General features: G+C 71.2%; 46 protein-coding genes (1 of these 46 only partly in view). 25 read left to right on the top strand and 21 right to left on the bottom strand.

The window, feature by feature from the left end:
• Positions 1-29 precede the first annotated feature (29 nt).
• Genes nrdF through nrdH form a run of 4 tightly spaced genes read right to left on the bottom strand, consistent with a single transcriptional unit; the run spans position 30 to position 3,897 of the window.
• Complete coding sequence (nrdF, locus tag NFX31_RS12055) at positions 30-1,007, bottom strand: class 1b ribonucleoside-diphosphate reductase subunit beta (RefSeq protein ID WP_045251246.1); 978 nt, start codon at positions 1,005-1,007, stop codon at positions 30-32.
• Between the two features lie 43 nt (positions 1,008-1,050).
• Positions 1,051-3,210: a class 1b ribonucleoside-diphosphate reductase subunit alpha gene (gene nrdE / locus NFX31_RS12060; RefSeq protein ID WP_045251247.1), complete on the bottom strand. Its 2,160-nt coding sequence runs from the start codon at positions 3,208-3,210 to the stop codon at positions 1,051-1,053.
• Entirely contained in the window at positions 3,192-3,629 is a 438-nt protein-coding gene (gene nrdI, locus NFX31_RS12065; protein WP_045251248.1) for a class Ib ribonucleoside-diphosphate reductase assembly flavoprotein NrdI, read from the bottom strand. The genes nrdE and nrdI overlap by 19 nt, the downstream gene beginning before the upstream one ends.
• 34 nt (positions 3,630-3,663) lie before the next feature.
• Positions 3,664-3,897 carry a glutaredoxin-like protein NrdH gene (gene nrdH, locus NFX31_RS12070; protein WP_045251249.1) on the bottom strand — a complete coding sequence of 78 codons (234 nt, stop codon included), beginning with the start codon at positions 3,895-3,897 and terminating at the stop codon, positions 3,664-3,666.
• 460 nt (positions 3,898-4,357) lie between these two features.
• Here nrdH and NFX31_RS12075 point away from each other — a divergent pair, with 460 nt between their 5' ends.
• Both NFX31_RS12075 and NFX31_RS12080 read left to right on the top strand, forming a co-directional pair.
• Positions 4,358-5,521 carry an MFS transporter gene (locus tag NFX31_RS12075; protein ID WP_045251300.1) on the top strand — a complete coding sequence of 388 codons (1,164 nt, stop codon included), beginning with the start codon at positions 4,358-4,360 and terminating at the stop codon, positions 5,519-5,521.
• A 118-nt stretch (positions 5,522-5,639) separates the two neighbouring features.
• Entirely contained in the window at positions 5,640-7,007 is a 1,368-nt protein-coding gene (locus NFX31_RS12080) for an aspartate aminotransferase family protein (protein ID WP_045251250.1), read from the top strand.
• Between the two features lie 74 nt (positions 7,008-7,081).
• On the opposite strand, the gene NFX31_RS12085 is transcribed toward NFX31_RS12080, so the two are convergent.
• From NFX31_RS12085 to NFX31_RS12115, 7 genes are all read right to left on the bottom strand, one after another.
• Entirely contained in the window at positions 7,082-7,654 is a 573-nt protein-coding gene (locus NFX31_RS12085) for a dihydrofolate reductase family protein (protein WP_262955834.1), read from the bottom strand.
• 107 nt (positions 7,655-7,761) lie between these two features.
• A complete protein-coding gene (locus tag NFX31_RS12090) occupies positions 7,762-8,694 on the bottom strand; it encodes an RNA polymerase subunit sigma-70 (protein WP_262955835.1) in 933 nt (310 codons plus the stop codon).
• Positions 8,695-8,716: 22 nt separating this feature from the next.
• Positions 8,717-9,637, bottom strand: a complete 921-nt coding sequence (locus NFX31_RS12095; protein WP_262955836.1) for an ABC transporter permease — start codon at positions 9,635-9,637, stop codon at positions 8,717-8,719.
• The gene (locus NFX31_RS12100; protein WP_045251252.1) at positions 9,634-10,524 is read right to left on the bottom strand and encodes an ABC transporter permease; all 891 of its coding nucleotides are present in this window, start codon (positions 10,522-10,524) and stop codon (positions 9,634-9,636) included. Before NFX31_RS12100 ends, NFX31_RS12095 begins: the two co-directional genes overlap by 4 nt.
• Positions 10,517-11,710 (bottom strand): polyamine ABC transporter substrate-binding protein, encoded by a 1,194-nt coding sequence (locus NFX31_RS12105; RefSeq protein WP_045251253.1) that lies wholly within the window; start codon positions 11,708-11,710, stop codon positions 10,517-10,519. The genes NFX31_RS12100 and NFX31_RS12105 overlap by 8 nt, the downstream gene beginning before the upstream one ends.
• Complete coding sequence (locus NFX31_RS12110) at positions 11,710-12,870, bottom strand: ABC transporter ATP-binding protein (RefSeq protein ID WP_045251254.1); 1,161 nt, start codon at positions 12,868-12,870, stop codon at positions 11,710-11,712. Before NFX31_RS12110 ends, NFX31_RS12105 begins: the two co-directional genes overlap by 1 nt.
• Before the next feature lie 158 nt (positions 12,871-13,028).
• Positions 13,029-13,301 (bottom strand): metal-sensitive transcriptional regulator, encoded by a 273-nt coding sequence (locus NFX31_RS12115; RefSeq protein WP_045251303.1) that lies wholly within the window; start codon positions 13,299-13,301, stop codon positions 13,029-13,031.
• Between the two features lie 85 nt (positions 13,302-13,386).
• On the opposite strand from NFX31_RS12115, the gene NFX31_RS12120 reads away from it, so the two are divergent.
• The 3 genes from NFX31_RS12120 (at position 13,387) to NFX31_RS12130 (ending at position 16,795) form a co-directional block, all read left to right on the top strand.
• A complete protein-coding gene (locus NFX31_RS12120) occupies positions 13,387-14,661 on the top strand; it encodes a DUF445 domain-containing protein (RefSeq protein ID WP_262955837.1) in 1,275 nt (424 codons plus the stop codon).
• A 214-nt stretch (positions 14,662-14,875) separates the two neighbouring features.
• Complete coding sequence (locus tag NFX31_RS12125) at positions 14,876-15,694, top strand: endonuclease domain-containing protein (protein ID WP_262955838.1); 819 nt, start codon at positions 14,876-14,878, stop codon at positions 15,692-15,694.
• 198 nt (positions 15,695-15,892) lie between these two features.
• A complete protein-coding gene (locus tag NFX31_RS12130) occupies positions 15,893-16,795 on the top strand; it encodes an arginase family protein (RefSeq protein WP_262955839.1) in 903 nt (300 codons plus the stop codon).
• Positions 16,796-16,807: 12 nt separating this feature from the next.
• On the opposite strand, the gene NFX31_RS12135 is transcribed toward NFX31_RS12130, so the two are convergent.
• Together NFX31_RS12135 and NFX31_RS12140 are read right to left on the bottom strand one after the other, a co-directional pair.
• Positions 16,808-17,455 (bottom strand): NAD(P)H-binding protein, encoded by a 648-nt coding sequence (locus NFX31_RS12135; protein ID WP_262955840.1) that lies wholly within the window; start codon positions 17,453-17,455, stop codon positions 16,808-16,810.
• Positions 17,456-17,481: 26 nt separating this feature from the next.
• Positions 17,482-18,477 carry a LacI family DNA-binding transcriptional regulator gene (locus tag NFX31_RS12140; protein WP_045251258.1) on the bottom strand — a complete coding sequence of 332 codons (996 nt, stop codon included), beginning with the start codon at positions 18,475-18,477 and terminating at the stop codon, positions 17,482-17,484.
• A gap of 174 nt (positions 18,478-18,651) precedes the next feature.
• On the opposite strand from NFX31_RS12140, the gene NFX31_RS12145 reads away from it, so the two are divergent.
• From NFX31_RS12145 to NFX31_RS12165, 5 genes are all read left to right on the top strand, one after another.
• A complete protein-coding gene (locus NFX31_RS12145) occupies positions 18,652-19,914 on the top strand; it encodes a sugar ABC transporter substrate-binding protein (RefSeq protein WP_262955841.1) in 1,263 nt (420 codons plus the stop codon).
• A gap of 2 nt (positions 19,915-19,916) precedes the next feature.
• Entirely contained in the window at positions 19,917-21,059 is a 1,143-nt protein-coding gene (locus NFX31_RS12150) for a carbohydrate ABC transporter permease (RefSeq protein WP_091479190.1), read from the top strand.
• Positions 21,056-21,931: a carbohydrate ABC transporter permease gene (locus NFX31_RS12155; RefSeq protein ID WP_045251261.1), complete on the top strand. Its 876-nt coding sequence runs from the start codon at positions 21,056-21,058 to the stop codon at positions 21,929-21,931. Before NFX31_RS12150 ends, NFX31_RS12155 begins: the two co-directional genes overlap by 4 nt.
• The gene (locus NFX31_RS12160) at positions 21,928-22,662 is read left to right on the top strand and encodes a Type 1 glutamine amidotransferase-like domain-containing protein (RefSeq protein ID WP_262955842.1); all 735 of its coding nucleotides are present in this window, start codon (positions 21,928-21,930) and stop codon (positions 22,660-22,662) included. The genes NFX31_RS12155 and NFX31_RS12160 overlap by 4 nt, the downstream gene beginning before the upstream one ends.
• Positions 22,663-22,728: 66 nt before the next feature.
• A complete protein-coding gene (locus NFX31_RS12165) occupies positions 22,729-24,591 on the top strand; it encodes a glycogen debranching N-terminal domain-containing protein (protein ID WP_262955843.1) in 1,863 nt (620 codons plus the stop codon).
• 150 nt (positions 24,592-24,741) lie between these two features.
• Here NFX31_RS12165 and hutI read toward each other — a convergent pair whose 3' ends face one another.
• From hutI to hutH, 3 genes are all read right to left on the bottom strand, one after another.
• Positions 24,742-25,974: an imidazolonepropionase gene (gene hutI, locus NFX31_RS12170; protein ID WP_045249266.1), complete on the bottom strand. Its 1,233-nt coding sequence runs from the start codon at positions 25,972-25,974 to the stop codon at positions 24,742-24,744.
• Between the two features lie 100 nt (positions 25,975-26,074).
• Positions 26,075-27,751, bottom strand: a complete 1,677-nt coding sequence (gene hutU / locus NFX31_RS12175; protein WP_045249265.1) for a urocanate hydratase — start codon at positions 27,749-27,751, stop codon at positions 26,075-26,077.
• Entirely contained in the window at positions 27,744-29,285 is a 1,542-nt protein-coding gene (gene hutH, locus NFX31_RS12180) for a histidine ammonia-lyase (RefSeq protein ID WP_045249264.1), read from the bottom strand. The genes hutU and hutH overlap by 8 nt, the downstream gene beginning before the upstream one ends.
• A gap of 242 nt (positions 29,286-29,527) precedes the next feature.
• On the opposite strand from hutH, the gene NFX31_RS12185 reads away from it, so the two are divergent.
• The 8 genes from NFX31_RS12185 (at position 29,528) to NFX31_RS12220 (ending at position 39,915) form a co-directional block, all read left to right on the top strand.
• On the top strand, positions 29,528-30,862 hold the full coding sequence (locus NFX31_RS12185; protein WP_262955844.1) for a purine-cytosine permease family protein: 1,335 nt from the start codon (positions 29,528-29,530) through the stop codon (positions 30,860-30,862).
• Between the two features lie 83 nt (positions 30,863-30,945).
• Positions 30,946-32,493 (top strand): hydantoinase/oxoprolinase N-terminal domain-containing protein, encoded by a 1,548-nt coding sequence (locus tag NFX31_RS12190; RefSeq protein WP_045249262.1) that lies wholly within the window; start codon positions 30,946-30,948, stop codon positions 32,491-32,493.
• A 1-nt stretch (position 32,494) separates the two neighbouring features.
• Positions 32,495-33,622, top strand: coding sequence for a DUF917 domain-containing protein (locus NFX31_RS12195; RefSeq protein ID WP_262955845.1), 1,128 nt, complete (start codon positions 32,495-32,497; stop codon positions 33,620-33,622).
• Positions 33,619-34,713 carry a DUF917 domain-containing protein gene (locus tag NFX31_RS12200; protein WP_045249260.1) on the top strand — a complete coding sequence of 365 codons (1,095 nt, stop codon included), beginning with the start codon at positions 33,619-33,621 and terminating at the stop codon, positions 34,711-34,713. Before NFX31_RS12195 ends, NFX31_RS12200 begins: the two co-directional genes overlap by 4 nt.
• Before the next feature lie 53 nt (positions 34,714-34,766).
• Entirely contained in the window at positions 34,767-35,801 is a 1,035-nt protein-coding gene (locus NFX31_RS12205) for an S-methyl thiohydantoin desulfurase domain-containing protein (protein ID WP_248700349.1), read from the top strand.
• Positions 35,798-37,312 carry a PucR family transcriptional regulator gene (locus NFX31_RS12210; protein WP_262955846.1) on the top strand — a complete coding sequence of 505 codons (1,515 nt, stop codon included), beginning with the start codon at positions 35,798-35,800 and terminating at the stop codon, positions 37,310-37,312. The genes NFX31_RS12205 and NFX31_RS12210 overlap by 4 nt, the downstream gene beginning before the upstream one ends.
• Before the next feature lie 134 nt (positions 37,313-37,446).
• Positions 37,447-38,205 carry an IclR family transcriptional regulator gene (locus tag NFX31_RS12215; protein WP_262957210.1) on the top strand — a complete coding sequence of 253 codons (759 nt, stop codon included), beginning with the start codon at positions 37,447-37,449 and terminating at the stop codon, positions 38,203-38,205.
• Positions 38,206-38,442: 237 nt separating this feature from the next.
• The gene (locus NFX31_RS12220; protein ID WP_262955847.1) at positions 38,443-39,915 is read left to right on the top strand and encodes a glycosyltransferase family 39 protein; all 1,473 of its coding nucleotides are present in this window, start codon (positions 38,443-38,445) and stop codon (positions 39,913-39,915) included.
• A 49-nt stretch (positions 39,916-39,964) separates the two neighbouring features.
• On the opposite strand, the gene NFX31_RS12225 is transcribed toward NFX31_RS12220, so the two are convergent.
• Entirely contained in the window at positions 39,965-40,750 is a 786-nt protein-coding gene (locus tag NFX31_RS12225; RefSeq protein ID WP_045249257.1) for a helix-turn-helix transcriptional regulator, read from the bottom strand.
• 85 nt (positions 40,751-40,835) lie between these two features.
• Between NFX31_RS12225 and ilvD the strand changes: the two genes are divergently transcribed.
• Positions 40,836-42,692 (top strand): dihydroxy-acid dehydratase, encoded by a 1,857-nt coding sequence (gene ilvD / locus NFX31_RS12230; RefSeq protein ID WP_045249256.1) that lies wholly within the window; start codon positions 40,836-40,838, stop codon positions 42,690-42,692.
• A gap of 39 nt (positions 42,693-42,731) precedes the next feature.
• Here the strand turns inward: ilvD and NFX31_RS12235 are convergent, their stop codons facing one another.
• Entirely contained in the window at positions 42,732-43,541 is an 810-nt protein-coding gene (locus NFX31_RS12235) for an ABC transporter ATP-binding protein (RefSeq protein ID WP_091479207.1), read from the bottom strand.
• Positions 43,538-44,182, bottom strand: coding sequence for a FadR/GntR family transcriptional regulator (locus NFX31_RS12240; RefSeq protein ID WP_258955415.1), 645 nt, complete (start codon positions 44,180-44,182; stop codon positions 43,538-43,540). The genes NFX31_RS12235 and NFX31_RS12240 overlap by 4 nt, the downstream gene beginning before the upstream one ends.
• A gap of 198 nt (positions 44,183-44,380) precedes the next feature.
• Between NFX31_RS12240 and NFX31_RS12245 the strand changes: the two genes are divergently transcribed.
• Positions 44,381-46,156, top strand: coding sequence for a 2-isopropylmalate synthase (locus NFX31_RS12245; protein ID WP_262955848.1), 1,776 nt, complete (start codon positions 44,381-44,383; stop codon positions 46,154-46,156).
• A gap of 68 nt (positions 46,157-46,224) precedes the next feature.
• Here the strand turns inward: NFX31_RS12245 and NFX31_RS12250 are convergent, their stop codons facing one another.
• Entirely contained in the window at positions 46,225-47,235 is a 1,011-nt protein-coding gene (locus NFX31_RS12250; RefSeq protein WP_091479211.1) for a LacI family DNA-binding transcriptional regulator, read from the bottom strand.
• Between the two features lie 58 nt (positions 47,236-47,293).
• Here NFX31_RS12250 and NFX31_RS12255 point away from each other — a divergent pair, with 58 nt between their 5' ends.
• Together NFX31_RS12255 and NFX31_RS12260 are read left to right on the top strand one after the other, a co-directional pair.
• The gene (locus tag NFX31_RS12255) at positions 47,294-48,796 is read left to right on the top strand and encodes a purine-cytosine permease family protein (protein WP_211256012.1); all 1,503 of its coding nucleotides are present in this window, start codon (positions 47,294-47,296) and stop codon (positions 48,794-48,796) included.
• 28 nt (positions 48,797-48,824) lie between these two features.
• Entirely contained in the window at positions 48,825-50,468 is a 1,644-nt protein-coding gene (locus NFX31_RS12260) for an amidohydrolase (protein WP_045249251.1), read from the top strand.
• A 128-nt stretch (positions 50,469-50,596) separates the two neighbouring features.
• Here the strand turns inward: NFX31_RS12260 and NFX31_RS12265 are convergent, their stop codons facing one another.
• Entirely contained in the window at positions 50,597-52,204 is a 1,608-nt protein-coding gene (locus NFX31_RS12265; protein WP_262955849.1) for a glycosyltransferase family 39 protein, read from the bottom strand.
• Between the two features lie 207 nt (positions 52,205-52,411).
• Here NFX31_RS12265 and NFX31_RS12270 point away from each other — a divergent pair, with 207 nt between their 5' ends.
• From NFX31_RS12270 to NFX31_RS12280, 3 genes are all read left to right on the top strand, one after another.
• A complete protein-coding gene (locus NFX31_RS12270) occupies positions 52,412-54,943 on the top strand; it encodes a glycosyltransferase (RefSeq protein WP_258955416.1) in 2,532 nt (843 codons plus the stop codon).
• Between the two features lie 131 nt (positions 54,944-55,074).
• Positions 55,075-57,102 (top strand): primary-amine oxidase, encoded by a 2,028-nt coding sequence (locus tag NFX31_RS12275; protein ID WP_262955850.1) that lies wholly within the window; start codon positions 55,075-55,077, stop codon positions 57,100-57,102.
• Between the two features lie 159 nt (positions 57,103-57,261).
• Positions 57,262-57,671 carry the 5' portion of an FHA domain-containing protein gene (locus tag NFX31_RS12280; RefSeq protein ID WP_175491274.1) on the top strand. Its footprint extends 112 nt past the window's final position, so only the first 410 of its 522 coding nucleotides appear in the window; it begins with the start codon at positions 57,262-57,264; the stop codon falls past the right edge of the window.

Raw genomic sequence — 57,671 nt, forward strand, 5'->3', positions numbered from 1 at the left:
CGGATCCGGGCCCTTTCATGGACAGCGACTCAGAAGTCCCAGTCCTCGTCCTCGGTGGCCTCGGCCTTGCCGATGACGTAGGAGGATCCGGATCCCGAGAAGAAGTCGTGGTTCTCGTCCGCGTTGGGCGAGAGCGCCGACAGGATCGCCGGGTTCACGTTGGTGACGGCGGCCGGGAACATCGCCTCGTAGCCGAGGTTCATCAGCGCCTTGTTCGCGTTGTAGTGCAGGAAGCGCTTGACGTCCTCGGTGAGACCGACCTCGTCGTACAGATCCTGCGTGTACTGCACCTCGTTGTCGTAGAGCTCGTAGAGCAGCGAGAAGGTGTAGTCCTTCAGCTCGTCCTTCTTGGCCTGATCGAGCGTCTCGAGACCGCGCTGGAACTTGTAGCCGATGTAGTACCCGTGCACGGCCTCGTCACGGATGATGAGGCGGATGAGGTCGGCCGTGTTAGTGAGCTTCGCCCGCGACGACCAGTGCATCGGAAGGTAGAACCCCGAGTAGAACAGGAAGCTCTCCAGCAGGGTCGAGGCGACCTTGCGCTTGAGCGGCTCGTCCCCGCGGTAGTAGTCCATGACGATCTGAGCCTTCTTCTGAAGGTTCGGGTTCTCCACGGACCAGCGGAAGGCCTCGTCGATCTCCTTCGTCGAGCACAGCGTCGAGAAGATCGAGGAGTAGCTCTTCGCGTGCACCGACTCCATGAACGCGATGTTCGTGTAGACGGCCTCCTCGTGCGGGGTGATCGCATCGGGGATGAGGGAGACGGCACCGACCGTGCCCTGGATCGTGTCCAGCAGCGTCAGGCCGGTGAACACGCGCATGGTGAGGGTCTGCTCCTCGGGGGTGAGCGTGTTCCACGACTGGATGTCGTTGGACAGCGGCACCTTCTCGGGCAGCCAGAAGTTGTTCACCAGACGGTTCCAGACCTCGAGGTCCTTGTCGTCCTGGATGCGGTTCCAGTTGATCGCCTGCACGCGGTCGACCAGCTTGAGCGGTTCGGGGGTCATTTCTTTCCTAAGTCGGTCGTGGAACGATGCGGAGCCCAGAGCATCACAGCATGCAGCTGACGCACTCGGTCATGTCGGTGCCCTCGAGGGCGAGCTGACGCAGCCGGATGTAGTAGATCGTCTTGATGCCCTTGCGCCAGGCGTAGATCTGAGCCTTGTTGATGTCGCGGGTGGTCGCGGTGTCCTTGAAGAACAGCGTGAGCGACAGGCCCTGGTCCACGTGCTGCGTGGCCGCGGCGTACGTGTCGATGACCTTCTCGTAGCCGATCTCGTACGCGTCCTGGTAGTACTCCAGGTTGTCGTTCGTCATGAACGCCGCCGGGTAGTAGACGCGACCGAGCTTGCCTTCCTTGCGGATCTCGATCTTCGACGCGATCGGGTGGATCGAGCTCGTCGAGTTGTTGATGTAGGAGATGGATCCGGTCGGCGGCACGGCCTGCAGGTTCTGGTTGTAGATGCCGTGCTTCTGGATGGACTCCTTCAGCTCGACCCAGTCGGCCTGCGTGGGGATGTGGTGACCGGCGAACAGCTCGGCGACCTTCGCGGTGGCCGGCACCCACTCCTGATCGATGTACTTGTCGAAGAACGTGCCGGATGCGTAGGTCGAGTCCTCGAACCCGTCGAAGGCGGTGCCGCGCTCGATCGCGAGCTTGTTCGACGCCCGCAGGGCGTGGAACAGCACCGTGTAGAAGTAGATGTTCGTGAAGTCGACGCCCTCTTCGGACCCGTAGTAGACGTGCTCGCGGGCGAGGTAGCCGTGCAGGTTCATCTGGCCGAGGCCGATCGCGTGCGAACGGTCGTTGCCGTCCTCGATCGAGCGCACCGAGGCGATGTGGCTCTGGTTGCTCACCGCGGTGAGGCCGCGGATCGCGGTCTCCACGGTCGCGCCCAGGTCGCCGCCGTCCATCGCGAGCGCGATGTTCATCGAGCCGAGGTTGCAGGAGATGTCCTTGCCGATCTGGGCGTACGAGAGGTCCTCGTTGTACGTCGTCGGCGTGTTCACCTGCAGGATCTCGCTGCAGAGGTTGGACATGTTGATGCGGCCCTTGATCGGGTTGGCCTTGTTCACCGTGTCCTCGAACATGATGTACGGGTAGCCCGACTCGAACTGGATCTCGGCGATCGTCTGGAAGAACTCGCGCGCATTGATCTTGGTCTTCTTGATCCGCGGGTCGTCGACCATCTCGCGGTACTTCTCGGTGACCGAGATGTCGCCGAACGGCACGCCGTAGACGCGCTCCACGTCGTACGGGGAGAACAGGTACATGTCCTCGCCGTTCTTGGCGAGCTCGAACGTGATGTCCGGCACGACGACGCCGAGCGACAGCGTCTTGATGCGGATCTTCTCGTCGGCGTTCTCGCGCTTGGTGTCGAGGAACCGCATGATGTCGGGGTGGTGGGCGTTCAGGTACACCGCACCGGCGCCCTGACGCGCACCGAGCTGGTTGGCGTAGCTGAAGCTGTCTTCGAGCAGCTTCATGACGGGGATGATGCCGGAGGACTGGTTCTCGATCTGCTTGATCGGTGCACCGGACTCGCGGATGTTGCTCAGCAGGAGCGCCACGCCACCGCCGCGCTTCGAGAGCTGCAGGGCGGAGTTGATGCCGCGGGCGATCGACTCCATGTTGTCCTCGATGCGCAGCAGGAAGCAGCTGACGAGCTCGCCGCGCTGGGCCTTGCCCGCGTTGAGGAAGGTCGGGGTCGCCGGCTGGAACCGGCCGGAGATGATCTCCTCGACGAGGTTCTTCGCGACGGCCTCGTCACCGTCGGCGAGGGCGAGGGCGGTCATCACGACGCGGTCCTCGAAGCGCTCCAGGTAGCGCTTGCCGTCGAAGGTCTTCAGCGTGTAGCTGGTGTAGTACTTGAACGCGCCGAGGAACGTCTCGAAGCGGAACTTCTTCGAGTAGGCGAACTCGTTGAGCTGCTGGATGAAGTCGAACGAGTACTTCTCCAGGACGGCGCCCTCGTAGTACTCCTTCTCGACGAGGTAGTCCAGGCGCTCCTTGAGCGAGTGGAAGAACACCGTGTTCTGGTTCACGTGCTGCAGGAAGTACTCCCGCGCGGCCCGCTTGTCGGCGTCGAACTGGATCTTCCCGTTCGCGTCGTACAGGTTCAGCATCGCATTCAGGGCGTGGTAGTCCAGCCCCTCGTACGCCTGGTTGACCTTGTAGGCCGCCTCTTCCTTCACTGCTGCGTCCACCATCGTTCCAATCCGTCGCTCACGCGATCGACGTCGTCCTGTGTGCCGTAGATCTCAAGCCGGTACAAGTGGGGCACGTGGCACTTGCGGCTGATGATGTCACCGGCGGCGCAGAACGCGTCGCCGAAGTTGGTGTTGCCTGCGGAGATCACTCCGCGGATGTGTCGCCGGTTTCGCTCGTCGTTGAGGAACCGGATGACCTGCTTCGGCACGGCGCCCTTCTCGACGCCGCGGCCCTGTCCCCCGCCGTAGGTCGGCGTGACCAGCACGAACGGCTCGTCGACGACGAGCGGCTCGTCCGTGCTGTGCAGCGGGATCCGCCGCGCCGGAAGGCCGAGCTTCTCGATGAACCGGGCCGTGTTGCCCGAGATGCTCGAGAAGTAGACCAGCAGCGGCGCGACGGTCGCAGTGGCGGCGTTCATGAGATCGCCCCCTTCGACGGGCTCGGAGCCGGAGTTACGCCAGACGAGCGGCGAGCTCGTCGATCTTGTCGGGACGGAAGCCCGACCAGTGGTCCTCGTCGGTGACGACGACGGGCGCCTGCAGGTAGCCGAGCGACTTCACGTGCTCGAGCGCCGCAGCGTCCTCGGAGACGTCGTGGACTTCGTATTCGATGCCCTTCGCGTCGAGCGCGCGGTAGGTCGCGTTGCACTGGACGCAGGAGGGCTTGGTGTAGACCGTGATGGACATGTGTTGCGCCTCTTCTTTCCCCTCAGAACCCGGCCGTCGGACAGGTGGCCCCGCCGGGAGTTCAATACTACATATAGGTGCGGACATTCGGGTCGACCACAAGGGCTAGTAGTTACAACTGTGTAGTTTTCCACCGTATTCCACCGTTTGGCCACAGGTTCTCCACGCCTGTCTCCACAGCCCGAGAAGGCGCAGGCCGACCCGCGAGCCGCGATTTCCCGCGGGTCCGGAAGGCCCCTCTCGGATCCATCCACAGATGCGATGCTTCCTCGGGCCTCGGACATTCCCCAGGCTGTGGAATTCGCCCTTCGGCGTGTCGTCGGCGTGTCGTCGCCGGCCTCTCACCCGCGGCGGCGGGAGCGCCCTCCTCGACCTGCATCCGGCCTCGCGCGACCTGTAGCGTTGATCCGTGGCCGGATCGGGATACAAGGAGCTTCTGCGCGTACCGGGAGTCGGTCGCATCATCGCCGCACAGCTGACGGCACGGTTCCCCAACGGCATGGCGAGCCTCGCGATCCTGCTGCACGTGCAGCACGCCACGGGCTCGTACGGCGCGGCCGGCCTGGTGCTCGCCGCGTCATCGATCGGACAGGCCGTGTCCGGCCCGGTCACGAGCCGCTGGATGGGGCGCTGGGGGATGCGCCCGGTGATCACCCTGACCCTGTCGATCTGCGTGCTCGCGATCCTCGGACTCGCCTTCGGCTCCGCGCTCCCCCTCGCCGGCCTCGTGGTGCTGGGCCTGATCGCCGGCCTGTCCACCCCGCCGATCCAGTCGGCGGCGCGGACCATCTACCCCAAGCTCGTCAACTCCTCCCAGCTGACCCCCCTGTTCTCGCTCGACGCGTCGCTGCAGGAGATCATCTGGATCGTCGCGCCGGTGGTCATCACGATCGTGTCCACCCAGGTCGGGACCGTCCAGGGCCTCCTGCTGGTCGCGGCGGTGCTCATCGGCGGCGGGGCGTGGTTCATCCTCTCCCCCGAGGTCGGCCGGGTGCGGATCCCGCGCAGCCGCCGCGGCTTCGGCGCGGTGGTGCTGAAGCCGCCGGTGCTGCTGGCCACCGTCATCGGCTTCCTCCTCATCGGCGCCTGCTCGGCCGTGGAGGCCGGCGTGGTGAAGACCTTCGACCACGGAGGCCTGGAGGCGGGCCTCGTCCTCGCGGTGTTCTCCGTGGGGAGCCTCGTCGGCGGGCTCGCATCGGGCCGGGTGCCGATGGGTCCGTGGTCGATGGCGCGACGGCTGACCATCGTGACGGTCGGGCTGGCCCTCACGATGCTCTCCCTCAACGTGTTCTGGCTGGGCGGCACGCTGCTCGCCGCCGGGATCGGCATCGCTCCCGCGCTCGCCGTGCTGTTCGCGATCACCTCGGCGAGCGTGAAGTTCTCGGAGACCGCGGAGGCGTTCGGCTGGGCGGGCACCGGGCAGCTGATCGGCGCGGCGGCGGGATCCGCGATCGCGGGCTTCCTCATCGACAGCATGCACAGCCCCACCGGCGCCTACCTCGCGGCCACCTGCTTCGCCGCGGCGGCCCTCGTGGTCTCGGCCGTCTTCGTGCGGTACTTCCCGGATCTGCGCGGGCGGGACGCCGCGCCGATGCCGGACACGGAGGCCGTCCCGCTCCCCTGAGCCGGTCGCACCCCGAGCTTCTGACCCCTCACAGCCCAACCTCGGAATCCGCAGGATCCGGGGAGTTCAACCTTCGATTTCTGTTGTCATTTTTGATTTCGAGTGACAAGATCGGAGCATGAGCGCCGATCTGCAACAGAAAGCACATGATCACCTCTGGATGCACTTCACCCGGCAGTCCACGATGGACCGCAGCGGTGTGCCGATCATCGTCCGGGGTGAGGGACACCACATCTGGGACGACACGGGCAAGAAGTACATCGACGGCCTCTCCGGACTGTTCGTCGTCAACGCGGGCCACGGACGCACGCGCCTCGCGGAGGCCGCGGCGAAGCAGGCGGAGCAGCTCGCGTTCTTCCCGCTGTGGTCGTACGCCCATCCGGCGGCCGTCGAGCTCGCCGATCGCCTCGCGGGATACGCTCCCGGCGATCTCAACCGGGTGTTCTTCACCTCGGGCGGCGGCGAAGCCGTGGAGACGGCGTTCAAGCTCGCCAAGCACTACTGGAAGCTGCGCGGCAAGCCCACCAAGCACAAGGTGCTCTCCCGCTCGATCGCCTATCACGGCACCACGCAGGGCGCGCTGGCGATCACCGGCATCCCCGCGATGAAGGCGATGTTCGAGCCGGTCACCCCGGGCGGCTTCCGCGTGCCGAACACGAACATCTACCGCGCCGCCGAGATGGGGGCGCCGACGGATCCGGAGGCGTTCGGCGTCTGGGCGGCCGACCGCATCGAGGAGATGATCCAGTTCGAGGGCCCCGACACGGTCGCGGCGGTCTTCCTCGAGCCGGTGCAGAACTCGGGCGGCTGCTTCCCCCCGCCCCCCGGATACTTCCAGCGCGTGCGGGAGATCTGCGACCGCTACGACGTGCTGCTCGTCTCGGACGAGGTGATCTGCGCCTTCGGCCGGATCGGTCACATGTTCGCCTGCGACGCCTACGGCTACGTGCCCGACATCATCACCTGCGCCAAGGGCATCACGAGCGGATACTCCCCCCTGGGCGCCGCGATCGTGAGCGACCGCATCTACGAGCCGTACGCCCACGGCGACATGTCGTTCCCGCACGGCTACACGTTCGGCGGGCACCCGGTCTCCGCCGCCGTGGCGCTGGAGAACCTCGACATCTTCGAGGAGGAGAAGCTCAACGAGCGCGTGCGGGAGAACTCGCCGCTGTTCCGGGCCGAGCTGGAGACCCTGCTCGACCTCCCCCTCGTCGGAGACGTGCGCGGCGACGGCTATTTCTTCGGCATCGAGCTCGTGAAGGACAAGACGACGCGCGAGACCTTCGACGACGACGAATCGGAGCGTCTGCTGCGCGGCTTCCTCTCGGGGGCGCTGTTCGAGTCCGGCCTGTACTGCCGCGCCGACGACCGCGGCGACCCCGTGATCCAGCTCGCGCCGCCGCTCACGATCGGTCCGGCCGAGTTCCGGGAGATCAGCGGGATCCTGCGCGGGGTGCTCACCGAGGCGGAGAACGTCCTGTAGTCGCCGGGGACGCGAGATGAGACGCGGTGTCCGTGAGGGCGCCGCGTCTCGTCTCGCTCCCTCCGGGTGCTCGCTCAACGCCCCCGGACGACGGACGGCGTTGCGATCACCAGGCTCGTCGGGCCGACCTGCTCGACGCTGACGAGGTCGAGGTCGGCACCGTCGGGGAACAGCCGACGCCCCGCCCCGGTGGCGGTCGGGAACACGCGCAGCCGGTACTCGTCCACGGCTCCGGCCCGGACGAACGCGTCGACGAGCGAGCCGCTGCCGATCACGACCACGTCGCGCTCCGCGGCGGCATCCCGCGCCCAGCCGATCGGATCCGTCGCGACCTGACGCGTGTTCTGCCAGCGCGCGAGATCGACCTCTCCTGCGGTCACGACCGCCTTGTCCGCCCTGTTCAGCGCATGCGCGAAGGGATCGGTCTCATCCCGCGCCGGCCACATCGCCGCGAACGCCTCCCAGGTGCGGCGTCCGAACAGGAAGACGCCGGTCTCCAGGATCGGGCCGTAGTGGAACTTGTCCCCCGCGATGGCCTCGGGGCCGTGCCGGAAGCACCAGCCGCCGAACGGCGTGCCGCCGGATCCGTCCGGATCCTCCACGACTCCGTCGAGGGTGATGAACTGCGCCACGATGATGCGTGCCATGTCGTGCTCCTTGTCGTGTCCCGTGCTCGGCGAGCGTCGGGCTTCACAAAGGTCTACGTGCGCGCGGAACGGAACTCATCGGTCCCCGCGGAATCCACGTCCGCCGCTCACCCCGCCACGACGCCCGCGCGCTCGAAGAGGGCGAACAGCGCCTCGTCCCGGTAGACCAGCACGTGACCGATCCTCGTGCCGGTCGCGTCGGCCTCGAACAGCTGCACGGTGTGCGGCCGCGGGCCCTCGTCGGTGACGATCAGCAGCAGGATCCCGTGCTGCCCGTTGGCGGAGATCGGCCGGGTCAGCCAGCGCGATCCCTGCCACGAGAACAGGTGCGCCATGAACGCCGCGTAGGTCTCGCGCCCGATCGACCAGCGCGGAACGGGCGGCATCTCGAACAGCACGTCGTCGGCCACGAGGGCGGCGAGCGCCGCGACGTCGGCGCGCTCGATCGCGCGGGCGTAACGCTCGACGGTGTCTCGCCGCAGGGGTGCCGGGCGCGTGGACCTCTCGGCCACGGCCGCCTTGGCGCGCTGCAGGGCGGAGTTCACCGACGGCACGCTCGTCTCCAGGATCTGCGCGGTCTCGGCCGCCGAGTGCCCCAGTACCTCCCGCAGGATGAACACGCCGCGCTGCCGCGGCGGGAGCGCCTGCAGGACGAGCGTCACGGCGAGACGCACCCCCGACGCCTCCGCGACCGCGCGCTCCGGTTCGGAGTCATCCCACCAGCTCGTCGGCGCCGGCACCAGCCACGGCACGTCGAGCGCAGGCACCAGGGGCGCACCGACGTCGATGCCGGGATCCGACAGGTCGCGCGGCAGCGGCCGCCGCGGGCTCTCCCGGATCCGGTCCACGCAGACGTTGCGGGCGATCCGGTAGACCCAGGTCGACAGCGCGGCCCGGGCCGGGTCGTACGCGTCCCGGCTGCGCCACGCACGCTCGAGCGCATCCTGCACGGCGTCTTCCGCATCGAACGGCGAGCCCAGCATCTGGTAGCAGAAGGCGAGCAGGCCGCCGCGGAGGGCGGCGAGGTCGGTGGCGTCCACGGACGTCAGCGTACGTCCCCGCTCAGCCTCCGGCCATCGTCCGCGCGATGTCCGCGGCGGAGTCGCCGGCCCGCTTGAGCACGAGCGCGACGAGAGCGAGCGCACCGAGCGTGAGCACGAGCATGATCGTCGACACCGCCGCGATCTCCGGGCGAAGACCGCTGCGCAGCGCGCTCAGCACGTAGACCGGCCACGGCGTGGTGCCGGAGACCTGCACGAACGCGGAGACGATCGTGTTGTCGAGCCCGAGCGTGAACGAGAGCAGGAAGCCGGCGAGCACCGCGGGCATCGCGAGCGGCAGGGTGACCTTGAAGAACGTCGTGAGCGGCTTCGCGTACAGATCCGCCGAGGCCTCCTCGAGCTTCGCGTCGAGCCCGACCAGACGAGCTCGCACGATGTACGAGACGATCGCGATCGAGAACAGCGATTGGCCGATCACCAGGCGCACGGTGCCATCGTTGAAGATCGAGAGCCCCAGGTCCTGACCGAGGAACACGACCCACGGCAGCAGCGCCACCGCATCCACGATCTCGGGGGTGACCGAGATGAGCAGCAGCAGCACGAGGAACCAGGGCACCCACTTGCCGGGCGTGCGCGCCATCGCGATGCCGGCGAGCGTGCCCAGTGCCGTCGCCAGCAGAGCCGCGATCAGGCCGGTGCGCAGCGACACGAGGACGGCGTCGCGCACCGCGGGCTTGATGACGATCGCCGCGAACGAGTCGAAGCCGAAGTGGTCCCACGAGATGAGCAGGCGTCCGACGTTGAACGAGTAGACGATCACGACCGCGATCGGCAGGAACAGGAAGACGAACACGAGGGTCGCCCACAGCGGCAGGAGCCAGCGGCTGACGTTGCGCGGAGCCCTGCGGCGTGCGGCGGGGCCGCCGGCCGTGGCCGGAGCCGGATCCGCCTGCTCGGCGGGTCGTTCTGCGACGACGGTCATCGTGCCTCCTCGAGGGTCAGGCGGTAGCTGCGGCGGATCGGGATCGTGACCAGCCAGCCGATCAGGGCCGCGACCCCGATCGACAGTGCGATGGTGAGGATGAGGAGCACCGCCATCGCCGAGCCCAGGGCCCAGTTCTGCGCGGTCTGGAACTGGCTGGCGACGATCTGGCCCACCATGTTGCCCTTCGCCCCGCCGAGGACCGTGGCCGTGATGTAGTCGCCCATGAGCGGGATGTACACCAGCAGCACGCCGGCGATGATGCCGGGCTGCGCGAGCGGCACGGTGACCCGGAAGAACGTCTTCCAGCTGCCCGCGCCCAGATCCTTGCTGGCCTCGCGCAACGGCCCGCTCACCCGGTCGAAGGCGACGAACAGGGGCAGGATCATCAGCGGCAGGTAGTTGTAGACGACGCCGAGCAGCACGGCGCCGCGGGTGTTGAGGATGCCCAGCGGTCCCGGGATCACGCCGAGGAACTGCAGCGCGTGCGACAGCCACCCCTCGGGCGCCAGGATGATTTGCCAGCCGATCGTGCGCACCAGGAAGTTCGTCCAGAACGGCACCATCACGAGCGCGAGGAACATCCCGCGCCGGCTCGGCGCGCACTTCACCGCGATCCAGTACGCCACGGGCGCGCCGATCAGCAGACACAGGACCGTTCCCGCGATGCCCACCCAGAGCGTGTTCTGGAACGTCGCGAAGAACGTCGGCGAGAGCGCCTCGATGTAGCGGTCGAACGAGAGCTTGTCGTTGGCGTTGGTCGCGAAGATGCTCGGCTTGTAGCCGAAGCTGTACCAGACGACGACCCCGATCGGGACGACGAAGAAGACGAGGAGCCACACCCAGGCGGGCAGCGCCAGACCGAAGCGGATGCCCCCCTTACGCACCGGCGGCCGCCTTCGTCGCGTTCCAGATCGCCACGATCCGCTCCTGGGCCTTGGTGAACTTGCCCTCGTGCATCGTGGCGATCTGCTCCTCCGTGAAGAAGACCATGTCGAGGTTCTCCAATCCCGCCTCCTCGGCCCGCTGCTGGTTGCCGTCGACGCCGGTGTCGTAGCCGATGTAGTCCATCTGGTCGACCTGCACGTCGGGTCCGATGATGTAGTTGATGAAGGCGTGCGCCGCCTCCGGATGCGGTGCTCCCTTGGCGATCGCCCAGTTGTCCATCCAGATCTCCGTCGCCGGCGCGCCGAGCACCCACTGCCAGCGCTCCGGGTGCTTGGAGGCCGCGATCCCCGTGCGCGCATCGCCGTTGTAGACCTGCACGAGCGCGGCCGTCGCCTGCGGGATGATCTGCCCGCCTGGCGCGGAGTCGAAGGAGACCACGTGCGGGGCCATCTCCTTCGTCATGAATTCCTCGCAGGCGGCGAGATGCTTCTCATCCGTCGTGTTCCAGTCGATCCCGTGCGACCAGAAGTAGATGCCGCACAGCGGCGCGGGATCGTCCAGGAGGGAGGTCTTGCCCGACGCCTCGTTCTGCGCCGCGTCGATGAAATCCGCCCACCCCGTCAGCTCTCGGGTGATCACCGTCTTGTCGTATGCGAAGCCCGTGGTGCCCCACGCCTTGCAGATCGAGTACTCGTTCTTCGGGTCGAACGCGCGGTGCACGAAGTGCGGATTCATCGTCGCGAAGTTCGGGATCAGGTCGAGGTTGAGCCGCTCCAGCAGGCCGTTCTCCGCCATGGGGAGGATGAAGGGTCCGGTCGGGACGACGATGTCGTAGCCCGACGTGCCGCGCGCGGCGACGAGCTTCGCGACGAGCTCCTCGTTCGAGTTGAACGCGTCGACGACGACTCTCGGCCCCTTCTTCTTCGTGAAGGCGCTGAGCAGGTCCGGGTTGTCGTAGTCGCTCCACGTGTAGATCGAGAGCTTGTCCTCGAGCGCTCCGCCGTGCGCCTCGGAGGCGGCCGACGCCTTCTGCGGGGCGCAGGCGGTGAACAGCACCGCCCCCGAGGCGGCGAGGGTCGTGGCGAGGAAGCCGCGACGGGTGAGCTCCGCCCCGATCTTGCGTGCGGACGGCGCGTGGGCGAGCACGCGCACCGGCGACTGCTCGGGGGCGCGGCCGTGCGCCATCAGGCGGCTTCCTTGGGCAGCGCGATCACGTGCGTCGCGGTCTCGGGGATGCCGTCGTCGGCGAAGATGCGCACGTCGGCGGGATCCCAGGTGCAGCGCACGGCGTCGCCGACCGCGACGGACGGGGCGCCGGGCGCCGGGATGCGCACCAGGAACGCCTGCTCGCGGCCCACGTCGACGGCCACCTGCAGGGTCTCCCCCAGGTGCGACACCCCCAGGACCGTGCCGTCGACGCCGGGGCCCTCGGCGGTGCCGGCGGGCGCGAGCCGCACGAACTCCGGACGGATGGCCGCGACCGCGGTCGATCCGGGCAGCCCCTGCTCGCCGCCCCATCGTCCCCGCAGCGCGCCCGCGAACGTGTCGACGGCGTCGCCGCCCAGCGCGGTGCCGTGCAGGAAGTTCTGCTGGCCGATGAAGGACGCCACATAGGCCGACGCCGGCTCGGCGTAGATGTCGGCGGGAGCGGCGAGCTGCTCGATCCGCCCCGCCCGCATGACCGCGATCCGGTCGCTCATCGAGAGCGCCTCGGCCTGATCGTGCGTGACGAAGACGAACGTGGTGCCGAGCCGGGACTGCAGCAGCTTCAGCTCGAGCTGCATCTCCTCGCGCAGCTGACGGTCCAGAGCCGCGAGCGGCTCATCCAGCAGCAGCACCGACGGGCGGTTGATGAGGGCGCGGGAGAGCGCGATGCGCTGCTGCTGCCCGCCGCTGAGCTGCGTGGGCTTGCGGTCCGCGAAGCGGCGCAGCTGCACCATGTCGAGAGCCTCGGCGACGCGCTCGCGCTGCTCCGCCTTGGACACCTTGCGCTGCTGCAGGCCGTAGGCGACGTTCTCGGCGACCGTCATGTGCGGGAACAGCGCGTACGCCTGGAACACGGTGTTGACCTCGCGCTTGTGGGGCGGCAGGCCCAGCACGCTGCGTCCGCTCAGCCGGATGTCGCCGGCATCCGGGTGCTCGAAGCCGGCGATCATCCGCAGCGTCGTGGTCTTGCCGCACCCCGAGGGGCCCAGCAGGGAGAGGAACTCCCCCGGGCGGATCGACAACGACAGCCGGTCGACGGCGGTCGCATCGCCGTAGTACTTGGTGACGCCAGAGATCTCGACACCGCCGGTGGGCGCGTCGGTCGTGCTCTGAGCAGATACGGACACAGGACTGCTCATGGAACCTCCACAGTGAGTTCTTCGCTGCGGAGAGTCTGACACAGGATCCCTCGTCCGTACAGAGGAAAACGAAGGAATCTCAGACCTTTGCGACGATATTCGTTGTTGAGTGCGGCCCTATCAACGAATATGCGTGTTTCGCGCGTGTTTCGTGCGGGCTACTTCCCCTGGAAGTCGAAGGCCTTCAGGAGCTCGTCGATCGCCTGCTCGCGCTGCTCTCCGCCCTCGTCGAACATGTGCGCGACGTGCGTGCGCAGGTGGTTCTCCAGCAGCAGCCGGTTGAGCGATTCCAGGGAGCGCTGGATCGCGCGGGACTGCGTGATGATGTCCATGCAGTACTCCTCGTGCTCGATCATCTTCGCGACACCGCGGAGCTGACCTTCGAGGATGCTGGTGCGGTGCAGAGCGCGCTTCTTGATGTCTTCGATCACGAGGACGAGGCTACCGGTCTCCGCCGTGCGCGGCACGGGATCCCGCCCGGCCCCGGATCCCGCGACGCAATGGAAGGATGGGCGCATGGCACGCGCCCGTGAAGCACTGCTGTCCCCCGCGGACCTGGAGCGCCTGCGCGCGCTGCGAAGGATGAAGGCGGTCGCCCTCGGCGCCCTCGGCATCATGGCCGTCGCTTTCGTCGTCGCGTTCTGGCTGCAGGGCCGCTTCCCGTGGCTGGAGTACGTGCGCGCCGCCGCCGAGGGGGGCATGGTCGGCGCCCTCGCGGACTGGTTCGCGGTGACCGCGCTGTTCCGGCGTCCGCTCGGGCTGCCCATCCCGCACACTGCGATCATCCCGAACCGCAAGGAAGAGATCGGGCGCACCCTCGGCGAGTTCGTCGAGACGAACTTCCTCTCTGCCGAGGTCGTGCGCACGAAGCTCACCGAGACCTCGATCGCCCGCCGCCTCGGCGACTGGCTGCGCGCACCCGAGCACGCGGAGCGGGTCGCGAGCGAGGGATCCACGATCGCGTCCGCGGTGCTGCGCGCCCTCAGCGACGACGACGTGCAGAGCGTCATCGCGGAGCTCGCCCGCGAGCACCTCGTGGACCCGGAATGGGGCACGCCCGCCGGCGCCTGGCTGCAGCGGATCGTGCAGGCCGACGCGCATCGCGGCGCCGTCGACCTCGCCGTGGACAGCATCGCCACCTGGCTCGACGGCAACGCCGCCGCGTTCCAGGGACTCCTCTCGCGCCGCCTGCCGTCCTGGGTGCCGCGGCTCGCGCACCGCTTCGTGGACGAGGCCGCGTACAACGAGGCCGTGCGCTTCGTGCGCGCGGTGCAGGCGGATCCGCATCACCCCGCACGTCGCGCCCTGGACGGCTATCTCGCCCGTCTCGCCGACAACCTGCAGCACGACCCCTCCACGCGCGCACGTCTGGAGAACGCCAAGGCGGCCCTGTTCGACAGCCCGCGGGTGGGCGCCCTGGCGGCCGAAGCGTGGAACGCCGCCAAGGCGGGCCTCCTCTCCGCACTCTCCGACCCGGAGAGCGGACTGCGCCGCCAGGCGGCGTCGGCGGTCGCCGAGCTCGGCGACCGCCTCTCCACCGAGGACCCGCTGCAGGACCGTGTCGACCGCTGGCTCTCCGACGCCGCCGTGTATCTGGTCGACCGCTACCGGCACGACATCGCATCGATCATCACGGACACGGTGGAGCGCTGGGATCCCGCCGAGACGACGGAGAAGATCGAGCTCATGGTCGGCCGCGACCTGCAGTACATCCGCCTCAACGGCACGGTCGTCGGCGCGCTCGCCGGGCTGGCGATCTTCGCGGTCGCGCACGCCGTCATCCCCGTGTAGGGCGCACGCGCAGGCACCGGCGGCGCTGGGCGCGTGACGATCTGCACAGCCAGACACGATCGGCACACGGATCCGGCGATCTCGTGTGCAGATCGTCGCAGCGTGTGCAGATCGTCACGCCCGATCGCCCTCCCCCGTTGGACGCGGACGGGAGTTGTCCACCGATTGCGCAGTCCGGGCCCCGCAGCGACGCCCGCTCGCGGACCATCGTGTGATGCTCTCCCTGACAGACACCATCAGACGTCGTGGCGGCATCGCGCGCGGGCGGGATCTGCAGCACCTCGGCTTCACGCGGTCGTCGCTCGCCCGCGCGGTGCGGGGCGGCACCGTCGAGCGCCTGCGCGACGGCGTGTTCGCGGCCGGCCCGATCGAACCCGACGTCCGCGCGGCGGTCGCGCATGGGGGCGCCCTCACCTGCGCGAGCGTTCTGACCGCACTGCAGCTCTGGGTGCTGCCCCCGATCACGGGACCGCACGTCTGGCTCGGCGCCGGACGACACGCGCACCCGCACCCGGGCTGCGTCTGCGTCCCGCACTATTACCGGGGTGCGCCGCCTCTCGGCCGCGTCGATCTGGAGACCGCCTTGCTGCACCTGCGGCTCTGCTCCGGCGACGAGGCGTTCTTCGCCGCCTTCGAGTCGGCATGGAGGCACGGGCACCTCGACACGGCGGCACGCCGTCGGATCCGGTCGGCATTGCCGGCCACGGCACGATGGCTCACGGATCTCGCGCGCGGCGATGCCGACAGCGGCCTGGAGTCCTTGCTGCGGCTGAGGCTGCACCTCCTCGGTCTTCGTCTCGAGTGCCAGGTGCGCATCGACGGGGTGGGCATCGTGGACTTCGTGATCGACCGGGTCATCATCGAGGTCGACGGCGAGGCGAATCACGAGGGCACGGCGAAGCGGCACAAGGATCTGGTGCGCGACGCGGCCGCTGCCCGGCGCGGCTTTCGCACGCTCCGCTTCGACTACGCACAGGTGGTGCACGACTGGCCGTCGGTGCAGGCCGCGATCCTGGCTGCCCTGGGCGCGTGACGATCTGCACACGCCGGCACGATCGGCACACGGATCCGGCGATCTCGTGTGCAGATCGTCGCAGCGTGTGCAGGGCGTCACGCCCCCGCCGCGCGGATGTCTCGTCGGCCAGACAGCGTCCGGGCGAGGGCCGTGGGCGCGGACGGCCGTCGTGGCACGCTGGTCAGCGGACGCCGATCCACCGAGAAGGGACCACCCATGGCACTGTCGCACGATCCCCTCTGGCCGCGCGGCGGCGATTGGCCTGCGTTCGACGCCTCCGCCGACGCCGTGCTGCTGGGCGTCCCGACATGGCGCACCTCCCTCTCCGCCACTGGCGCGCACGCGACGCCCGCTGCCGTCCGCGAAGCGCTGCGCCGATACAGCCCGACGCTGATGGGTCCGCCGATCGTCGACCTGAACGAGGTGCTGCGGATCGCCGACGCGGGCGACGTGCACGAGCCCGACGGCGACGAAGGCGTCGCCCGGGCGACCGCCCGAGTGGCGGAGCTCTCCGCCGCGTCGCGCCTGCTGATCGCCCTCGGCGGCGACAACTCCCTCACCTACCCCGTCGCCCTCGGCGCGGGTGCCACGGGTCTGATCACGATCGATGCGCATTTCGACCTGCGCGACGGCGTGTCGAACGGCTCCCCCGTGCGCCGCCTCGTCGAAGACGCCCCCACGGGGACCGCGATCGACCCGCGCCGGATCGTGCAGATCGGCATCGCCGACTTCGCGAACTCCGCCGCCTACGCGCAGCGGGCGGCCGACTGGGGCATCCGCGTCATCACGCTGGATGAGGTGCGCCGCCGCGGTGTCGCAGACGTCGTCGCGGAGGCGGTCGAGGTCGCCGGTGCCGGGGACGCCCCCCGCATCCACTTCGACATCGACGTCGACGCCTGCGACCGAGCCACGACCCCGGGATGCCCCGCGAGCGTGCCCGGCGGATTCGCCGCAGACGAGCTCCGCGCGCTCGTGCGCGGGGTCGCCGCCGATCCGCGCGTCGTGAGCGCCGACATCGCCGAGGTCGACGCTACGGCCGACGACGAGGACGGGCGGACAGTGCGCCTGGCGGCCCTGTGCGTGCTGGAGCTGCTCGCGGCACTCGCAGGCCGCGCCTGACAGGCGCGGAGCTCAGACCGCGCGCAGAGCCTCGTCGATCGGCACCTCGCCGGCGTTGAACCGGATCGTGCGGCGCCTCGTCGCGGGCTCGACGAGGGTCTGCGCGATCACGGCGGCGACATCGGCGCGGGACACGCTTCCGGATGCGTCCGCTGTCGCGTCGATCCGCCCGGTCGGCGCCTCGAGCGTCAGCCTGCTCGGCGCGAGCACCGTCCAGTCCAGGTCCGAGGCGCGCAGCACCTCGTCGGCGGCGGCCTTCGCCTCGGCGTAGGCGAAGAACGGGTCGGACGGATCGATTCCGTGCGCGGGCGAGGAGCCGAAGTACGACACCATCACGAACCTCGGCACCCCGGCCGCCGCGGCGGCGGCCATGGAGCGGGTCGCGGCCTCGAAGTCCACGGCCCGGGTGCGCGCCGCGGATCCTCCGCCGGCGCCCGCCGACCACACCACGGCGTCGTGACCCGTGATGAGCGCGACCATCTCCTGCTCGGACGCGGACTCCACGTCGAAGACGACCGGATCCGCTCCGGTCGCGCGCACGTCGTCGACCTGGGCCTGGTCGCGGATCACCGCCGTGACCTGGTCGCCGCGCGCCGTGAGGAGGGGTTCGAGGAGCAGGGCGACCTTGCCGTGGCCGCCGAAGATCAGGATCCGTGCCATGACTCCACGGTAGGCGGATCCGGTCGTCAACGCACGACCAGCCGCGGCTCGATCAGCGCGTGCGCGGTGCCCGCCTGCACCTCTCGCGGCGTCACGGCCTCCCCGGTCGGCCCCATGAGCAGCTCGAGCGTCGCGACGGCGACGTCCTCCGGACGCTGCTCCACGCTGGAGAACCCGAGCGCCTCGGCCGTCGGGGTGTTGTCGAAGCCGATCACGGGCACCCGGGCGGATCCGGCCGCCTGCGCGAGCAGAGCCCCGATCGCGAGCGAGTCGCTGGCGCACACGATCGCGTCGACCGTGTCGCCCGCCGACTCGACGGCGGAACGGGCGGCGGCGACGTCCTCCTCCGCCGTCCATCGCGGGGCCGAGACCCCCGCGGCGGCCATCGCCTCGCGCCAGCCGCGCTCGCGGTCGTCACCGGTGCCCGATCCCGTCGGCCAGCCAAGGAACGCGACCCGGGATCCGAACCCGAGCGCATGCGCGGTGGCAGCGCGGGTGCCCGCGGCGCCGTCCACGTCGACCCAGAGGTGCTCGGGCGCAGCGAGGTCGTCCTCCCCCCACGGCCGTCCGAACGCGACGAAGGGCAGGCGCGCGTCGCCGAGCCAGCGCGTGCGCGGGTCGCCGTGGAAGGTTCCGGTGATGATGGTGGCGTCGATCTCCGACCCCTCCCAGAGCTCGGCGAGCCGCGCGATCTCGTCGTCCGGGGTGCGGGCGGCGTAGACCAGCATGCGCATGCCGCGCTCGCTCGCCCGCTCGGTCAGCGCGTGCACGAAGCGGTCCAGCACCACGCCGGAGACGCCTCCGACATAGGGATCCAGATGCACCCCGATCGTCGAGCTGCGCCGGGTGCGCAGCTGCCGTGCCGCGGCGTGCCGCCGGTAGCCCAGCTCGTGGATCGCCTGCTGCACACGCTCCCGCGTCGCGGGCTTCACGATCGCCGGGGTGTTCAGCACGTTCGACACGGTCTGCCGCGAGACGCCTGCGCGCAGCGCGACGTCCTCGACGGTCGGCGTCCTGACCATGTCTCTCCCCTCCGCGGCTCGGGTGGTCCGGGACCACCTTCCCACCTTGACACCCCGCACCCGTGCCGCCTAGCGTATTGGACAGAGAGTTTGATCGTTCAAATTCTGGGGATGGCGTCCTGCCGCCCATGCGAAGCAGTCATCATCACGGATGCTCATCAAGGGAGAAGAGACATGACACGGCACAGCACGCGCGCCGCGATCGGGGCAGGGGCACTCGTCCTCGTCGGCGCGATCGCCCTGACCGGCTGCGGTTCCGGGTTCTCCGGCGGCGACGCCGGCAGCACCGGATCCTCGAAGCTGACCTCGTCCGACAAGCCGCTGAACATCCTCATCGGATCGTCCGGCGACGCGGAGACCAAGGCCGTCAACGACGCCGTCGCGGCGTGGTCGAAGACCTCCGGCGTCAAGGCGACCGTCACCGCGGCGAGCGACCTGAACCAGCAGCTCTCGCAGGGCTTCGCCTCCGGATCCCCCGCCGATGTGTTCTACCAGTCGACGGATGCGCTTGCCGGCTACGCGTCCAACGGCTCCCTGCTCGCCTACGGCGATCTGCTGAAGAACAAGGACGACTTCTACCCGAGCCTGCTGAAGTCGTTCACCTACGACGGCAAGCTCTACTGCGCGCCGAAGGACTTCTCCACGCTGCAGCTCGTGATCAACACCGACATGTGGACGAAGGCCGGGCTGACCGACGCCGACGTCCCGAAGACCTGGGACGAGCTCGCCACGGTCTCGCAGAAGCTCACCGCCGACGGCCACGTGGGCCTGTCGATGAGCGGCGAGTACGCACGCGTCGGCGCCTTCATGGTCGCCGCCGGCGGCGGGCTGATGAACGCCGACTCGACCAAGGCCACGGCCGACGCCGAGGGCAACGTGAAGGCGCTCGACTACCTCAAGGGGCTCCTCAACGCCGGGTCGATGAAGTTCGCCGCGGATCTCGGATCCGGCTGGGGTGGAGAGGCGTTCGGCACCCAGAAGGCCGCGATGGTCGTCGAGGGCAACTGGATCACCGGTGCCATGACCAACGACTACCCCACCGTGAAGTACAAGGCTGTCGAGCTGCCCGCCGGCCCCGACGGCAAGAAGGGCACGCTGCAGTTCACGAACTGCTGGGGCATCTCGGCCGACAGCAAGAACCAGAAGGCGGCCCTCGACCTCGTCGAGCACCTGACCAGCGCGGACAGCCAGCTCGCCTTCTCGAAGGCGTTCGGCCCGATGCCGTCGATCAAGTCGGCCGCGGACGCGTGGAAGAAGGACAACGCCCCGCTCGTGCCGTTCCTGAACGGAGCGAACTACGCCCAGGGCGTGCCGACCGCCAAGGGCGCCAGCGACGTCGTGACCGACTTCAACGGCAAGCTCGGATCGCTCGCGACCGGCGACCCGAAGGCGATCCTCGACGCCACGCAGAAGAACCTGGAAGCCCTGACCAAGTAATCATGGCCTCCTCCACCGTGCGGTCTCACCGGCCCGCGTCCCACCCGGGACTGCGGCGCGGTGAGACCGCATCGGGGTGGTTGTTCACCGCCCCGATGCTGATCCTGCTCGGCCTGTTCCTGGTCGTGCCCGTGCTCATGGCGCTCTGGGTGAGCGTCAGCGACTGGGGCGGGCGCGGCTCGCCCTTCTCGGGCGGCGTCTCGTTCGTGGGCCTGAAGAACTACGCCGCCCTCCTGCTCGGCGGCGGCCTCGCCGAGGCCGACTTCGGCATGAGCCTGAAGAACAACGCCTGGTACGTCCTGCTCGTGGTGCCGTGCCAGACCGCCCTGAGCCTCTTCCTCGCCGTGCTGGTGAATCGGCAGATCCTCAAGGGCCGCGGCTTCTTCCGCACCGCGTTCTACTTCCCCTCGGTGACGAGCTCCGTCGCCATCACCGTCCTGTTCCTGTTCCTGTTCTCCACGACCGGAGCCGTCAACGCCGCGCTCGGATGGCTCGGGATCAACGGCCCGAACTGGCTCAACGACCCGTCCGGGATCCTGCACTTCGGCGCCACGTCCGGGCCCGCGGCCCTGACGGAGAACAGCTTCCTCGGCGTCTCCTATTGGGACTGGATCGGCGGCCCCAGCGTCGCGATGTGCGTCTACATCATCATGGCGATCTTCACCACGAGCGGGACGTTCATGCTGCTGTTCCTCGCCGCCCTGCAGAACATCTCCGGAGAGGTGCAGGAGGCCGCCATGATGGACGGCGCGAACGGCTGGCAGCGGTTCTGGCGGGTGACGCTCCCGCAGCTGCGCCCGACGCTGTTCACCGTCCTCACGCTCGGGCTCATCGGCTGCTGGCAGATCTTCGACCAGATCTACACCGGCACGCGCGGTCAGCCGGCGAAGACGACGATCACGCCCGCGTACCAGTCGTATCAGTCGTCGTTCCTCAACCAGGAGTGGGGTCAGGGCGCCGCGATCGCGTTCATCCTGTTCGTGATCATCATCGTCTTCACCCTCGTGCAGCGCTGGGCGCTGCGTGATCGGCCCGTGTCCCGACGGCGCAACCGGCCGTATGCGGAAGCGGCCGAACGCGCCGCCGCCCGCGCGGCCTCGGTCAAGGACGACCGCACGCCCACGACCGAAGGAGCTCCCCGATGAGCGCCGCGACCGCCCTCGTCCCCCGCCGCCGCCGGCGGTGGGGCACTGCACGGATCGCCTCGACCTCGGTGCTGTACGCGCTGCTGATCGCCCTCGCGCTCGTGTACATCTACCCGTTCCTGATCCAGGTGGCCACGAGCTTCAAGACGGATCCCGACGCGGCGTCGAACCCGCTCGGCCTGGTGCCGCAGACCTTCACGACCGAGGCCTACACCCAGCTGTTCCTGCGCAGCGACTTCCCCACCTGGTTCACGAACTCGGTGATCGTGACGATCGTCGTGACCGCGGGCCGCGTGTTCTTCAACTCGCTCGCCGGCTACGCGCTCGCACGCCTGCGCTTCCGCGGCCGGAACCTGGTGTTCGCCGGGCTCGTCGCCGTCATGAGCGTGCCGACGGTCGTGCTGCTGATCCCGAAGTTCCTGGTGATCAACACCCTGGGCATGTACGACTCCTACGCGGGCATGATCCTGCCGCTGCTCGTGGACGCCGCAGGCGTGTTCATCATGAAGAACTTCTTCGAGTCGATCCCGGTGTCGGTCGAGGAGCAGGCGCGGATCGACGGCGCCGGCACGTTCCGCGTGTTCTGGTCGGTGGTGCTGCCCATGGCCCGGCCCGCGCTGATCACGATCGTGATCCTCTCGTTCCAGGGCTCGTGGAACGAGCTGGCCCACTTCATCGTGTCGACGCAGTCCCCCGAGCTCACGACCCTCACCAAGGGCGTCGCGCAGCTCGCCAACGGACAGCTCAGCCAGGGCCGGCAGTATCCGCTCAAGCTCGCGGCCGCCATCATCATGACGATCCCGGTGGCGGTGATGTTCTTCGTGTTCCAGAAGCGCATCATGAACTCCAGCGACGGGGCGGTGAAGGAATGACCGCCGACTCCCCCACGATCCTCGCCACCTGCGGAGGAATGGTGGACGGAGGCTGGCGCGACGCCGCGTACGGCCCGCTCCTGCACCTCGCGATCGAGCTCGCCGGAGTGGCCGGCCGGGCGCCGCGGGTCGCGCACGTGAACACCGCGGGCGGCGATCCCCGCGTCGTCGAGGGCGCCGAGCTCGAGGCGGCCCGCGCCGCCGGAGCCGAGGGGAGCCACATCCGCCTCTTCCCCCACCCGAATCACGAGCGCCTCGCCGAGCACGTGCTCAGCCGCGACGTGATCTGGGTGAGCGGCGGCAGCGTCGTGAACCTGCTCGCGCTATGGCGCGCCCACGGCCTCGACACGCTCCTGCGGCAGGCCTGGGAGGCGGGCGTCGTGCTCGCCGGAGGATCCGCCGGAGGGCTGTGCTGGCACAGCGGCGGCACGACGACGTCGTTCGGGCCGGAGGCGCAGGTCGTCGCCGACGGCCTGGGCCTGCTCCCCGGATCCTTCAGCCCGCACCACGACTCCCAGCCGGCTCGCGCTCCGGCGTTCCGGGAGGCGATCAGGTCGGGCCGGATCCCGCCTGGACACGGCGTCGAGGAGGGCGTGGGACTGCTGTACCGCGGCGACCGTCTCGTCGAGGTCGTCGCCGAGCGCGCCGGCGCGTCCGCGTGGGCCCTGTCCGCCGACGGTTCGGAGGAGCGCCTGCCGGCCCGCGACCTGACCGCCTCCGCCCACCCCTGACCTCCCCCGCGCCGACCGCTTGCGCACCGACTCCCCGCACACGCCCGCCCCTCACGAAGGAGCCCCATGACCGACACCCCGCTGCAGCCCCTCCTGAACGACGCCGTCATCGCGCTCCAGGCGCCGACCCAGGTGTGGTCGGACGAAACCGGAGACATGGGATCCGCCCCCATCCACGGCATCTACCACGGCGACGTCCGTCATGTGCGGGCGCTGACGGTCGCCGTCGACGGCACCGCCATCGAGGCGATCGCCTCCTCGTCGCCCTCGCCGCAGCGCGCCGTGTTCACGGGCGTGCTGCGCGGCGTCGACGACGACCAGCCCGATCCCAAGGTGCGCATCGACCGCACCCGCACCGTGCGTTCCGGCGGGCTCTCGGAGGAGATCCGGATCTCGTCGCACCGCGAGGTGCCGCTGCCGATCGCCGTGACCGTGCGGCTCATGCCGGACTTCGAGCCGCTCCAGCGCGTCAAGGCGGGACTGGCCGACGCCGGGGCCTGGGGGTGGGACGGCGATCGCGCCTCCTCGGGTGCGGCGTCGTTCGCCGTGAGCGCGCCCGAGGCGACGATCACCGTCGAGGAGGCGGCCCTGGTGATCCGCTGGGGCACGGTCCTGCCGCCCCGCTCGACGGCGGGCTTCCGCATCGACCTGGCGCTCGAGGATCCGACGCTCGTGGTGGCCTCGCCGGGAGCGCCCGCGTACCCGGCGGTCCCGGAGACCCGGGATCCGCGCCTGCGCCGCTGGCTGCACCGCGCCGCGGGTGACCTGTCCGCCCTGCGCCTCGCCCTGCCCGCGCATCCGGACGACGCGTTCTACGCCGCCGGCGCACCGTGGTTCTTCACCCTCTTCGGGCGCGACTCGATCTGGGCCGCGCGGCTCGCGCTCCGCCAGGACCCCGCGATCGCCGCCTCCACGCTGCGCGTGCTCGCCCGCCTGCAGGGAACCCGGAAGGATCCGGCCACGGCCGAGGCCCCGGGGAAGATCCCGCACGAGCTGCGAAGCGGCGCGCTCTCCCTGCCCAGCGAAGGCGTGCATCTCCCCCCGCTCTACTACGGCACGGTCGACGCGACGCCGCTGTGGGTGTGCCTGCTCGCCGACGCCCGGGACGCGGGCATGCCTGAGGACGAGGTGCGCGCACTGCTCCCGAACCTGCGGGCGGCGCTGAGCTGGATGATCGACCACGGCGACGCGAGCGGATCCGGGTTCATCGACTACGTCGACGAGACCGGGCACGGACTCGCGAACCAGGGCTGGAAGGACTCGGGCGACTCGATCCAGTGGCGCGACGGACGCCTCGCCGAGGGACCCATCGCCCTCAGCGAGGTGCAGGCCTACGCGTACGAGGCCGCGGTGCGCGGCGCCGACCTGCTCGACGCGCTCGGCGAAGACGGCGGCGAGGCGCTGCGCGCCTGGGCGGCGGATCTGCGCGCCCGCTTCCGCGCCGCCTACTGGGTGTCGACGTCCGAGGGCCGCTACCCCGCGATCGCGCTGGACGCGCACGGCGCGGCGGTCGACACGCTCACGAGCAACATCGGCCACCTGATCGGCACCGGGATCCTCGACCCCGACGAGGAGCGCGCCTGCGCGGCGCTGCTGCTCGGCGACTCGATGTCGAGCGGGTTCGGGATCCGCACGATGTCGTCGGGCGCGGCAGGATTCTGGCCGCTGAGCTACCACGGCGGCAGCGTCTGGGCGCACGACACCGCCATCGCGGTGCACGGGATGCTGCGCGCCGGGCTGCGGGCCGAGGCCGCCGACATCGCGCAGCAGCTCGTCGACGCCGCCGAGGGCTTCGACTACCGGATGCCCGAGCTGCACGCGGGAGACGCCCGCGCGCTCGGCGTCGCCCCGGTGCCGTATCCGGCGTCGTGCCGCCCGCAGGCGTGGTCCGCCGCGGCGGCCGTGGTCTGCGCGGACGCGCTGGGCTGAGTCCCATCCGGCGCGCGGGGTTCCTGAGCCGCAACGTTCCGCACACGATGCGACGATCCGCACACGGTCCGACCGGATCGGTGTGCGGATCGTCGCGATGCGTGCAGATCGTGGCGTCGCGCGTGCCGGGGCCGGGCCTGGCCCCGGGCGTCAGACCGCGCGCACGCCGTCCTTCCAGACGGCGGCGACGAGCGGCACGCCGGGGCGGTACGCCAGGTGCACCCGGCTCGCGGCCTTCAGCAGCACGAGATCCGCGCGCATGCCGGGCGCGATCCGGCCGATGTCGTCCCGGCGCAGGGCCGCGGCCCCTCCGGCGGTGGCGGCGTGGATCGCCTCCGCGACCGTCATCCGCATGTCGCGCACAGCCACCGCGATGCAGAACGGCATCGACGAGGTGAAGCTCGATCCGGGATTCGTGTCGCACGCGATCGCCACGGTCACGCCGGCGTCGATGAGGCGGCGGGCGTCGGGATAGGGCTGGCGGGTCGAGAACTCCACGCCGGGCAGGAGCGTGAGCACGGTGCTGGATCCGGCGAGCGCCGCGACGTCCTCGTCGGTGAGGTAGGTGCCGTGGTCGACCGAGGCGGCGCCGAGGTCGACCGCCAGCCGCACCCCCTCGCCGGGGCCGAGCTGACTCGCGTGCACGCGCGGCTGGAGTCCGCGGGCGATGCCTGCTTCGAGCACACGGCGGGACTGCGGGACGCTGAAGGCCCCGGTCTCGCAGAACACGTCGATCCACTTGGCGTGCGGGGCGCAGGCGTCGAGCATCTCCCCGGTGACGAGGTCGACGTAGTCGTCGCCGCGGTCGGCGTACTCGGCAGGCACGACGTGGGCGCCGAGGAACGTGACCTCGGGGGTGACCTCGGCGGCGAGACGGACGAGACGCTCCTCGGTCTTCACGTCGAGGCCGTAGCCGCTCTTGATCTCGACGGCCGTGGTGCCCTGCGCGAGCATCTCGTCCAGGAAGCCGCGCAGGCGGATCCGCAGCTCGTCGTCGGATGCGGCGCGCGTGGCGGCCACGGTCGATCGGATGCCGCCCGCGGCATACTTCTGCCCCTGCATGCGGGCCTCGAACTCGGCGGCGCGGTCCCCGCCGAACACGAGGTGGCTGTGGCTGTCCACGAAGCCGGGGATCACGGCCCGCCCCCCGGCGTCCACCACCTCCACCCCTCCGTCTATTTCTGCCGAACTGATGCCTGCGGGGGCCGAACCCCACGGTTCGGCAGAAATAGACGGAGCGACGGGGGCGTCGGCGGCCGGGCCGACCCAGGAGACGCGGCCGTCCTCGATCAGGACGGCCGCGTCGTGCAGAGTGCCGCAGGGGTCTTCGCCGACCGGGACGTTCGTCGTCAGCTCGCCGATGTTCGTGATCAGGATCCGCATGTCCCGCCGCCTTCCCAGAGAAATGGTCGTGTCCCGCCCTGCGCTCCCCCATCCCCCGACGAGGTGCGCAGAGCGGGACGCGTCTGTGTCCGAGCTCCGCTCAGAGCCCCATCGGGACCTTGAGCCCGCGCTCGCGCGCGATGTCCTTCGCGTGGTCGTACCCGGCGTCGACATGCCGCATGACGCCGGTGCCCGGGTCGTTCGTGAGCACGCGCTCGAGCTTCTCGGCGGCGAGGGCGGAGCCGTCGGCGACCGTCACCTGACCGGCATGGATGGACCGGCCGATGCCGACGCCGCCGCCGTGGTGCAGCGACACCCAGGAGGCGCCCGACGCCGTGTTCAGCAGGGCGTTGAGGAGCGGCCAGTCGGCGATCGCGTCGGAGCCGTCCTTCATGGCCTCGGTCTCGCGATACGGCGAGGCCACGGAGCCCGAGTCGAGGTGGTCGCGGCCGATGACGATCGGAGCCGACAGCTCGCCGGACGCGACCATCTCATTGAACTTCAGGCCCGCCAGGTGGCGCTCCTTGTAGCCCAGCCAGCAGATGCGGGCGGGCAGACCCTCGAAGTGCACCTTCTCGCCGGCCTTCTCCAGCCAGCGGTGCAGAGCCGCGTCCTCCGGGAAGAGCTCCGCGATGGCGCGGTCGGTCTTGTAGATGTCCTCGGGGTCGCCCGACAGCGCGGCCCAGCGGAACGGGCCGCGGCCCTCCTCGAACTGGGGACGGATGTACGCCGGCACGAAGCCGGGGAACTCGAACGCGCGGTCGAAGCCGCCGAGCACCGCCTCCGCGCGGATCGAGTTGCCGTAGTCGAACACCGCGGCGCCGGCATCCTGGAACGCCACCATCGCGGCCACGTGGGCGGCCATCGACTCGCGCGACCGGCGGGTGAACTCTTCGGGGTCGCGCTCGGCCTCGGCCTTCCAGTCCTCGACGGTGATGCCGAGGGGCAGGTACGCGAGCGGGTCGTGCGCGCTGGTCTGGTCGGTCACGACGTCGATCGGCACGCCTCGGCGGAACAGCTCGGGGAAGACCTCGGCTGCGTTGCCGACGATGCCGACGGAGAGGGCCTCCCCGGCCTCCTTCGCGGCGACGGCCCGGGCGACGGCCTCATCGAGGTCGGTGTAGTAGACGTCGAGGTAGCCGTGGTCGACGCGGCGGGCGAGCCGCGACTCGTCGACGTCGACGATGAGGCAGGCGCCTTCGTTCAGGGTGACGGCGAGCGGCTGCGCGCCGCCCATCCCGCCGGCGCCGCCGGTGAGCGAGAGGGTGCCCTTGAGCGAGTCCCTGCCGAGCGAGCGGGCCACCGCGGCGAACGTCTCGTACGTGCCCTGCAGGATGCCCTGGGATCCGATGTAGATCCAGGATCCGGCCGTCATCTGGCCGTACATCATCAGGCCCTCGGCCTCGAGCTTGCGGAACTCGGGCCAGGTCGCCCAGTCGCCCACGAGGTTGGAGTTGGCGATGAGCACGCGGGGCGCCCACTCGTGTGTGCGGAACACGCCGACCGGCTTGCCGGACTGCACGAGCAGGGTCTCATCGGGCTCGAGCTCGTCGAGGGTGCGCACGATCGCGTCGTACGCCTCCCAGCTGCGCGCGGCGCGGCCGGTGCCGCCGTAGACCACGAGGTCCTCGGGGTGCTCGGCGACCTCGGGGTCGAGGTTGTTCATGAGCATCCGCTTGGCGGCCTCGGCGCCCCAGCTCTTCGCCGTGCGCTCATTGCCGCGGATCGCGCGGATGTGGCGGGTCGGGTCCGACAGGGTCGGGGTGGTGTCAGTCATTCGCGTGCTCCTTCGCAATCGCAGCGATCCGGCCGGACTGCACGAGCGCGGTCACGGCCTCCATGTCGGGAGAGAGGAATCGGTCGGGGCCGGGGCCGCCGGCCACGGTGCGGACGAGGTCGCGGACGGCGCCGGTGGCGGGGCCCGCCTCGAGCGGCGCGCGCAGGTCGAGCGCGCGGGCGCCGGTGAGGATCTCGATCGCGAGGACGCGGCCGAGGCCGTCGATCGCGCGGCGGAGCTTGCGGGCGGCGGCCCAGCCCATCGACACGTGGTCCTCCTGCATCGCCGAGGACGGGATCGAGTCGACCGAGGCGGGCACCGCGAGCCGCTTGAGCTCGGAGACGATGCCGGCGGCGGCGTACTGGGCGATCATGAGCCCGGAGTCCACGCCGACCTCGTCCGCCAGGAACGGCGGCAGACCGTGGCTGCGGGCCGGGTCCAGGGCGCGGTCGGTGCGGCGCTCGGCGACGGAGGCGACGTCGGCGACCGAGATCGCGAGGAAGTCGAGCACGGCCGCGACCGGCGCGCCGTGGAAGTTGCCGTTGGACTCGATCCGTCCGTCGCTCGTCACCACCGGGTTGTCGACGACGCTCGCGAGCTCGCGCTCGGCGATGGTGGTCGCGTACGACGCCGTGTCGCGCGCGGCGCCGTGCACCTGCGGCGAGCAGCGCAGCGAGTACGCGTCCTGCACGCGCCCGTCGTCCGGGCCCTTGTGGCTGGCGACCATCGGCGAGGATCCGAGGAAGGCGCGCAGGTGCGCCGCGGAGACGGCCTGGCCGATCTGCGGACGCAGCGCCATCAGGTCGGCCGCGAACACCGCGTCGGTGCCGAGCTGGGACTCGATCGACATCGCCGCCGACATGTCGGCCGTGATCAGCAGATCCTCGAGGTCGTGCAGCGCGAGCACGAGCATGCCGAGCATGCCGTCGGTGCCGTTGATGAGGGCGAGGCCCTCCTTCTCCACGAGCTGCAGCGGCTCGATCCCGGCCGCGGCGAGCGCGTCGGCGGCGGGCACCTTCTCGCCCGACGCGTCGCGGACGTCACCCTCGCCCATGCTCGCGAGCGCGACGTGGGCCAGCGGAGCCAGATCGCCCGAGCAGCCGAGCGAGCCGTACTCGCGGACGATCGGGGTGATGCCCGCGTTGAGCATCGCGGCGTAGGTCTGCACGACCTGCGGGCGCACGCCCGTGTGGCCCGAGGCGAGAGTCTGCAGGCGCAGCAGCTGGAGCGCGCGGACGACCTCGGTCTCGACCTCGGCGCCGGTGCCGGCGGCGTGCGAGCGGATGAGGCTCTGCTGCAGCTGACGGCGGCGCTCGGGGGCGATGAACGTGGTGGCCAGGGCGCCGAAGCCGGTCGAGACGCCGTAGTGCGGGTTCGGGTCGGCGGCCATGCCGTCGATGACTGCGCGGGCGGCGGCGACGCGGTCGAGCGCTCCGGCGTCGATGGCGACGGGGGCGTGGTGACGGGCGACGGCGACGACGTCCTCAGGGCGCAGGGGCGCCGCACCGATGACGACGGGGGAAGTGTGGGGCATGAGACGATTCCACACCTTCTCCCCCGTCCGGCCGAGGGCGATCTGGCATCGCCTGTCTGCGATCCCAGACATTCGGCATACCGCGCAGAGAAGGCGAGGACCGCGCACACCCCGACATCGCCGTCGCCTCTGATTGTGCGATGCGTCCAGAGACCGGCGATATTCGTGCAGATCGCACATGGTGTGCCGTCAGGCACGGAACTAGCGTGGGCGCAACCATTCCCCGCCCGAAGGAAACGACCATGGCCCCCATCGCCACGCATGACGACTTCGCCCTCTCCCGCGTGACCCCCGAAGCGCGAAAGCCCTGGTTCGGCATCGCCGTGCAGCGCTTCGGCCAGGTCTCGGCGCTCTCCCAGTTCCTGCTCGGCGCGACACTCGGCTACGGCATGACGTTCGGCGAGGCGGCGCTCGCCTTCCTCCTCGGATCCTTGATCCTCGAGGTGATCATGTGCATCGTCGGCTTCATCGGCCAGCGCGAGGGCCTGAATACCGCCCTGCTCGCCCGCTGGACCGGCTTCGGCGAGATCGGCGCCTCGCTGGTCGGCCTCGCGATCGGCATCAGCCTCATCGGCTGGTTCGGGATCCAGTCCGCCATCTCGGCGCAGTCGCTCGACGCGCTCATGCCCGGCGTCCTGCCGACCTGGACGTGGAGCCTGCTGTTCGGCCTGGCCGTCACGGCGATCGTCGCCTTCGGCTTCCTCGGCATGCAGTGGCTCGCGAACATCACCGTGCCGCTGTTCCTCGTGCTCGTGGGCTGGTCGGTGGTCTCCGAGCTCAGCCGCCACGACCTGGGCGCGCTGCTGTCCAGCCCCGCTCCCGGCCCGCACATCAGCGTCTGGGCGGGCACGGGGATCGTCGCCGGCGGCCTCATCGTGGGCGCCATCATCACCGGCGACATGACCCGCTTCAACCGCTCGCGCGCCGACGTCGTGAAGCAGACCGTGGTGGGCGTCACGCTCGGCGAGTTCGTGATCGGCCTGGCCGGCGTGCTCCTCGCGCACGCCGCCAAGTCGGGCGACATCGTCGCGATCGTGACCAGCTCGGTGGGACTCATCGGCCTCATCATCGTCATCACCGGCACGCTGAAGATCAACGACTGGAACCTGTACTCCTCGACGCTGGGACTGGTGAACTTCATCTCCACGACGTTCGGGAAGAACCTGCACCGCGTCACCACCACGATCGTCCTCGGCATCGTCGGCTCCGTGCTCGCCGCCGCGGGGATCCTGGGGCAGTTCACCGAGTTCCTCATCGTGCTGAGCGTCGCGTTCCCGCCGATCGCGGGCATCATGGTCGCCGAGTACTTCGTGGTCCGCTGCTGGCGCGGAGAGCTCGACGAGAGTCGCGAGGCGGGCGTGCTTCCGGCCGCCGCGCCGCGGATCGTGCCCGCCACGATCGTGATCTGGCTGATCTCCGCGCTCGTCGGCTACTTCGTGACGTGGGGCATCCCCTCGCTCATCAGCCTGTTCCTCTCGATGGCGCTCTACATCGCGGCGGGCAAGCTCGGCCTCGTCCGCGGTGTGGGCAGCGTCCCCACCCGCCAGGCCGACCCCGCGGAGACCGCGGCGGCCTGACCACCGACTCCGTCGCGGGGTGCGGCGCCTTCCGACGCCCCGCGACGGGACCATCCTCCAGTCCCTCCGAGAAAGCGAGAACCATGCACATCGGCATCGACGTCGGCGGCACCAACACCGACGCCGTCCTCATGGACGGCACCCGCACCCTGGCCGGGGTCAAGCACTCCACCACCGCGGACGTGACCAGCGGGATCGTGCAGGCGATCGAGGATCTGCGCGCCCGGCACCCGTTCGAGGGGTCCGACGTCGACGCCGTGATGATCGGCACCACGCACTTCATCAACGCGCTCGTGCAGGCGAGCCGGCTCGCCCCGACCGCGGCGCTGCGCCTCGGCCTCCCCGCGACCCGCGCGCTGCCCCCGCTCGTCGACTGGCCCGAGGTGCTCGTCGAGGCGGCCCAGGCGCGCAGCTACCTCGCCCACGGCGGGTACGAGTTCGACGGCCGCCCCATCTCGCCCCTCGACCCCGACGAGCTGCGCGCCGCGGCGGAGGACATGAAGGCGCACGGGATCCGCTCGGTCGCGATCTCCTCCGTGTTCAGCCCCGTGAACCACGACCTCGAGGTGCGTGCGGCCGAGATCGTCGGCGACGTGCTCGGCCCCGAGGTCGCGATCTCGCTCTCGCACGAGATCGGGCGGATCGGGATCCTCGAGCGCGAGAACGCCACCATCATCAACGCCGCCCTGCGCGAGCTCGCGTCCGAGATCGTCGACGGCCTCACCGCCGCGGTGCGCGCGCACGGCATCGAGGCCCCGATCTTCCTCAGCCAGAACGACGGAACCCTCATGGACGAGGACTACGTGCGCCGCTACCCCGTGGCGACCTTCGCCTCCGGCCCGACCAACTCCATGCGCGGGGCGGCCGCGACGAGCGGACTGCAGGACTGCGCCGTGATCGACGTGGGCGGGACGACCGCCGACATCGGCCTGCTGGTCAACGGGTTCCCGCGCGAGACCGCGAACGAGGTGAAGGTGGCCGGGATCCGCACGAACTTCCGGATGCCCGACGTGCTCTCCCTCGGCATCGGCGGCGGCAGCATCGTGGATCCCGAGACCGCCGAGGTGGGGCCCGCGTCGGTGGGCTACCGGCTCACCACCGAGGCCCTCGTGTTCGGCGGATCCACGCTGACCGCGACCGACATCGCCGTCGCCGCAGGGCGCGCCGAGGTCGGCGACCCGTCGAAGGTCGCGCACCTGGATCCCGCCTTCGTCGCGCGCGTGCTCGACCGCATCGCGGAGCGCGTCTCGGAGGCCGTTGACCGCATGCGCACGTCACCCGATCCGATCGCGGTCGTCGCCGTGGGCGGCGGATCCATCCTGCTGCCGGACGAGCTCCCGCTGTTCGGCACGGTGCACCGCCCGGAGAACTACGCCGTCGCCAACGCGATCGGCGCCTCGATCGCCCAGGTCGGCGGCGAGATCGACAAGGTCTATGCGATCGCCCCCGGCGAGCGCGACGAGACCATCGCGGCCATCCGCGCCGAGGCCGTCGACAAGGCCATCGCCGCGGGCGCCCGGCCCTCCACGGTGTCGATCATCGACTTCGACGAGGTGCCGATCCCCTATCTGCCCGGCAATGCGACGCGCATCCGCGCGAAGGCGGTCGGCGACCTGGACATGGGGGCCTGAGATGGGCTGGCAGATCGACACGGCGCAGGTCGAGGACCTCGCCCGCGGCGCCGCGCTGTTCGGCACCGGCGGCGGCGGCGACCCGTACATCGGATCCCTGCTCGCCCGGCAGGCGCTCGCGGACGGCCCCGTCGCGGTGCTCGACCTCTCCGAGCTGCCCGACGACGCGCACGTGCTGTTCGTCGCCATGATGGGAGCGCCCACCGTCATGGTCGAGAAGCTCCCGAGCCTGGACGAGGTCGTCGAGCCCGTGCGCGCCCTCGGCGCGCACCTGGGACGCCCCGTGACGCACATCGCGTGCGCGGAGGTCGGCGGGGTCAACTCCACGATCCCCGTGGCCGCGGCGGCCGCACTGGGCCTGCCGCTCATCGACGCGGACGGCATGGGGCGCGCCTTCCCCGAGCTGCAGATGGTGCTGCCGACCCTCATCGGCGTGACCGCCTCCCCGCTCGCCCTGAGCGACGAGAAGGGCAACGTCGCCGTGCTGCAGACGATCGACAACAGCTGGACCGAGCGGATCGCCCGCGTGGCCACGGTCGAGATGGGCTGCTCCACGATGATCGCGGGCTTCTCGATGACCGGTGCGCAGGCGCGCGCCGGCCTCGTCGGCGGGTCGCTGTCGCGGTGCATCACGGTCGGCCGCGCGATCGCCGACGCCCGCGAGGGCAAGACGGATCCCGTCACGGCCGCCGTGGCGCTGCTCGACGGCCGTGAGCTGTTCGACGGCAAGGTGGTGGACGTGCAGCGCGCGACCACCACGGGCTTCGCGCGCGGTCGCGCCCGGATCGAGGGCGAGGGCGGAACCGTCCTCACACTGCAGTTCCAGAACGAGCATCTCGTCGCGGAGGCCGACGGGCGGATCCTCGCCACGACCCCCGACCTGATCATGGTCGTCGAGGGCGAGACCGGGGAGCCCGTCACCACCGAGGGGCTGCGCTACGGCCAGCGCGTGCGCGTGCTGGCTGCGCCGGCCGACGAGCGCTGGCACTCCCCCGAGGCGCTCGCGATGGTGGGGCCCGGCTACTTCGGCTACGACCTTCCCGCGCACCGCTTCGACGGGACGGTGTCGACGGGGGCGGTGTCGACGGGAACGGTGTCGGGCATCGCGGCCGCAGAGGAGGCGAAGTGAGCTGGATCCTCACCGCGGCCGACCTCCCCGACCTCGCCCGCGGCGCCACGCTGCTGGGCACAGGAGGCGGCGGCGACCCGTACATCGGCAGCAAGCTCGTCGAGCGCGTGCTCGGCGAGGGGTCGATCACCATCCTGGATCCGGACGAGCTCGCGGACGATCTGTTCGTGATCCCGACGGCGCAGATGGGCGCGCCGACCGTGATGGTCGAGAAGATCCCGGCCGGGACCGAGCCCACCCAGGCGCTGCGCGCCCTGGAGGCGCACCTGGGCCGCATGGCGGATGCGACCATGCCGATCGAGTGCGGCGGCATCAACTCGATGATCCCGCTCGTCGTCGCCGCGGAGACGGGGCTGCCGGTCGTGGACGCCGACGGCATGGGCCGGGCGTTCCCTGAGCTGTCGATGGAGACCTTCGCGGTGTACGGCGTGCACGGCTCGCCGCTCGCCCTCGCCGGAGAGCGCGGCGAGACCGTGCTCATCGACACGGGCGACGACGACCGGCAGATGGAGTGGCTGGCCCGGGCCGTGACGATCCGCCTCGGCGGGGTCGGGCACATCGCGGAGTACGCGATGACGGGCGCCGACGTGCGGCGCACCGCGGTGCCGCGCACGATCTCGATGGCGCTCGCCCTCGGCCGGGCGATCCGCGAGGCGCGCGAGCAGCACCGCTCCCCGTTCGCCGCGATCGCCGACGTGCTCTCCACGACCCTGTACCCGCACGTCCGCGAGCTGTGCACGGGCAAGGTCGTCGACGTCGAGCGGCGCACGACCGAGGGCTTCGCGAAGGGCCGCGCGGTGATCGCGCCGCTCGACGGGGACGGGACGTTCGAGATCCGGTTCCAGAACGAGAACCTCACCGCGCACCGAGACGGCGCGCTGGTCGCGATCGTGCCGGATCTGATCTGCGTCGTCGACCACGAGACCGCGGAGCCCATCACGACCGAGGGCCTGCGCTACGGCCAGCGCGTGCGGGTGCTCGGCATCTCCACGCCGGAGATGATGCGCACCCCCGCCGCGCTGGAGGCGTTCGGGCCGGCCGCCTTCGGTCTCGACGAGGCGTTCCTGCCCGTCGAGCGCCCCGCATCCTGAGCGCGCGCCGTCACCGTCGGCCCGACGGCGCCCCGACCTCCTACGCTGGGACGATGGCGTGGCGAATGCGACCCGAGGACGTGACGGCGCTCGCGCGCGGGTGCGCGCTGCTCGGCTCGGGCGGCGGGGGCGCGACGACGATGGTCGAGCTCATGCTGGCCGGCGACGGTCGCGGCGAGCGCCGGCTGGAGTCCGTGGAGGATCTGGATCCTGCGACGCCCTGCTTCGGGGCGGCCTTCGTGGGATCGACGATCCTGCTCGGGGAGCGCATGCCGGGCCTCGCCCCGTTCGCCCCGCTCGTGGCCGCGGCGGAGCGCTGGCTGGGACATCGGATCCCGGCGGTGTGCTCGATCGAGGGCGGCGGGATGAACAGCCTCGTCCCGCTGCTGTTCGCCGGCGAGCGCACCATCGTGGACGCGGACTGCACGGGCCGCGCCGTGCCGGAGCTCGACCAGATGTCGCTGTTCGTCGACGGCGTGCCGGGGCTGGTCTTCACGTGCGACAGCGGCGCCGGCGGTGTCGCGCTCGTGGAGACGGACCGGGCCGTCGACGCCGAACGGATCATCCGCTCGGCCATCATCCAGGCGGGAGGGACGGGTGCCGCGGTGCTCGCCGGCTTCACGGTCGGAGACCTGCGCGAACACGCGATCCCGGGGCATCAGCGTCGCGCGCTCGAGCTCGGCCGCGCCTTCGTCGGCGCCCTGGCCGCGCCGATGCCCACCCTGGCCGCGGCGCTGGGAGCGCGTCTGCTCACGGAGGGAAGGATCGACCGGATCGCCCCGTACGCCTCGGATCCGCACGTCCAGACCGTCGAGATCACGGGCCCGGACGGCTCGGTCGACCGGGTCGTCACCCGATCGGAGACGCTGGCGGTGCTGCGGGACGGCGCGCTGCTCGCCTCCGCGCCGGCGATCATCGTCGTGCTGGACACGGTGTCGCGCGAGATCCTCCAGGTCACCGATCTCACGCCGGGACGGCGCGTCGCCGTGTTATCGCTGCCCGCGCCGGACTGGTGGCTGCAGCGGCCGGAGCGCCTGCGCCGGGTGCTGCCCTCCACGTACGGCCTGCGCGAGCTGGACGCCGCATGAGCGCTCGGCTCTCCCTCGCGGGGCTTCAGGCGCACCCGGACACCGGGGGCCTGCGCCGCATCGCCGGACCGGCGTCGGCCACCTGGGACGACGTCGTCGTGGAGTCGTCCGAGAGCGATCTGCTCCCCCGCACCGTGGCGACGCTGGCGGTGCTGATGTCGGCGGCTCCGACGACGCCCTGGCAGCAGGACGCGCTGCTGCGGCGCATCCACGAGCGCGGCTACCGCGGCGTGGCGATGCCGGGAGCCGCCGGCTTCGACCCGGGAGCGCAGCGCCTCGCGGAGCGGCTGGGCATCTGCGTGCTGGACGTGGAGAAGCCGATCCCGCTCGCCCGGGCCTGCTGGATGCTCCTGCAGGCGCAGGACGCGCTGACGCTCGCGCACGTGCGCAAGGTCGCACAGTCCTTCGAGTACACCGCGCGGGACCTGCCCGATCTGCTGCGTCAGGTCTCGGCGAACCTGGGCTACGCGCTCGCCCTGGTGGACGAGACCGAGATCCTGCACCAGGCCGGAGGGGAACTGGATCCGGGGCTCCTGCCGGCGATCGACTTCCGTCCCTGGGTCGACTTCGCGCGCACCGACGGGCAGGCGGCCGCCTCCGTGCGCGTGGACAGTCCGAGCCGGCCCGGGCTGCGCCTGGTGGTGTTCGGCGAGGGTCTGGGCGAGAGCCAGCTCGCGTCGCTGTCCGTCGCGGCGGAGGTGGCGATGCCGGCGATCGCCGCGCGGATCCTCATCGACGAGGTCGCGGAGGTCAACGACGTGTCCGCGTCCTCCGCGCTGCTGCGCGACTTCGTGGACGCGCGAGGACTCGCCGACGACGACGTCGAACGCCGCATGGCCGAGCGCGGCTGGCGCACCGCAGGGCACCATCTCGGCTTCCGGATGATCGGGCGGGGCCGGCTCGATCCGCTGCGGCTGCTGAGGGCCGTGCGCGCCGGGCTCGCAGGGATCGGGGCCGAGGCGCACGTCACCACGGCGGGGCGCGGCGTGAGCGGCTGGCTGGCCTTCTCCGCGACTCCTGCGCCGGCGGCGATCGAGGGCCACGTGCAGGGCCTGCGTGCGCTGCACGGGGAGGTCGCCCGGTCGTTCGCCGTCGCCACCGGGGTGGGGTCGCTGCAGCGCGGCCCGCAGGGGCTCGCCACGACGCTCGACGAGGCGGCGGACGCGGCGCGCATCGCGGCCTCCCGGTCGGCCACGGGCTGGTTCGTGCGGGTCGACAGCCTGGGACTCGAGCAGCTGCTGCTGGCCTGGACCGGCAACGACACGTTCGTGCCGGCCGCGGCTTCCTTGCTCGCGCCCCTGGACGACGCGGGTCCGGATCTGCGGCCCACGCTCTCCGCCTACCTCGATCACGAGTCGAGCCTCGTGGCGACCGCGCAGGCACTGAACCTGCATCGCAACACGGTCGCGCTCCGGATCCGCCGGGTGCAGGAGCTGCTCGGGCTCGATCTCTCCGACCCCGAGACGCGCCTGGCCGTGCACCTGGCCTGTCGCGCGGTGCGCGACCGCTGAGCCGGCACGGGCGCGACCGCAGACGACAGCTCCCGTCGCCGTCCGAGGCGTGGGATCCTGGGTGCGTGAGCCCCGACCGCGACGCCGACTCCCGTCTCGTCGCGCGTCCGGGCGCGGGCGACGACCGGCCGCAGGTGCCCGCCGCCGACCACACGCTGCGGATCCTGCGCTTCCTCGCCCGCCGCGCCGGGCCCGTCGCGGCCTCGGCGCTCGCGCGGGAGCTCGAGATCCCCCGTTCGACCGTGTACCACCTGCTCGCCACGCTCGAGGCGCACGGCTTCGTGGTGCACCTCCCGCAGGAGCGCCGCTGGGGTCTCGGCACGAGCGCGTTCGAGCTGGCCGGAGGGTACTCGCGGCAGGAGCCGCTCGCGCGCCTCGGCCGGCCGCTGCTGGCCGCCCTCGCCGACCGTCTCGGGGAGAGCGCGCACCTCGCCGTGATGACCGGGCGCGACGTGCTCTACATCGTCGAGGAGCGCGCGCTGCGCCGGCCCGCACTGATCACCGACGTGGGCGTGCGGCTTCCGGCCCACCTCACCGCGACCGGCAGGGCGATGCTCGCCGCGCTCCCCCGCGAGCAGGTGCGCGCGCTGTATCCCGACGCCGCGGCGTTCGCGCAGCGCACGGGAGGCGGGCCCGCCCGGCCGCGCGAGCTCAACGAGCTGCTGCGCGAGGTGCGGCGGCAGGGCGTCGCCCGAGAGGACGGCGAGGTCACGACCGGCTTCCGCTCGGTCGGCATCGCCGTGCGCGACCACGTCGACTGGCCCGTGGCGGCGGTCGCCGTGACCTGGGCGGAGGACGCTCCGGTCGACGAGACGATGATCGTGGAAGCCGTCACCGAGACCGCGCGCCAGCTGCAGCGCCGGCTCGGGTACGGCACCCGCCCGCGGGCCTGAGCCCGGCCCGCGCTCGAGCGGAGCCCTGCCGTGCACCCGTGTGCGCGCTTCCGAGCCGCGTTTCCCTCCCCCGGTCGCCTTTCCCTCCCCGTGTGCGCGTCTGCCAGGGGAGGGAAAGACAGCCTGGGGAGGGAAACGCGAGCCGAGCCGTGCCGAGCCGAGCGCGCCGCACGCCCCCGCACCGCGCACCCCGCGCCCACACGGCCCGCGCACAGCCGACGGCGGCAGGATCGGCGTGTGCGGACCTCCACCGATCGGGCGCGACGGCGCCGGGCCGCCCTCATCGCCGGAGTCGTGGGCCTCGCCGCCGGCATCGCCGGATCCTGGATCCCGTCGTTCTGGGGCGATGAGGCGGCGAGCGTCATGTCGGCCTCGCGCACCTGGCCGGAGCTGTGGCGGATGCTCCAGGTCGTGGACGGGGTGCACGGCGCGTACTACGCGTTCCTGCATCTGTGGATCGGCCTGTTCGGGGCGAGCGAGTTCTCCGTGCGGCTGCCCAGCGCGATCGCGGCGGGGCTGCTCGCCGCCGGCACCGCGGTTCTCGCCGGGCGGCTCGGCGGGCCGCGGCTCGCCCTGACCGCCGGTCTCGTCGCCGCCCTGCTGCCGCGCACGGCCGTGATGGCGGCCGAGGCCCGCTCGTACGCGATCGGCACGGCGATCGCGGTCTGGCTGACCGTGCTGCTGCTGGCCCTGCTGGAGCGGCGGCGCACGCCGTGGCTGTGGGCGGCGTACGCGGTCGGAGCGGCCGCCGCGGTCTACGTCTTCCTCTACCTGGCGCTGCTGCTCGTGGTCCACGGGGTGTTCGTGCTGCTTGCGCACCGCGCGCGGATGCGGATCTGGGCCGGCTGGGCCGCCGGCGCAGCCGTGCTGGCGGCGCCGATCGCGCTGCTCGCCGCGGCCGAGAGGAATCAGATCGGCTTCCTCGCCCACCGCGACTACGTCACCCTGCAGAACGTGCTCGCGCTGCAGTGGTTCGATCCGGTGACGGCGTGGCCGTGCGGGGCCCTCATCGCGATCGGCGCGGTGGCCGCCTGGCGCGCCAGGCGGCTTTCCCCGGACCGCGCCCGGCTGGCGCTGCTCACCGGGCTGTGGCTGCTGCTGCCGACCGCGGCGATCCTGCTCGCGAGCGTGACGATCGCGCCGATGTACACGGTGCGCTACCTGTCGTTCTGCACCCCCGCCGCCGCACTGCTCGTCGCGCTCGGCGTGCACGCGACCGCCGCGTGGGCTGCGGCGCGGGCCCCGGTGCGGGCGCCACTCGTCAGCACCGCGCTGCTCGCGGTGCTGCTCGCGGCGTTCGTGCCGAACCTGGTGGTGCAGCGCACGCCCTACGCGAAGGACGGCAGCGACTGGCGCGAGGCGGCGGCCTACCTGAGCGCCCGCGCCCAGCCGGGCGATGCCGTCGTCTACGACGCCCGCCCGAAGGACTCCGAGGCGCCTCGGCTGATCGCCGCGGTCTATCCCTCCGCCGTCGCGGGCCTGCGCGATCCGGCCCTGATCTCCGCGTACCGGGGACGCGCCGGGCTGTGGGACCGGACCCGCTCGAACACCGCGCTCACGGCCGCCGATCTCGGCGGGGCCGCCTGGGTCGTGGAGCGAGGTCCGGCCGCCGCCGCGTCGCCGGACGTGCGGCATCTCGAGACGCTCGGCTACCGGATCCGGTCGGAGCATCGCGTCAACGTCACGACGATCCTGCGCATGACCCGCTGACGCTCCTGTGCATGCCACGCGGACGCCGCGGTCGCGCATCCGGCCGCGCTCAGAGCGGCACGTACATCACGACGCTCAGCCCGGGGGCGTCCGAGGGGACCACGCTGTGGTGCTCGAACTCCAGGCGTCCGTCGTCGGGGTGCTGGAAGACGCGGCGGCGCGACGTGAAGCGCTCGACCGCGTGCTCCGCCCACTGGACGCGGAAGTCCTCGCTCGCCGAGAGCAGCCGGGCGATCAGGGCACGATGCCGGTCGGATCCGATCCGCACGCCGGATTCGGCCCGGAACTCGGCGAGGAAGCGCCGGCTCTCCTGGTCCCAGTCCGGCAGCATGCGGCGCAGGCGGGGGTCGGTGTAGATGAGCCAGAGCAGGTTGCGATCGGCCGGATCCACGGTGCCGATCGGCGCGTACAGTCGCGCATAGGGGGCGTTCCACCCGAGGATCGCCCAGTCGCTCGCCACGACGAACGCCGGGAACGCGAGTGCGTCGACCAGCCGCTGCAGATGATCCGGGATCCGCTCCTGCTCCTCGGCGGCGGAGTCCTCGTCCGGGCCGGCGAGCCGCACCACGTAGTCGGTCTCGGCCGGGCTCAGCTGCAGCACGCGCGCGACCGCGCCCAGCACCTGCCGCGAGACGCCGATGTCCCGCCCCTGCTCGAGCCAGGTGAACCAGCTGGCGCTGACCCCGGCGAGGGCGGCGACCTCCTCGCGGCTGAGACCGATGTCGCCGCGCCGCGCGGCCTGGGGCAGGCCCAGCGCGGAGCGGCTCGCGGCGCGGCGCCGGGAGGCGAGGAACTCCCCCAGCTGCTCGCGGCGGGGTGTGCGCGGCCGGATCATGGGAAAACAGTACTCCGAGTACTAGTACAAACCCTCCTCGCCGCCGGGCTCGGCAGAACAGCACGGCAGGTCCACAATGGTGACCATGGTCGCTTATCGCTCTCGCACGGTCACCCACGGACGCAACATGGCGGGCGCCCGCGCCCTCTTCCGCGCGGCCGGCGTCAACGGCGCCGACCTGGGGCGCAAGCCCATCATCGCCGTCGCGAACTCGTTCACCGAGTTCGTCCCCGGCCACACCCACCTCGCGCCCGTCGGGCGCATCGTGTCGGACGCGATCACCGAGGCGGGCGGCATCCCCCGCGAGTTCAACACGATCGCCGTCGACGACGGCATCGCGATGGGCCACGGCGGCATGCTGTACTCGCTGCCCTCGCGCGACCTCATCGCCGACTCGGTGGAGTACATGGTCAACGCGCACTGCGCCGACGCCCTGGTCTGCATCTCGAACTGCGACAAGATCACCCCGGGCATGCTGCTCGCGGCACTCCGCCTGAACATCCCGACGGTGTTCGTCTCCGGCGGCCCCATGGAGGCCGGCCGTGCGACGCTCGTCGACGGCACGGTGCGCTCGCTCGACCTCGTCGACGCGATCAGCGACGCGGTCAACGAGAAGATCTCCGACGCCGACATCCTCCGCATCGAGGAGTCCGCCTGCCCGACCTGCGGATCCTGCTCCGGCATGTTCACCGCCAACTCGATGAACTGCCTCACCGAGGCGATCGGCCTCTCGCTGCCCGGCAACGGCTCCGTGCTCGCCACGCACACGGCGCGCCGCGCGCTGTACGAGAAGGCCGGATCCCTCGTCGTCGACATCACCAAGCGCTACTACGAGGGCGACGACGAGAGCGTGCTGCCCAAGAGCATCGCGACCGAGGCCGCGTTCGGCAACGCGATGGCGCTCGACATCGCCATGGGCGGATCCACGAACACGATCCTGCACCTGCTCGCGGCGGCGCACGAGGCGGGCGTCGACTTCGGCCTCGCCGAGATCGACGCGATCTCGCGCCGCGTGCCGTGCCTCGCGAAGGTCGCCCCGAACTCCGCCGGCGGCCGCACCTACTACATGGAGGACGTGCACCGCGCCGGCGGCATCCCCGCCCTGCTCGGCGAGCTGCGCCGCGGCGGCCTGCTCGACGACACCGTGCACACGGTGCACGCCGCGACGCTCGGCGAGTGGCTGGACGAGTGGGACGTGCGCGGCGGGTCCGCCTCGGCGCAGTCCGAGGACCTGTGGCACGCCGCCCCGGGCGGGCGACGCTCATCCACCGCGTTCTCGCAGTCGGAGCGCTGGGCCTCGCTCGACACCGACGCCGAGGGCGGCTGCATCCGCGACGTCGCGCACGCCTACTCGAAGGACGGCGGCCTCGGCGTGCTGCACGGCAACATCGCCGAGAACGGCGCCGTCGTGAAGACGGCGGGCGTGGACGAGTCGATCTGGACCTTCTCCGGCCCCGCCGTCGTGTGCGAGTCGCAGGACGAGGCCGTCGAGAAGATCCTGAACAAGCAGGTCAAGGAGGGCGACGTCGTCGTCATCCGCTACGAGGGTCCCAAGGGCGGCCCCGGCATGCAGGAGATGCTGTACCCGACGTCGTTCCTCAAGGGACGCGGCCTCGGCAAGGCGTGCGCCCTGATCACCGACGGCCGCTTCTCCGGGGGCACCTCCGGCCTGTCGATCGGGCACATCTCCCCCGAGGCGGCGGCGGGCGGCATGATCGCCCTCGTCGAGGACGGCGACATCATCTCGATCGACATCCCCACCCGCAAGCTCGAGCTCGAGGTGCCGTGGGAGGAGCTGGAGCGCCGCCGCGAGCACCTCGAGGCGAACGGCGGCTACCGGCCGCGCAACCGCGTCCGCGAGGTCAGCCCCGCGCTGCGCGCCTACGCGCACTTCGCGCAGTCGGCGGACAAGGGCGCGATCCGCATCGTCCCCGAGCTCTGAGGCGCGGGTTCCGGAGACATCAGCCTTCGGAACCCGGCGTCAGGCCGGCACCGCCGCCCGGCGGTCGCGGTGCGTGCGCGCCGCCCACCGCCCGTCGGTGCGGGTGACCTCGATCGGGTGGGCGAACGCGCGCGAGATCGTCTCGGTCGTCACCGCGTGATCGATCGCCCCGATCGCCGCGATCGCCCCTCGCGCGATGACGAGGGCATGACTCGTCGTCTCCGGCAGATCCTCCAGGTGATGCGTGACGAGGATCGACGCGAGCCCCGGATCCCGGTGCGCGAGCGCGTCGATCGTCTCCAGGAGCTGCTCCCGGGCGGCCACGTCGAGCCCGGTCATCGGCTCGTCGAGCAGGAGCAGACGGGGATCGCAGGCGAGTGCCCGCGCGATCAGCGCCCGGCCCCGCTCCCCCTGCGAGAGCGTCGGCCATCGGGCGTCGCACCGATGCGCGAGGCCCACCTCGGCGATGAGCCGATGCGCGAGCGCGGTCTGCGCGGGCGTCGGCGCCCAGCGCATCGGAGTCTCGATCGTCCCCGTCAGGCCGGTCAGCACGACCTCGGTCACGGTGAGGGGCGAGCGCAGCGGATGCCGCGGATCCACGTGGCCGATCCGGCGGCGCAGCTCCTGCAGGTCGACCCGGCCGATCCTGTGGCCCAGCACCTCCGCGGTCCCGCTCGACGGGTGCGTCCGCGCGCCGCAGATGCCGAGGATCGAGCTCTTGCCGGCGCCGTTGGGGCCCAGGAGCGTCCAGTGCTCGCCCGCACGCACGACCAGCTCGATCTCCTGCAGGATGTCGCGCCCGTCGCGCCGCAGCGTCACCCCGTCCAGCCGGACGACCTCGCCGCTCACCGCAGGCCGTCCTTCAGCGACGCCAGGTGCGACCGGCTGAGGCGGGAGGCGGCCGCGGCATCGCCGGAACGGATCGCATCGGCCAGGCGCACGTGCGCCTCGTGGTCCTCGTCGTCGCCGAAGGAGGCGCGGATCCGCAGCATCGCGATCATCGTCTGCCGCAGCCGCGGGGTGAACCCGTCGAACAGCTCGGTGAGGATGGGGTTGGCGGCGGCGACGACGATCGCGCGGTGGAACGCGAGATCCGCGTCCACGTGCTCCTCGAGATGGGAGCGGTGCTCCGCGCGATGACGGAGGGCGCGGCGGATCGCGCGGAGATCGTCCGGCGAGCGGCGCTCCGCGGCGAGCGCCGCGGCATCCCCCTCGATCGCCGCCCTCGCCTCGATGACGCTGACGATGTCGGCGCGCTGCAGCACCGCGTCCCAGTCCTCTCGCACGTCGAGCGCGGTGACGAAGACGCCCGCGCCCTGTCGCGCCGACAGCACTCCCCTGCCCGCCAGCTGGCGGATCGCCTCGCGCACCGTGGACCGCCCCACCCCCAGCTGGGCGGCGAGCGTCGTCTCACCGGGGAGCCGGGCGCCCAGCGCCCACTCCTCGCCCCTGATCCTGTCCAGGAGCACGTCCGCGGTCTGATCCGCCATCGAAGAACGCTGCACGCTCGGCCCCATGATCGCATCAACTCCTCAACTTGTCTGCGGAGTTAACGCTACACTGCCTGCATGCTCCCGAGCGCGATCCTCCTTCTTCACCGCCACGGCGGGGACTGACCGGTCCGGCACCCCGTCGTGGCTGATGCCGCCGCGCCGACCGCCGAAACCCCTCGCAGAGAGCAGAAGAGCATGACCCGCACCCCCTTCCCCGGAATCTCCACGCCCGCCGGGCCCGTCCCCGCCGGCGCGCCGGCCTGGAACCGCCAGCGGCACTCGCAGATGCCGTCGCATCGCTACGCGGATCCCTACGACCGCGTCTCGATCCCCCTCTCGGCGCAGGAGCGCACCTGGCCGACCCGGCGCCTCACCGCCGCACCCCTGTGGGTGCCGGTCGACCTCCGCGACGGCAACCAGGCACTGGCCGAGCCGATGGATCCGGCGCGCAAGCGGCGCTTCTTCGAGCTCATGGTCGCGATGGGCTACAAGGAGATCGAGGTCGGCTACCCGTCCGCCTCGCAGACCGACTTCGACTTCGTGCGCCTGATCGCCGAGCAGGGCATCGCGCCGGAGGACGTGACGATCGTCGTGTTCACGGCCGCGCGCCGCGATCTCATCGCACGCACGGTCGAGTCGATCCGCGACATCCGCAATCCCGTCGTCATCCACCTGTACACCGCGACGGCGCCGATCTGGCGGGAGACCGTGCTCGGTCGCGATCGCGACGAGCTGCGCGCGCTGATCCTCGACGCAGGACGAGACGTGCTCGAGCTCGCCGGCGGGCTTCCCCACGTGCGCTTCGAGTTCTCCCCCGAGGTGTTCATGCTGACCGAGCCCGACTACGCGCTCGAGATCTGCAACGCGATGACCGCCCTGTGGGAGGCGACGCCGGAGCGCCCGGTGATCCTCAACCTGCCGGCGACGGTCGAGATCGCCACGCCCAACGTGTACGCCGACCAGATCGAGTACATGCACCGCCATCTCGACCGGCGCGAGAGCGTCATCCTGTCGGTCCATCCGCACAACGACCGCGGCACCGGGATCGCCTGCGCCGAGCTGGCCGTGCTCGCCGGCGCGCAGCGGGTCGAGGGCTGCCTGTTCGGCAACGGCGAGCGCACCGGCAACGTCGACCTCGTCACGCTCGCCCTGAACCTGCACGCCCAGGGCATCGATCCGATGATCGACTTCTCCGACATCGACGAGATCCGCCGCACGGTCGAGCACAGCAACCGGATCGAGGTGCACCCGCGGCATCCCTACGTCGGCGACCTCGTGCACACGGCGTTCAGCGGCACCCACCAGGACGCGATCCGCAAGGGCTTCGCCGAGCACCGGGAACGCGCCGCGTGCGAGGGACGCTCCGAGCGGGAGATCGCCTGGCGCGTGCCGTACCTCCCCGTCGATCCGGCCGACCTCGGCCGCTCCTACGACGCGGTGATCCGCGTGAACTCGCAGTCGGGCAAGGGCGGGATCGCCTACCTGCTCGAGACGGAGTTCGGGATCCGGCTCCCGCGCCGGCTGGAGATCGACCTGGCCGGGCACGTGCAGCGGCACGCCGATCAGAGCGGCCTCGAGCTCGACGCGCACGGGCTCTGGCGCATCTTCGACGATGCCTATCTCGCCGGCGACGAGGAGCCCCGCATCGCGCTGTCGCAGGTGCGCACCGACGCCGCTGCCGAGCCGCGCACGATGTTCCGGCTGCGCGTCGACGGGTCCGAGCACGACTCCGAGCACCCCGGTGTGGGACCGGTGGAGGCGCTCACCGAGGCGCTCGCGGCGCACGGTGCACCCATCGAGATCCTCGACCTGCAGCAGACGAGTCTCGGCGCCGGCAGCGACGGCGAGGCGCTGACGCTAATCGAGTACCGCGGGGCGCACGGCACCGGATGGGCCGCCGGACGGGACGGATCGGTGCTGACCGCGACGCTCAACGCCGTGCTCACCGCCGCGAACGCGTCGCTGCGCTGAGCCGCGGGCCGCGGATCCGCACTCCCTCGGGGTCTGATCCGCGGCCGCGGCACGCCGTGCGGACCGCCTCAGCCGGCCGTCGACGCGCGCACGACGAGGGTGCCGTGCTCGGGCGCGGGCACCGCAAGCGCGAGCTCGGGCTCGAGCTGCCGCAGCAGCTCGGCCGCGGCCTGCCGGCCCAGCGCCTGCGGCTGCAGGTCGACCGCGGTGATCTCCGGGGAGATCCCACGCAGGCGTTCCGCGTCCGACCCGCACACCACGCGCACGTCCTCGGGCACACGGACCCCGCGCGCCACCAGGCGGTCGACGAGGGCGCGGGCGTGGTCGCTCGTCATGCAGTACACGCCGTCGGGCGGCAGGGGCAGCGCGAGCAGCGCGTCGGCGGCGACCGCCCCTTCGTCGGGCTCCGCGCGCTCGGGCACGGACAGGACGATCTGCGCTTCCTCGGGCACTCGCTCGCGATAGCGCTGCTCGGTCGCCGTGTTCCACTCGATCGGGTCGGTGCCCACGACCAGGGCGATCCGCTGCGCTCCGCACGCGGCGAGGTGCTCCAGCACGCGATCGGTGATCAGCGCGGTGGCGATGTCGACGATGTGGGGATCCCCCGGATCCGCGACGTCGGCGCCCACGAGCGTGTAGGGCATGCCCCCCGCGCGCAGCGCGGCGATGAGCGGGTCGCCCTCCACGGGGTCGGTCACGATGATGCCGTCGCACGCCCAGGCGGTCGTCGGCGCCTGGGGCACCGTCGGATCGGCGACGAGCATCAGCGCGTAGCCGTGCGCGAGCGACGTCAGCGCGGCCGCGCCCGCGAAGCGCGGGAAGTAGTCGACGTCCTGGATCTGCTGGGGCTCCGCGCCGACCGCCGGGCGCAGCACGAGCCCGATCACGCCCAGCCGGCTGCGCCGCAGGCCGCTGGCCACCACGTCGGGGTGGTAGCCGAGCTCGGTCGCCGCCGCCCGCACGCGCGCCTGGGTGGCGGGGTTGACGACGCCGTTGCCCGAGAAGGTGTGCGACACCGTGGTGACGGAGACCCCTGCCCTGCGGGCGACGTCGCGGATGGTGGATCGCTGTCTGCGCATGCCGCGATGATAATCTCCGGATCCGCTTGCCCAAATCGTTTTGGCTCTTTACCGTTGCGTGTCGAGCGCGAACAAGGACGTCGCGCACCCGACCTTCCGCCCTGGAGCCCTCATGTCGCAGACGACACCCCCCGAGACCGCAGACCCGTCCCCCGCGCTGACGCACGCCGTGCCCGCCGACAGCGCGACCCGCATCGAGACGCACGGCATCGACTACATCCCGGACACGGAGCGCCACGGCCGTGCGCGCGATCTGCTCGCCGTCTGGGCGGCACCCAACGTGAACTTCCTCGCCGTCGTGATCGGGGTGACCCTGGTGCTGCTGGGTCTGGACCTGTGGCAGGCGCTGCTCGCGATCGTGATCGGCAACCTGTTCTCGATCATCACCGGCATCGTCGCCGGTTCGGGGCCGGCCGCAGGAGCCCCCAGCGAGGTCATCACCCGCGCCATGTACGGCATCACCGGCAACCGGTTCAACGTCGCCATCGCCGGCTGGCTGATCAGCGTCTGCTACCTCGCGATCAACTGGGCCGCCGCGACGACCGTCGCCGTCGGCCTGCTCGGCCGGCTCGGCATCGCGTCGAACGGCTGGACGATCGCGATCAGCGCGATCGTGATCGCCGCCGCCACCATGGTGATCAGCGTGTACGGCCACGGCCTGATCATGCGCCTGTACCAGCCGCTCGCGATCCTGCTCGCGGTGATCTTCGCGGGCATGGCCGTGTTCGTGGTCGGCGGCGCGAAGTGGAGCTACACCCCGGCCGCACCGCTGCACGGCCTGGATCTGGTCGCGATGATGGCCGCCGGCATCGCCCTCGTCGCGTCCGGCCCGCTGTCGTACACGAACAGCGCCGACTTCGCCCGCTACCTGCCCGCGAGCACCCGGGTGCGCGACGTCGCCCTGTGGACCACGCTCGGGATGGTGATCCCCGGCGTGCTGGCCACGTTCGTCGGCGCCCTCGCGGCGAGCGCCGTGGACATGTCAGATCCGGAAGCGGGGCTCGAGAAGTTCCTGCCGGGCTGGTTCGCCCCGATCTTCCTCATCTCCGTGATCGTCGGCACCATCGCCAACAACGCGATGACCGCGTACAGCTCCGGACTCGCCCTCCAGGCCGTCGGCATCCGCCTGCCGCGCTCGCGCACCGTGCTCCTCGACGGAACGGTGGGCGTGCTGATGACGCTGTTCGCCCTGCTGGTCTGGAACTTCCTGGACAGCGTCTCCAGCGCGCTGCAGCTGGCGGTCACGATCCTCGCGCCGGTGATGGGCGTGTACCTCGCCGACATGCTGTGGCGCCGCAACCGCTACGACGGCGCGGCCCTCGCCGACGACAGCCGCGGCAGCCGCTTCTGGTTCACCGGCGGCGTGCACGTCCCCGGCGCGATCGCGGTGCTGGCCGGCATCGGCGCCTCGCTCCTGTGCAGCGCGACGCTCGTCTTCACCGGGCCGATCGCGGCCGCGATCGGCGGCATCGACCTGTCGGTGCCGGTGGGCCTGCTCGTGCCCTTCGCGCTCTATCTTCTGCTGGTGCGCCGCTCGCCCCGCTCGCTGGCCTCGCTCTGACCGCTCACGTCGACAAGGATCCCCTCTCATGACTTCGAACGAGACACGCACCACCCACTACCGCGGCGGCGCGATCTTCACCTCCGACACGCAGCCGTGGGCGCAGTCGCTGATCGTCGAGGACGGCCGCGTGCTCTTCGTCGGCGACACGGCCGCCGCCGACGCCTTCGCGGCCGACGCCGTGGTCGAGCTCGACGGCGCGCTGGTGATCCCGGGGATCGTCGACGCGCACACGCACCTGATCGGACTGGGCGAGTCGCTCGAGCAGGTGGACCTGCACGACGCGCCCGATCTCGCGGAGATCCAGGCGCGCATCGCCGCGGCCGCGGCGGCGGATCCCGACGCACCGCGGATCCAGGGTCGCAGCTGGCTGTTCTCCAGCCTCGACGGCCGCGCTCCGCACCGGGAGATGATCGACGCGGTCGTCTCCGATCGCCCGGTGTACCTGAACGCGAACGACAACCACTCCGCCTGGCTGAACTCGGCGGCTCTGGCCGAGCTGGGGATCGACGACGAGACCCCGGATCCGCTCGGCGGCACGATCCAGCGCGATGCACAGGGCCGCGCGACCGGCATGCTGCGGGAGAACGCCGTGTTCGCGTTCCTGCGCGTGCGGCTGGACGCGCTCACGAGCGATGCCGACCGCGAGGCGCAGTTCGAGGCAGCGCTGCGCACGTACCTCGACGCAGGGGTCACCGCTGCGGTCGACATGGCGCTGTCCGAACCGGATCTCCGCGCGATGCTCGCCGTCCAGGAGCGGCACGGCGGGATCCTGCCGATGCACGTCGCCGCGCACTGGGCCGTCTATCGCACCGGGACCGCCGACGGCGACGCCGCCGCGGTCGATCGTGCGATCGCCCTGAACCGGGAGCACCCCGGCCCCGGTCTGCGGATCGCCGGGATCAAGCTCTTCGTCGACGGCGTGATCGACAGCTGCACGGCGGCCATGCGGGCGCCGTTCGCCGACGGCTCGCAGCCCGAGGCGCTCTGGGACCTTCCCTCCCTGACCGCGGTGGTCACGCGCGCCGACGCGGCCGGCCTCCAGATCGCGATGCACGCGATCGGCGATGCCGCATCCGCCCTCGCGCTCGATGCGCTGGAGGCCGCGGTCGCGACCAACGGCCCCCGCGCCGATCGCCGCCACCGCATCGAGCACCTCGAGACGGTCGACGCCGCGACGCCGCTGCGCCTGGCACGGCTGGGCGTCGTCGCCTCGATGCAGCCCGTGCACTGCGATCCCGCGATCCAGGACAACTGGCGCGCGATGCTCGGCGACGACCGCGCCGAACGGGGCTACCCCTGGGGCGAGTTCGCCGAGGCGGGCGCGACGCTCGCGCTCGGCACCGACGCGCCGACCGCGCCGTTCGATCCGCTGCCCAACCTGTTCATCGCGACCACCCGGCGCTCGGCGTTCGATCCGGACCTCCCGGCCAACCTCCCCGCCCATGCGATGGCCGTCGCCGACGCGGTGCGCCGGGCCACCCGCGACGCGGCGTACGCCGCACGCTGGGACGGCGAGCTCGGAGTGCTGCGCGCCGGGACCTCGGCCGATTTCGTGGTGCTCGACGCGGATCCGTTCCGCGACGGGCCCGAGGCGTTCCTCGCCGCGCAGGTGCGCGCCACGGTCGTCCGCGGGCAGGAGCACTCCGCCGCCCTCGTCCAGGACCGCTGACGCCGACCGCCCCCGGGGTCGTCGAGCGAGGACGCCGCAGGCTCCCGAGACGAAACGCGGTGCACTCCCCGGGCGCCGCGTCTCGTCTCGCTCCGCTCGCTCGACGACCGGCAGGGCGCGCGCGTCGCTCAGCGCTCGTAGAGGAGGATCACGCTGCCGGCGCCGTCGACGCGGCGGGTCTCGCGATAGCCGAGGTCGCGCAGGTCGCTGAGCCCCCAGTCGTCCTCGACGCCCTGGAACGACAGCTCGACCACCCACACGCGGTCCACGCCGTCGAAGCGTCCCATGCCGGCCGCCCGCGGGATCCCGTAGGTCTGGTCGTACCAGGTGTACGACTTCTGGTACGACGTCTTCAGCAGCAGATCTGTGACGTTGCGGAAGGAGGCGGGATCCGTCGCCTTCGCGAGCCGGGTGCGCTGGGACGGCCGCGCCCCGTCGTCGAACACGATGCCGTCACCGGGGTGCGCGTTCGCACGGATGAAGGCCGAGATGTCGTTCCAGTCCGACTGGTTCTTCGCGTACGGCCCGCGCTGCAGCGCGGCCACCGGCACCGCCGCGACCACCACCGCGGCGATCGCGATGCCCGCGACCCACGCCCCGCGGCGCGAGGCCGGCCCTTCCTGCGGGCCGGGGGCGTCCGCGGGCGCCGGCGGCGCGCCGATCCGGGCGAGGGTCCGCACGCCGAGGGCCATCACGATCGCGACGGCGGGCGCGGAGAACGTGCCGTACCGGGCGGTGTAGACCGCCATGAACGGGGTGACGGCGAGGAGCAGACCCATCGGCACGAGCATCCAGCTGAGCGCCACGACCTCGAGCCGCACCCCGGGCGTGCGCCACAGCCGCCCGCCCTCTCGGCGGATCCGCACGAGGTCGCGCACGAACGCGATCACGGCGATCAGGATCAGGGCCCAGGCGAGCGCGGTGAACCACCACTCCTGGAACCACATGTTCTTCAGCACGACCTCGGCCGTGACCGATTCGCGCACGGCGAGGAACGCGATCTGGCGGCGCTGCAGGAAGCCGAACCAGGCGATCGGCGCACACAGCACGAGGGCGATCCCGGTGCTGAGCGCCCAGGCCCGCCAGCGCCGGCGCAGCGGCGGCGCCAGCAGCACGATCACGAGCGCGGCGAACACCATGAGGGCGAAGTACAGGAACGTCCAGGTCGCGACGGTGAGCACCGCGGCGTAGCCGGCCCACCATCCGGCTGCGGTGCCGGGTCGGCGGGAGATCTCGACGAGCAGCACGATCAGCACGGCGGCGAAGGCCGCGCCGATCGCATACGAGCGCGCCTCCTCCCCCGCGAAGATCAGCCGCGGCTCGAGGGCGGTGAACACGCCCGCGACGACGGCGAACCGGATCCCGCCGAGCCGCCCGCACAGCCACACGACCGCGGCGGTGCAGACGCCGATCGCGAGCGCGGACGGGAACCGGATCGAGAACGCGCTCGGCCCGAACACGTCGATCCAGGCGTGCAGCCCGAAGTAGTACAGCCCGTGCACGGCGTCGACGTAGCTCAGCATGTGCCAGAGCGACGGCAGCGGCCGCGTCGCCGACATGAGGCTCGCGGCCTCGTCGCCCCAGAGGGAGGGGATCCACGATCCCGCCGCGCTCGTCGCGACCGCGAACAGGCCCAGCACGGCCGCCCACAGCCCCAGCCGCCGGGTATCCGCCGTCGCCCGCGACCCGGAGGTGAGCGACCGCTCCGAGGCGGTGCCGACAGCGGAGGAGGTCACGTCCCGAGGCTAGCGGGCCGTCCTTGGCCGCTCCTCCGAACCCCCTGTCAGCCGCCTGTCCCCGACGCGCCCGCCGGCGCCCGTGTTCCCGCCCGCGAGCACCCCCCGCAGGGTGATCCCGCAACCCGGCCGTTCGCGGTGCGGCACCGTCCCGACATCCGATGTTCTCCGAGCGTTCACTCGGACGCCGCCGAATATCCTGGAAGCGTGCCCCTCTCCTCCTCCGTGCGCCGAGTCCGCTCCGCCGCCCGACGTCTCAAGCGCGCCGCCGAAGCGGAGCGCATCGCATTCTGGCGGTCCCGTCCGGTGCGCCCCGATCAGGTCCTGTACGAGTCGTTCGCCGGCAACGGCATGCTGTGCAACCCGGAGGCGATCTTCCGCCACCTGCTGACGGATCCCGCATACGCGCACCTCACCCACGTCTGGGCGATCTCGGACGACGATGCGATCGAGCGCTTCCGTGCCGAGTTCGCGGACGACCGGCGGGTGTCGTTCGTGCGCCGGGGGTCCGCCTCGTACCGTCAGGCGCTGTCGGTCAGCGGCTGGCTGATCAACAACGCGACCTTCCCGACCTGGTTCGGCAAGCGGGAGGGCCAGGTCTATCTGAACACCTGGCACGGCACCCCCCTCAAGCTCATGGGCTTCGACATGCCCGCCGGCGCCGTGCAGTCCGCGAACACCCTGCGCAACTTCCTGATGTCGGACTACCTGCTGGCGGCGAACCCGTTCATGGCGGAGACCATGTACGAGGGCGCCTACCGGCTCACCAACGTCTACCCCGGCACGATCATCGAGGAGGGCTACCCGCGCATCGACCGGCAGCGTCTCGACGCCGCGGAGGAGGACGCGGTGCGCGCCGAGCTCGAGCAGAGCGGCGTCGCGCTCGACGGCAAGCCGATCGTGCTGTTCGCGCCCACATGGCGGGGCAGCTCGTTCGACGACCCGGAAGACAACATCGACGAGCTCGCCGCCCAGCTCGCGCAGCTGCAGGAGGGCGTCGGAGACGACCACGTCGTCGTGCTGAAGACGCACCAGATCGTGCACGCACGTGCCGCCTCACGCCCGGCGCTGGCCCGCTCGCTGGCGCCGAACTCGATCCCCACGAACGTCCTGCTGGGGGCGTCGGCCGGACTCGTCACCGACTACTCGTCGATCTTCTTCGACTACCTCGCCACCGGCCGCCCGATCGCGTTCTTCACGCCGGACGCCGACCTCTATTCCTCCGGGCGCGGCACGTACATGCCCCTGGACACCCTCCCCGGCCCGGTCGACGCCGACGCCGCCGGCACCGGTCGCGCCCTCGCCGCCCTGCTGCACGGCGCCCCGCCGCATCCCCAGTACGCCGCCTGGGCCGAGAGGTTCACTCCGTTCGAGGACGGCGCGGCGACGGCCAGGGTGGTCGACATCGTGTTCGGCGGAGCCCGTGACGGCTATCGCGCCCGTCCCACCGCCCGCGACGGCCGCAAGCGCCTGCTCGTGTATCTGGGCGGGATGAAGCCGAACGGCATCACCACCAGCGCGCTGAACCTGCTCGGGGCCATCGACCACAGCCGCTACGACGTGACCGCCCTCCTGCCGAAGCGACGCGGGAGCACCGACCCGCTGACGCAGGCGCGCATCCCCGCGGAGGTGCGCCAGGTGTTCCGGATCGGCGGGATGAACGGCTCCAAGGCCGTGCACCTGCGCCGTCGCATCGACGAGTGGCGCGGGTCCCCGCGCACCCCGGGGACCGAGCCGTGGCACGAGAGGCTCTGGAACGCGGAGTGGATGCGCGTGTTCGGCGAGGCGAGGTTCGACTGGGTCGCCGACTTCAGCGGCTACGGCCCGGTGTGGACCACGCTGCTGCTGCACGCCCCGGCCGTGAGCGAGGGCGGACCGGATCCCGTGCGGGCCATCTGGATGCACAACGAGATGGCGGCCGACCGCGAGCGCACCGTGAACGGGAAGGCCAGCATGAAGCGCGGCCTCGGCACCGTGTTCGCGATGTACTCCGAGTACGACCAGCTCGTCTCCGTCTCGCATCAGCTCACCGAGCTGAACCGGGCGGAGCTCGCCGAATACGCCTCCGGTGATCACTTCCGCACCGTGCGCAACTTCCCGGACGTCGAGCACGTGATCCGCGGCGCGCGGCGCCCGCTCAGCGACTTCTTCGCCGAGTCCGATGCGCAGTACGAGGCAGCCGATCAGGAGATCCCGCCGCGACCCGCCTGGTACGACGCGCTCCAGGCCGATGAGGGCGAGCTGCGCTGGTTCGTCACGATCGGGCGCCTGAGCCCCGAGAAGAACCACGCCCGCCTGATCCGCTCGTTCCAGAAGGTGCACGCCGCGCATCCCGAGTCGCGTCTGCTCATCGTGGGCGGCGGACCGCTGCGCGCCGACCTGCAGCAGCAGATCGACGACGCCGGGCTCGCTGACGCCGCCTTCCTCACCGGTGCTCAGCGCAATCCCTACGCGCTGCTCGCCGCCTCCGACTGCTTCGTGCTCTCCAGCCTCTACGAGGGCCAGCCGATGGTGCTCATCGAGGCGGCGATCTGCGAGCTGCCGATCGTCTCGACCTCGTTCGGCTCGGTCTACGGGGCGCTCCCCGAGGGCGCCATCCGGATCGTGGGTCAGGACGACGACGCCCTCGCGGCGGGCATGACGGCGTTCCTGGACGGCGACGTGCCGGCGGCGACGCTGGACGTGGACGCATATCGCGCCGACGTGAAGGCCGAGTTCGAGGCTCTTCTCGCCGACTGATCCGGGCCGGCCGTCCCCGAGCCGTCGAACGCCCCGGCGCCTCTCGCGCCGCCGGGCGCCGCGATGGCAGACTCGAAGTCCGCGGGGATGCGCAACGAGGCGCGCCCCGGAACGACCGATCGGGGATCACCATGGCCTCACCGCACCCTCTGGACTCGCTCACCGGTGCCGAGTTCTCCGCCACCGCCGCCGTCCTCGCACGGGAGCACGGCGTCGACACGGGCTGGCGGTACGCCTCGATCATCCTCAAGGAGCCGCCCAAGGCCGAGGTGAAGGCGTGGCGCGAGGGGGATCCTGTGGTGCGGCGCTCGCTCTCGGTGCTGTGGCGCAAGCAGACGAACGAGGTGTACGAGGCGGTCGTGAACCTCACCGCCGACGCGGTCGAGTCGTGGACGCACGTGCCCGGGGTGACGCCGAACTTCACGATCGACGAGTACCACGACTGCGACCATGCGATGAAGGAGAACCCCGAGGTCCGCGCGGCGCTCGAGGCCCGCGGCGTCGACGTCGACCTCGTGCTGTTCGACGTGTGGACCTATGGCGGCGCGGTGATCCCGGACAAGTGGCGTGACCGGCGCCTGGGCTGGGTGGACCTGTGGATGCGGGCGACGCCGGACGGCAACCCCTACGCGCACCCGGTGAGCGGCCTGAAGATCATCGTCGACATGAACACCCTCGAGGTGCTCGAGATCGAGGAGCATCACGACTACGGCTTCCCCGAGGTGCACGGCGAGTACGTGCCCGAGCTCGCCGGCATCACCCCGCGGACGGATCTGAAGCCGCTGGAGATCGTGCAGCCCGAGGGCATCTCGTTCACCGTCGACGGAGCCCGCGTCCAGTGGCAGAACTGGGACTTCCGGCTCGGCTTCAACTACCGCGAGGGACCGGTGATCTACCAGGTCGGCTTCGACGACCAGGGCACCCGCCGCGAGGTCGCGTACCGCCTGTCCTTCGCCGAGATGATCGTGCCCTACCGCGACTCCAGCTTCGACCACTACCGCCGTACGGCGTTCGACGTGGGCGAATGGGGGCTCGGCTACATGTGCACGTCGCTCGAGCTCGGCTGCGACTGCCTCGGCGAGATCACCTATCTCGACGCCGTCCTGCCGGACACCGCCGGTCAGCCGTGGACGATCACGAACGCGATCTGCCTGCACGAGGAGGACAACGCCGTGCTCTGGAAGCACGTCGACCCCGATGCGGGCACCGAGGTGCGGCGCCAGCGCCGGTTCGTCGTCTCGGTGCACGCGACCGTCGCGAACTACGAGTACCTCGTGTACTGGCGCTTCTACCAGGACGGCAACATCGAGTGCGAGGTGCGCGCCACCGGCATCATGGTGACCACGCCCATGGCAGAGGGCGAGACCGGCAAGGCCACGGGCACCACGATCGACACCCGCACGTACGCGCCGTTCCACCAGCACTTCCTCATCGCGCGCCTCGATCTGGACGTCGACGGCGACGGCAACACGGTGATCGAGTCCGACTCGATGCCGGCGCCCATCTCCGAGGCGAACCCGTTCGGCCTGGACCTGAACACCCGCGCCACCGTCATCCGCTCGGAGTCCGAGTCGGGCCGCAGCTTCGACTGGGAGCGTCAGCGCGGCTGGAAGGTGCAGAATCCGAGCAAGCTCAACGCGTGGGGCGCGCCCGTGGCGTACAAGCTCGTGCCCTCGGCGTCGTTCCCGGCGATGTTCGACGAGTCGTCGCCGATCCTCAGGCGCAACCCGGTGATCGGCAAGACGCTGTGGGTCACCCGGCACCACGACGACCAGTTCTGGCCCGCGGGCGACTACCCCACCCAGTCGGTGGACGACCTGCACAACGGCATGAGCGCCTGGATCGCGGACGATGAGGACCTCGTCGACCAGGACGTCGTGCTCTGGTACAACTTCGGCATCCACCACATCACCCGCACCGAGGACTGGCCGATCATGCCGGCGGACACGATCTCGTTCTGGCTCAAGCCGTTCGGCTTCTTCGACCGCAACCCCTCGCTGGACGCCCCGCGCACCGCGAAGGGCGCGTCCTGCTCCTGCACGGACGGGGAGTGCCGGTGCGGACACGACCACGGATCCGGTCATGCGCACGACGGCGGTCATGCGCACGGATCCGGTCATCCGCATGACGAGGCCCATCAGCACGATCACCACGGCTGAGGCGCCGCCGGATCCGGCAGGCTGCGGCTTTGCCGGATCCGGCGCCACGCTCCCCGTGCGGGGTTAGCATCGCGGTATGCGAGAGACCAGGGCGACGCACGGCTGAACGTCCTGGAGCAGCGATCCGTGCCACCCGGCCTCTGCGAAGGAGGCCCGATCATGAGCATGCAGGCGCAGCCGAGCGGCACCACGACCCACGCCGACTGGGGCGCGGGGCGCCCCCATCTGCTGATCACATCCGACGACACCCGGCTGGTCCATCAGCTCGTCGACGATGAGACGCGCATCGGATCCGCGGGAGACTGCCAGATCCGACTGGCCGGACTCGCCGCGGTGCACGCGGTCATCCGGCACGACGCCCACGACGACTACGACCTGGAGATGCTCGCCCCCGGGCAGACCAGCGCGAACATCGCCAAGTCCGCCGAGGAGGAGGGCCGCGCGGTCGAGACCCTGCACACCGGCGCGCGGTTCACCGCGGGCGACTGGCGCTTCGTCTTCGTGCGCGACGAGTTCGCCGACCATGGCCGCCCCTACGGCGGACGGCTCGGCGGCGAGGGCGCGCATCA

This window comes from Microbacterium azadirachtae, from assembly GCF_025583665.1.
GTDB classification, from domain to species: Bacteria; Actinomycetota; Actinomycetes; order Actinomycetales; family Microbacteriaceae; genus Microbacterium; species Microbacterium azadirachtae.

Bases quoted from the DNA above. Each gene is read 5' to 3' on its own strand.
- NFX31_RS12105 (WP_045251253.1), bottom strand. From the start codon at position 11,710: ATGGCGCACGGCCGCGCCCCCGAGCAGTCGCCGGTGCGCGTGCTCGCC.
- NFX31_RS12140 (WP_045251258.1), bottom strand. From the start codon at position 18,477: ATGGTCAGGACGCCGACCGTCGAGGACGTCGCGCTGCGCGCAGGCGTC.
- NFX31_RS12135 (WP_262955840.1), bottom strand. From the start codon at position 17,455: ATGGCACGGATCCTGATCTTCGGCGGCCACGGCAAGGTCGCCCTGCTC.
- NFX31_RS12165 (WP_262955843.1), top strand. From the start codon at position 22,729: ATGACCGACACCCCGCTGCAGCCCCTCCTGAACGACGCCGTCATCGCG.
- NFX31_RS12160 (WP_262955842.1), top strand. From the start codon at position 21,928: ATGACCGCCGACTCCCCCACGATCCTCGCCACCTGCGGAGGAATGGTG.
- ilvD (WP_045249256.1), top strand. From the start codon at position 40,836: ATGGTCGCTTATCGCTCTCGCACGGTCACCCACGGACGCAACATGGCG.
- NFX31_RS12150 (WP_091479190.1), top strand. From the start codon at position 19,917: ATGGCCTCCTCCACCGTGCGGTCTCACCGGCCCGCGTCCCACCCGGGA.
- NFX31_RS12195 (WP_262955845.1), top strand. From the start codon at position 32,495: ATGGGCTGGCAGATCGACACGGCGCAGGTCGAGGACCTCGCCCGCGGC.
- NFX31_RS12110 (WP_045251254.1), bottom strand. From the start codon at position 12,870: ATGAGCAGTCCTGTGTCCGTATCTGCTCAGAGCACGACCGACGCGCCC.
- NFX31_RS12095 (WP_262955836.1), bottom strand. From the start codon at position 9,637: ATGACCGTCGTCGCAGAACGACCCGCCGAGCAGGCGGATCCGGCTCCG.
- NFX31_RS12190 (WP_045249262.1), top strand. From the start codon at position 30,946: ATGCACATCGGCATCGACGTCGGCGGCACCAACACCGACGCCGTCCTC.
- hutU (WP_045249265.1), bottom strand. From the start codon at position 27,751: ATGACTGACACCACCCCGACCCTGTCGGACCCGACCCGCCACATCCGC.
- nrdI (WP_045251248.1), bottom strand. From the start codon at position 3,629: ATGAACGCCGCCACTGCGACCGTCGCGCCGCTGCTGGTCTACTTCTCG.
- NFX31_RS12080 (WP_045251250.1), top strand. From the start codon at position 5,640: ATGAGCGCCGATCTGCAACAGAAAGCACATGATCACCTCTGGATGCAC.
- NFX31_RS12210 (WP_262955846.1), top strand. From the start codon at position 35,798: ATGAGCGCTCGGCTCTCCCTCGCGGGGCTTCAGGCGCACCCGGACACC.
- NFX31_RS12085 (WP_262955834.1), bottom strand. From the start codon at position 7,654: ATGGCACGCATCATCGTGGCGCAGTTCATCACCCTCGACGGAGTCGTG.
- NFX31_RS12125 (WP_262955838.1), top strand. From the start codon at position 14,876: ATGCTCTCCCTGACAGACACCATCAGACGTCGTGGCGGCATCGCGCGC.
- NFX31_RS12225 (WP_045249257.1), bottom strand. From the start codon at position 40,750: ATGATCCGGCCGCGCACACCCCGCCGCGAGCAGCTGGGGGAGTTCCTC.
- NFX31_RS12130 (WP_262955839.1), top strand. From the start codon at position 15,893: ATGGCACTGTCGCACGATCCCCTCTGGCCGCGCGGCGGCGATTGGCCT.
- NFX31_RS12275 (WP_262955850.1), top strand. From the start codon at position 55,075: ATGGCCTCACCGCACCCTCTGGACTCGCTCACCGGTGCCGAGTTCTCC.
- hutI (WP_045249266.1), bottom strand. From the start codon at position 25,974: ATGCGGATCCTGATCACGAACATCGGCGAGCTGACGACGAACGTCCCG.
- NFX31_RS12260 (WP_045249251.1), top strand. From the start codon at position 48,825: ATGACTTCGAACGAGACACGCACCACCCACTACCGCGGCGGCGCGATC.
- NFX31_RS12155 (WP_045251261.1), top strand. From the start codon at position 21,056: ATGAGCGCCGCGACCGCCCTCGTCCCCCGCCGCCGCCGGCGGTGGGGC.
- NFX31_RS12245 (WP_262955848.1), top strand. From the start codon at position 44,381: ATGACCCGCACCCCCTTCCCCGGAATCTCCACGCCCGCCGGGCCCGTC.
- NFX31_RS12185 (WP_262955844.1), top strand. From the start codon at position 29,528: ATGGCCCCCATCGCCACGCATGACGACTTCGCCCTCTCCCGCGTGACC.
- nrdH (WP_045251249.1), bottom strand. From the start codon at position 3,897: ATGTCCATCACGGTCTACACCAAGCCCTCCTGCGTCCAGTGCAACGCG.
- NFX31_RS12240 (WP_258955415.1), bottom strand. From the start codon at position 44,182: ATGGCGGATCAGACCGCGGACGTGCTCCTGGACAGGATCAGGGGCGAG.
- nrdE (WP_045251247.1), bottom strand. From the start codon at position 3,210: ATGGTGGACGCAGCAGTGAAGGAAGAGGCGGCCTACAAGGTCAACCAG.
- NFX31_RS12205 (WP_248700349.1), top strand. From the start codon at position 34,767: ATGGCGTGGCGAATGCGACCCGAGGACGTGACGGCGCTCGCGCGCGGG.
- nrdF (WP_045251246.1), bottom strand. From the start codon at position 1,007: ATGACCCCCGAACCGCTCAAGCTGGTCGACCGCGTGCAGGCGATCAAC.
- NFX31_RS12120 (WP_262955837.1), top strand. From the start codon at position 13,387: ATGGCACGCGCCCGTGAAGCACTGCTGTCCCCCGCGGACCTGGAGCGC.
- hutH (WP_045249264.1), bottom strand. From the start codon at position 29,285: ATGCCCCACACTTCCCCCGTCGTCATCGGTGCGGCGCCCCTGCGCCCT.
- NFX31_RS12250 (WP_091479211.1), bottom strand. From the start codon at position 47,235: ATGCGCAGACAGCGATCCACCATCCGCGACGTCGCCCGCAGGGCAGGG.
- NFX31_RS12145 (WP_262955841.1), top strand. From the start codon at position 18,652: ATGACACGGCACAGCACGCGCGCCGCGATCGGGGCAGGGGCACTCGTC.